Origin of the sequence: Rhizobium mayense, assembly GCF_030272705.1 — a bacterium.
Lineage (GTDB): Bacteria > Pseudomonadota > Alphaproteobacteria > Rhizobiales > Rhizobiaceae > Rhizobium > Rhizobium mayense.
Window position 1 is genome coordinate 56658 of sequence record NZ_JARFYM010000024.1, and the last position, 57671, is coordinate 114328.

General features: G+C 60.2%; 49 protein-coding genes, 1 pseudogene and 1 riboswitch (1 of these 51 only partly in view). Of the genes and pseudogenes, 31 read left to right on the top strand and 19 right to left on the bottom strand.

Annotation, left to right across the window (positions count from 1 at the left end; all coding sequences use genetic code 11):
• The first annotated feature begins 87 nt into the window (after positions 1–87).
• Together PY649_RS23845 and PY649_RS23850 are read left to right on the top strand one after the other, a co-directional pair.
• A complete protein-coding gene (locus PY649_RS23845; protein ID WP_285871242.1) occupies positions 88–378 on the top strand; it encodes a BON domain-containing protein in 291 nt (96 codons plus the stop codon).
• Between the two features lie 15 nt (positions 379–393).
• Entirely contained in the window at positions 394–540 is a 147-nt protein-coding gene (locus PY649_RS23850) for a hypothetical protein (protein ID WP_285871243.1), read from the top strand.
• A gap of 16 nt (positions 541–556) precedes the next feature.
• On the opposite strand, the gene PY649_RS23855 is transcribed toward PY649_RS23850, so the two are convergent.
• Together PY649_RS23855 and PY649_RS23860 are read right to left on the bottom strand one after the other, a co-directional pair.
• Positions 557–835 carry a hypothetical protein gene (locus PY649_RS23855; protein WP_285871244.1) on the bottom strand — a complete coding sequence of 93 codons (279 nt, stop codon included), beginning with the start codon at positions 833–835 and terminating at the stop codon, positions 557–559.
• A gap of 46 nt (positions 836–881) precedes the next feature.
• Positions 882–1205, bottom strand: coding sequence for a hypothetical protein (locus tag PY649_RS23860; RefSeq protein WP_349644443.1), 324 nt, complete (start codon positions 1203–1205; stop codon positions 882–884).
• A 98-nt stretch (positions 1206–1303) separates the two neighbouring features.
• Between PY649_RS23860 and PY649_RS23865 the strand changes: the two genes are divergently transcribed.
• Complete coding sequence (locus PY649_RS23865) at positions 1304–1465, top strand: hypothetical protein (protein WP_285871246.1); 162 nt, start codon at positions 1304–1306, stop codon at positions 1463–1465.
• 66 nt (positions 1466–1531) lie between these two features.
• On the opposite strand, the pseudogene PY649_RS23870 reads toward PY649_RS23865, so the two are convergent.
• Positions 1532–2823 (bottom strand): annotated as a pseudogene (locus tag PY649_RS23870) (dicarboxylate/amino acid:cation symporter).
• Positions 2824–3042: 219 nt separating this feature from the next.
• On the opposite strand from PY649_RS23870, the gene PY649_RS23875 reads away from it, so the two are divergent.
• The 4 genes from PY649_RS23875 to PY649_RS23890 all read left to right on the top strand — a co-directional run bounded on the left by PY649_RS23875 (position 3043) and on the right by PY649_RS23890 (position 9213).
• Positions 3043–4920 (top strand): sensor histidine kinase, encoded by a 1878-nt coding sequence (locus tag PY649_RS23875; RefSeq protein WP_285871247.1) that lies wholly within the window; start codon positions 3043–3045, stop codon positions 4918–4920.
• Positions 4917–6302: a sigma-54-dependent transcriptional regulator gene (locus PY649_RS23880; protein WP_285871248.1), complete on the top strand. Its 1386-nt coding sequence runs from the start codon at positions 4917–4919 to the stop codon at positions 6300–6302. Before PY649_RS23875 ends, PY649_RS23880 begins: the two co-directional genes overlap by 4 nt.
• A gap of 153 nt (positions 6303–6455) precedes the next feature.
• Positions 6456–7601 (top strand): HlyD family secretion protein, encoded by a 1146-nt coding sequence (locus PY649_RS23885; protein ID WP_432761396.1) that lies wholly within the window; start codon positions 6456–6458, stop codon positions 7599–7601.
• Position 7602: 1 nt separating this feature from the next.
• Positions 7603–9213, top strand: a complete 1611-nt coding sequence (locus PY649_RS23890) for a DHA2 family efflux MFS transporter permease subunit (protein WP_285871250.1) — start codon at positions 7603–7605, stop codon at positions 9211–9213.
• A 32-nt stretch (positions 9214–9245) separates the two neighbouring features.
• On the opposite strand, the gene PY649_RS23895 is transcribed toward PY649_RS23890, so the two are convergent.
• The 3 genes from PY649_RS23895 to PY649_RS23905 all read right to left on the bottom strand — a co-directional run bounded on the left by PY649_RS23895 (position 9246) and on the right by PY649_RS23905 (position 13896).
• Positions 9246–11315, bottom strand: coding sequence for an acyltransferase family protein (locus tag PY649_RS23895; RefSeq protein ID WP_285871252.1), 2070 nt, complete (start codon positions 11313–11315; stop codon positions 9246–9248).
• 295 nt (positions 11316–11610) lie between these two features.
• On the bottom strand, positions 11611–13236 hold the full coding sequence (locus PY649_RS23900; protein WP_285871253.1) for a hypothetical protein: 1626 nt from the start codon (positions 13234–13236) through the stop codon (positions 11611–11613).
• 513 nt (positions 13237–13749) lie between these two features.
• Entirely contained in the window at positions 13750–13896 is a 147-nt protein-coding gene (locus PY649_RS23905; RefSeq protein ID WP_285871254.1) for a DUF1127 domain-containing protein, read from the bottom strand.
• A gap of 259 nt (positions 13897–14155) precedes the next feature.
• On the opposite strand from PY649_RS23905, the gene PY649_RS23910 reads away from it, so the two are divergent.
• Positions 14156–15271, top strand: a complete 1116-nt coding sequence (locus PY649_RS23910) for an FUSC family protein (protein ID WP_285871255.1) — start codon at positions 14156–14158, stop codon at positions 15269–15271.
• Between the two features lie 75 nt (positions 15272–15346).
• Here the strand turns inward: PY649_RS23910 and PY649_RS23915 are convergent, their stop codons facing one another.
• Positions 15347–16726, bottom strand: a complete 1380-nt coding sequence (locus tag PY649_RS23915; RefSeq protein WP_285871256.1) for an FAD-binding oxidoreductase — start codon at positions 16724–16726, stop codon at positions 15347–15349.
• A 332-nt stretch (positions 16727–17058) separates the two neighbouring features.
• Between PY649_RS23915 and PY649_RS23920 the strand changes: the two genes are divergently transcribed.
• The 8 genes from PY649_RS23920 to PY649_RS23955 all read left to right on the top strand — a co-directional run bounded on the left by PY649_RS23920 (position 17059) and on the right by PY649_RS23955 (position 26184).
• A complete protein-coding gene (locus PY649_RS23920; RefSeq protein WP_285871257.1) occupies positions 17059–17349 on the top strand; it encodes a hypothetical protein in 291 nt (96 codons plus the stop codon).
• Between the two features lie 196 nt (positions 17350–17545).
• On the top strand, positions 17546–18619 hold the full coding sequence (locus PY649_RS23925; RefSeq protein ID WP_285871258.1) for a GlxA family transcriptional regulator: 1074 nt from the start codon (positions 17546–17548) through the stop codon (positions 18617–18619).
• Positions 18620–18736: 117 nt separating this feature from the next.
• Positions 18737–20215 (top strand): DHA2 family efflux MFS transporter permease subunit, encoded by a 1479-nt coding sequence (locus PY649_RS23930; protein WP_285871259.1) that lies wholly within the window; start codon positions 18737–18739, stop codon positions 20213–20215.
• A gap of 122 nt (positions 20216–20337) precedes the next feature.
• Positions 20338–20434, top strand: a riboswitch (TPP riboswitch).
• Between the two features lie 48 nt (positions 20435–20482).
• Positions 20483–21286, top strand: a complete 804-nt coding sequence (gene thiM, locus PY649_RS23935; RefSeq protein WP_285871261.1) for a hydroxyethylthiazole kinase — start codon at positions 20483–20485, stop codon at positions 21284–21286.
• Complete coding sequence (thiE, locus tag PY649_RS23940) at positions 21283–21918, top strand: thiamine phosphate synthase (RefSeq protein WP_285871262.1); 636 nt, start codon at positions 21283–21285, stop codon at positions 21916–21918. Before thiM ends, thiE begins: the two co-directional genes overlap by 4 nt.
• Entirely contained in the window at positions 21915–22736 is an 822-nt protein-coding gene (gene thiD, locus PY649_RS23945; RefSeq protein ID WP_285871264.1) for a bifunctional hydroxymethylpyrimidine kinase/phosphomethylpyrimidine kinase, read from the top strand. The genes thiE and thiD overlap by 4 nt, the downstream gene beginning before the upstream one ends.
• Before the next feature lie 371 nt (positions 22737–23107).
• Positions 23108–25039: a hypothetical protein gene (locus tag PY649_RS23950; protein ID WP_285871266.1), complete on the top strand. Its 1932-nt coding sequence runs from the start codon at positions 23108–23110 to the stop codon at positions 25037–25039.
• A gap of 23 nt (positions 25040–25062) precedes the next feature.
• Positions 25063–26184, top strand: coding sequence for a type 2 periplasmic-binding domain-containing protein (locus tag PY649_RS23955; RefSeq protein WP_285871267.1), 1122 nt, complete (start codon positions 25063–25065; stop codon positions 26182–26184).
• A gap of 34 nt (positions 26185–26218) precedes the next feature.
• Here PY649_RS23955 and PY649_RS23960 read toward each other — a convergent pair whose 3' ends face one another.
• Genes PY649_RS23960 through PY649_RS23970 form a run of 3 tightly spaced genes read right to left on the bottom strand, consistent with a single transcriptional unit; the run spans position 26219 to position 27765 of the window.
• Positions 26219–27076 carry a sigma-70 family RNA polymerase sigma factor gene (locus PY649_RS23960; RefSeq protein ID WP_285871269.1) on the bottom strand — a complete coding sequence of 286 codons (858 nt, stop codon included), beginning with the start codon at positions 27074–27076 and terminating at the stop codon, positions 26219–26221.
• A 32-nt stretch (positions 27077–27108) separates the two neighbouring features.
• The gene (locus PY649_RS23965; RefSeq protein ID WP_285871270.1) at positions 27109–27423 is read right to left on the bottom strand and encodes an EthD family reductase; all 315 of its coding nucleotides are present in this window, start codon (positions 27421–27423) and stop codon (positions 27109–27111) included.
• A 36-nt stretch (positions 27424–27459) separates the two neighbouring features.
• Complete coding sequence (locus tag PY649_RS23970) at positions 27460–27765, bottom strand: putative quinol monooxygenase (RefSeq protein ID WP_285871272.1); 306 nt, start codon at positions 27763–27765, stop codon at positions 27460–27462.
• 284 nt (positions 27766–28049) lie between these two features.
• On the opposite strand from PY649_RS23970, the gene paoA reads away from it, so the two are divergent.
• Genes paoA through PY649_RS23985 form a run of 3 tightly spaced genes read left to right on the top strand, consistent with a single transcriptional unit; the run spans position 28050 to position 31858 of the window.
• On the top strand, positions 28050–28712 hold the full coding sequence (paoA, locus tag PY649_RS23975) for an aldehyde dehydrogenase iron-sulfur subunit PaoA (protein WP_285871274.1): 663 nt from the start codon (positions 28050–28052) through the stop codon (positions 28710–28712).
• A complete protein-coding gene (locus tag PY649_RS23980; protein WP_285871276.1) occupies positions 28709–29659 on the top strand; it encodes an FAD binding domain-containing protein in 951 nt (316 codons plus the stop codon). The genes paoA and PY649_RS23980 overlap by 4 nt, the downstream gene beginning before the upstream one ends.
• 9 nt (positions 29660–29668) lie before the next feature.
• Positions 29669–31858: a xanthine dehydrogenase family protein molybdopterin-binding subunit gene (locus tag PY649_RS23985; RefSeq protein ID WP_285871279.1), complete on the top strand. Its 2190-nt coding sequence runs from the start codon at positions 29669–29671 to the stop codon at positions 31856–31858.
• A gap of 26 nt (positions 31859–31884) precedes the next feature.
• Here the strand turns inward: PY649_RS23985 and PY649_RS23990 are convergent, their stop codons facing one another.
• The 3 genes from PY649_RS23990 to PY649_RS24000 all read right to left on the bottom strand — a co-directional run bounded on the left by PY649_RS23990 (position 31885) and on the right by PY649_RS24000 (position 35259).
• Positions 31885–32025 (bottom strand): hypothetical protein, encoded by a 141-nt coding sequence (locus PY649_RS23990; RefSeq protein WP_285871281.1) that lies wholly within the window; start codon positions 32023–32025, stop codon positions 31885–31887.
• A gap of 206 nt (positions 32026–32231) precedes the next feature.
• On the bottom strand, positions 32232–34274 hold the full coding sequence (locus PY649_RS23995; protein ID WP_285871283.1) for an NADH:flavin oxidoreductase: 2043 nt from the start codon (positions 34272–34274) through the stop codon (positions 32232–32234).
• A 76-nt stretch (positions 34275–34350) separates the two neighbouring features.
• Positions 34351–35259: a DMT family transporter gene (locus PY649_RS24000; protein ID WP_285871285.1), complete on the bottom strand. Its 909-nt coding sequence runs from the start codon at positions 35257–35259 to the stop codon at positions 34351–34353.
• Between the two features lie 113 nt (positions 35260–35372).
• Between PY649_RS24000 and PY649_RS24005 the strand changes: the two genes are divergently transcribed.
• Positions 35373–36248, top strand: a complete 876-nt coding sequence (locus PY649_RS24005) for a LysR substrate-binding domain-containing protein (RefSeq protein WP_285871287.1) — start codon at positions 35373–35375, stop codon at positions 36246–36248.
• On the opposite strand, the gene PY649_RS24010 is transcribed toward PY649_RS24005, so the two are convergent.
• Positions 36223–37221 carry a GlxA family transcriptional regulator gene (locus PY649_RS24010; RefSeq protein ID WP_285871288.1) on the bottom strand — a complete coding sequence of 333 codons (999 nt, stop codon included), beginning with the start codon at positions 37219–37221 and terminating at the stop codon, positions 36223–36225. The genes PY649_RS24005 and PY649_RS24010 overlap by 26 nt on opposite strands.
• Before the next feature lie 98 nt (positions 37222–37319).
• Between PY649_RS24010 and bcoG the strand changes: the two genes are divergently transcribed.
• The 10 genes from bcoG (at position 37320) to PY649_RS24060 (ending at position 51081) form a co-directional block, all read left to right on the top strand.
• Positions 37320–38222 carry a 3-dehydrocarnitine:acetyl-CoA trimethylamine transferase BcoG gene (gene bcoG, locus PY649_RS24015; RefSeq protein ID WP_285871290.1) on the top strand — a complete coding sequence of 301 codons (903 nt, stop codon included), beginning with the start codon at positions 37320–37322 and terminating at the stop codon, positions 38220–38222.
• A 7-nt stretch (positions 38223–38229) separates the two neighbouring features.
• On the top strand, positions 38230–39720 hold the full coding sequence (locus tag PY649_RS24020) for a carnitine 3-dehydrogenase (protein ID WP_285871292.1): 1491 nt from the start codon (positions 38230–38232) through the stop codon (positions 39718–39720).
• Positions 39721–39732: 12 nt separating this feature from the next.
• Positions 39733–40893, top strand: coding sequence for an acyl-CoA dehydrogenase family protein (locus tag PY649_RS24025; RefSeq protein WP_285871293.1), 1161 nt, complete (start codon positions 39733–39735; stop codon positions 40891–40893).
• A gap of 4 nt (positions 40894–40897) precedes the next feature.
• Positions 40898–42955, top strand: a complete 2058-nt coding sequence (locus tag PY649_RS24030) for an acetate--CoA ligase family protein (protein ID WP_285871295.1) — start codon at positions 40898–40900, stop codon at positions 42953–42955.
• Positions 42956–42961: 6 nt separating this feature from the next.
• A complete protein-coding gene (locus PY649_RS24035; RefSeq protein ID WP_285871296.1) occupies positions 42962–43744 on the top strand; it encodes a carnitinyl-CoA dehydratase in 783 nt (260 codons plus the stop codon).
• Positions 43745–43870: 126 nt separating this feature from the next.
• Positions 43871–45460, top strand: coding sequence for an ABC transporter substrate-binding protein (locus PY649_RS24040; RefSeq protein WP_285871297.1), 1590 nt, complete (start codon positions 43871–43873; stop codon positions 45458–45460).
• 97 nt (positions 45461–45557) lie between these two features.
• Positions 45558–46565, top strand: coding sequence for an ABC transporter permease (locus PY649_RS24045; RefSeq protein ID WP_285871299.1), 1008 nt, complete (start codon positions 45558–45560; stop codon positions 46563–46565).
• A complete protein-coding gene (locus tag PY649_RS24050) occupies positions 46562–47389 on the top strand; it encodes an ABC transporter permease (RefSeq protein WP_285871300.1) in 828 nt (275 codons plus the stop codon). The genes PY649_RS24045 and PY649_RS24050 overlap by 4 nt, the downstream gene beginning before the upstream one ends.
• Positions 47382–49013, top strand: coding sequence for an ABC transporter ATP-binding protein (locus PY649_RS24055; protein ID WP_285871301.1), 1632 nt, complete (start codon positions 47382–47384; stop codon positions 49011–49013). Before PY649_RS24050 ends, PY649_RS24055 begins: the two co-directional genes overlap by 8 nt.
• Positions 49014–49077: 64 nt before the next feature.
• Positions 49078–51081 (top strand): CocE/NonD family hydrolase, encoded by a 2004-nt coding sequence (locus tag PY649_RS24060; RefSeq protein WP_285871302.1) that lies wholly within the window; start codon positions 49078–49080, stop codon positions 51079–51081.
• On the opposite strand, the gene PY649_RS24065 is transcribed toward PY649_RS24060, so the two are convergent.
• The 3 genes from PY649_RS24065 to PY649_RS24075 form a co-directional block, all read right to left on the bottom strand.
• Positions 51082–52002: an alpha/beta hydrolase gene (locus PY649_RS24065; RefSeq protein WP_285871303.1), complete on the bottom strand. Its 921-nt coding sequence runs from the start codon at positions 52000–52002 to the stop codon at positions 51082–51084.
• A 113-nt stretch (positions 52003–52115) separates the two neighbouring features.
• Positions 52116–53951 (bottom strand): ABC transporter ATP-binding protein, encoded by a 1836-nt coding sequence (locus PY649_RS24070; RefSeq protein WP_285871305.1) that lies wholly within the window; start codon positions 53949–53951, stop codon positions 52116–52118.
• A gap of 22 nt (positions 53952–53973) precedes the next feature.
• Positions 53974–55173 (bottom strand): aminotransferase class V-fold PLP-dependent enzyme, encoded by a 1200-nt coding sequence (locus tag PY649_RS24075; RefSeq protein ID WP_285871307.1) that lies wholly within the window; start codon positions 55171–55173, stop codon positions 53974–53976.
• 110 nt (positions 55174–55283) lie between these two features.
• Here PY649_RS24075 and PY649_RS24080 point away from each other — a divergent pair, with 110 nt between their 5' ends.
• A complete protein-coding gene (locus PY649_RS24080; protein WP_285871308.1) occupies positions 55284–56123 on the top strand; it encodes an IclR family transcriptional regulator in 840 nt (279 codons plus the stop codon).
• Positions 56124–56137: 14 nt separating this feature from the next.
• Here PY649_RS24080 and PY649_RS24085 read toward each other — a convergent pair whose 3' ends face one another.
• Together PY649_RS24085 and PY649_RS24090 are read right to left on the bottom strand one after the other, a co-directional pair.
• Positions 56138–56635 carry a RidA family protein gene (locus tag PY649_RS24085; RefSeq protein WP_285871309.1) on the bottom strand — a complete coding sequence of 166 codons (498 nt, stop codon included), beginning with the start codon at positions 56633–56635 and terminating at the stop codon, positions 56138–56140.
• Between the two features lie 42 nt (positions 56636–56677).
• Positions 56678–57671: the 3' portion of an amidohydrolase/deacetylase family metallohydrolase gene (locus tag PY649_RS24090; protein ID WP_285871310.1), read on the bottom strand. Its footprint extends 209 nt past the window's final position; 994 of the gene's 1203 nt are visible here — the last part of the coding sequence; its start codon lies off the right edge, out of view — the gene reads right to left on this strand; it ends in the stop codon at positions 56678–56680.

The following is a 57671-nucleotide window of genomic DNA, read 5'->3' on the forward strand; positions in this document are numbered from 1 at the left end:
GACGGGTCGATAAGCGGTCAAAGGCAGACATGGAACCTTATGGCGTTTTGCTTGTTGCACTTCATGAGCTAACGGAGGGAGGGCGTCATGCAACGCCATCGCAAAGAACATAACGCCGAGATCGGGAGAAACCCGTTCAAGCTCTCCCAAACGCAGTGGCGGCCGGATGCAGAGATCCTCGCGGAGATTCATGAGAGATTGAATGGAGACCCACTGCTGAATGCCGCCAGCATCTTCGTTTCCGTCAGCAGCGGCCGTGTCCTCATCGAAGGATCGGTCGAAAACGACGAATCCAAGCGACGGGCTGAAACGCACTCCCGTCAGGTGAGCGGCATCAGCGGTCACGACAGCAATCTCTGCATCCGCAGGCCGCGCTAGGAAGCGAAGGCAGACATGCGCGCATTGCTGATCATCATACTGGCATTGATGGTGGGCTCGATTCTCAGCCTCGTCGTCATCAAGCCGTATGTGACCGGCGGCAACAATCAAAACTCGACCATCGCCCAGAAGACGATCGAGCAGCCGGAGCCGAAGCCATAAGACTATCACCCCGCAATTACTTGGCTTGCGGCGTGTTGTTTTCTTGCGTGTCCGGCCCGTCGCCGGGCGGTATCACGGGTGTCTTGCCGTCACGCGGCGCTGGCTTTTCCAACCCATTGTCACCGGTCGCCGGTGGTTTTAGGACACCGCCGCAATCGGAAAGTTCTTGACTGGTGCTGCCCTGAGAACGCGGCGCCGTTTGCTTGCCCTCAGTCTGGCTGTTGCTACCCGGTCCCGTACAGCGGTCGCTGTTTGGCATCTGTTGTGCGGATACGATTTCTGGAATCGCGATCATCAGCGCTGCGATGAGCAAAAGCCGCGCATTTGGCCGGCACGATGTTTCAGATCTGCGTGGAGATGATGGTGTCGACACCGATCGTGCCGCTGACGACACCACGCTCGTGATGTGTCCTGCCATTGTCTACCTCGATAACGGTATAGAGTTTCTCGTTGCGGAAAACGCTCGCCATGACGGTCGTCTTGTCTTCCGCCGGCGCAGCGTCGATGTCCATGAAGTCCAGCTCGCGTTCGGCTGCGACAATGCGGGCATCGCCAGGGGTGCGGGCTGCGACCAGCACTTCCCCATGTGATTTCGCGCCCAGCCAATTGGGATCGGCGGCTGCAGCGATTGGAACCAGCCGATAAAGCTTCATGCTCTCGTCCATGCCGTTCTCCATCGTTGAGAGTGAGGAGCCGCAGACCGGATGGATGGGAAGCTCGCCTGCCATTTCATCGGCCATGGAGAGAAAACGGAAAAATCTCCATGTTCTTCAGCACCATCACGTCCGTTTGGCACGGCTTGCAGCTCTTTTGGCTAACGTCCGGTGGCCGCCGATGTTCCGGCTTAATTCAAGGCTCCGATCTCATGGCGATGAAGGTGTTCACGGATCAGATGTTCGACTTTTCAATCTGCAAGCCGACCTGAAATTGAAAAGGGCCTCCCGTGAGAGGGAGGCCCTTTTGGCATCTTCAGACAGTAGTCGTGGCGCCGTCATTCGGCAGGTTGCAACGCCGGCGTGTCAAAGTCGCTGGTCAATTGCCCGGCCATGGCAGCGGCGAATTTCGACCGATCGAGTTCATTTTCCCAGCGTGCGACAACGACGGTCGCCACGGCATTGCCGACGAGATTGGTCAGCGCGCGGCATTCCGACATGAAGCGGTCGATACCGAGGATCAGCGCCATGCCGGCGATCGGAACCGAGGGGATGACGGAGAGTGTGGCGGCAAGTGTGATGAAACCGGCGCCGGTGATGCCCGCAGCACCCTTCGAACTCAACATTGCCACCAGCAGCAACAGGATCTGGTCACCGAACGTCAGCGGCGTATCGGTCGCCTGGGCGATGAAGAGCGCTGCCAACGTCATGTAGATATTGGTGCCATCAAGGTTGAAGGAATAGCCCGTCGGAATGACGAGGCCGACGACGGAGCGCTTGCAGCCGGCGCGTTCCATCTTGTTCATCAGGCCGGGCAATGCGGCCTCCGAAGAAGACGTGCCGAGCACCAGCAGAAGCTCTTCCTTGATGTAGCGGATCAGCGCCAGGATCGAGAAGCCGTTATAGCGGGCAACAGCGCCAAGCACGACGAGCACGAACAGTATCGACGTCAGATAGAAGGTGCCAATCAGGAATGCCAGGTTGGCGATCGCGCCAATACCGTATTTGCCGATCGTGAAGGCCATGGCGCCGAAAGCGCCGATCGGCGCGAACTTCATCAGGATGGACACCATACGGAAAATTGGCGCCGTCAGCACCTGCAGGAAATCCAGTATTGGTCGGCCGCGTTCGCCGACAGCGCCGAGCGCGATGCCGAAGATCACCGAGAAGAACAGGACCTGGAGAATATCGCCCTTGGCGAAGGCGCCGACGATGGTGTCCGGGATGATATTCATCAGGAAGCCGACGACCGTGGCGTCATGTGCCTGTGCCGCGTAGTTGTTGACGGCCTTTGTGTCCAGCGACGCCGGATTGATATGCATGCCGGTGCCCGGTTGCAGGACGTTCGAGACGATGAGGCCGACGATCAGTGCAAGCGTCGAGAATACGAGGAAATAGAGGAGTGCCTTGCCGACCACGCGGCCGAATTTCTTCAGGTCCGACATGCCGGCGATGCCGGTTGCCACCGTCAGGAAGATGACCGGCGCAATGACCATGCGCACCAGTTTGATGAAGGCGGATAGAAATGTCCGAGCAGAATACCCGCGGCAATAGCTACAAGGACCTGCACATAGAGATGCCGGTAAAAGGCGACTTTGCCGTGTGTCTCGGCGGCTTCGGGTATAATCATGATATCCTCCGTTATGCCCAACCGATCCCTCGGCCCTCCGGGCAACGACCAATCTTCAACAGCCTTCGACTGTTTGGCGGATCGTTGCAACAGACGTGCCAGACGAAGGAATTCCTCATAGTATTTTGATTCAAAATCATATTTTATAACGGTGCGCTGTTTGGGTCTCCATATCTGTGCGGCAATCCGCACATATTGAATTGCAGCGCGCGCGAAATCATGCACAATGCACCCATGCTGCAGCGGCCGGCCACGGAACGATTTTCGACGCCTGAGCAACTGGGTCGGCGCTCTCGCCGTGTCTGGTTGGTCTTTGCCATTTTCTGCGCGATCGTCGTTGCGGCCGCGCTCTATGGCGCAGGCGTTTACGGCCGCGCGACCGCGATCGAGGCGTTGCAGGTCCAGGGTCGCACCGATGCGAACCTGAAGGTAGCGCTGCTGCGAGCCGTCCTCGAACGCCCTCGCGCCTTGCCGCTGCTATTGGCGGACGACCAACAGGTGCGCGATGCGCTCGCCGCGGCAAAGGGCGATGCCGTCGCCACGCTCGATCGCAAGCTCGAAAGCCTCGTGTCCGGCACCAAGGCCTCCGTACTCTATGTCACCGGCAAGGACGGCGTGGCGATAGCATCGAGCAACTGGCGCGAACCGCTGAGCTTCGTCGGCAACGACTATTCCTTCCGCGATTATTTCCGCCGGGCGATGGAGACGGGAACTGCCGAACATTTTGCCCTCGGCAACATCAGCAACCGCCCGGGCCTCTATATTTCCCGTCGTGTCGGCGATGCGGATGCGGCGCTGGGCGTCGTGGTCGTGAAGATGGAGTTCGACCAGCTCGAAGCCGATTGGCGTGAAGCCGGCCGTCCTGCCTACGTGACCGACGAGCACGGCATCGTCCTGATCACCAGCATTCCCTCCTGGCGCTTCATGACGACATCCCCGTTGTCGGGCGACAATCTCGCCGCTATCCGCAAGAGCCTGCAATTTGGCGATGCGCCTCTGACACCTCTGCCGATCGCCCGGCCGCAAGCCATCGGTCCGGATACCGCTATCGTGCGCGCGGTCCTGCCCGGCAGCAGCGCTGCGGAATATATGCGCCTGACGACACCGGTTCCTTCGACACCCTGGCAGTTGGACTATCTCATCCCGACGGACCAGGCGATTTCCGCGGCCGTCCGCGAAGCGCGCTTCCTCGCGCTAACCGTGCTGGTACCCGTCCTGGCGATTGCTGCCTTCCTGCTGAGGCGCCGCCACGTTTCCGCGATGCAGATCGCAATCAGCAGGATCGCACGGGAAGAGCTGGAACGGCGGGTATTGGAGCGAACCGAAGATCTGAGCCGCGCCCGCGATCGTCTGGAGGCCGAGATTGCCGACCACCGGACGACGGAGGCGAAGCTGCAGATCGTGCAGCAGGAACTGGTGCAGGCCAATCGTCTCGCAATTCTCGGCCAGGTCGCGGCCGGAGTCGCCCACGAGATCAACCAGCCTGTCGCAACCATCCGAGCCTATGCCGACAACGCTCACATCTTTCTGGAACGAGAACAAATTGCACCGGCAAAGGAAAACCTCACCTCCATAGCGGCCCTGACCGAGCGGATCGGCACCATCACCGAGGAGTTGAAGGCGTTCGCTCGCAAGGGGCGAAGCGCGCCGGAACCGGTGGAACTCAGAAGCGTCATCGAAGGCGCGGTTATCCTGCTCAAAAGCCGCTTCGCCGGTCGGCTCGATGCCTTGGCGATCGATCTTCCGCCCGCCGGGCTGAAGGTTATCGGCACGCGCGTTCGGCTCGAACAGGTGCTCATCAATCTCTTTCAGAACGCGCTCGAAGCATTGGAAGGCCGCGATCAGGCAAGAGTTGAGGTTTCGGCGCGGGACATTGACGAGAGCGTTGAGGTCATCGTCTCCGACAATGGTCCCGGCATTCCGCCGGCGGTCCTCCATTCACTGTTCACACCCTTCAACACGTCGAAGGAAAAGGGTCTCGGCCTTGGCCTCGTCATCTCCAAAGATATCGTCGCCGACTATGGCGGCCGCATCGATGTTGAAAGCTGCAACACCGGCACCCGTTTCACCATTCATCTGCGCAAGGCGATTTCATGAGCGATGTTTCCCCGGTCTTCCTCATCGACGACGACAAGGACTTGTTGAAGGCGACGAAACAAACGCTTGAACTTGCCGGCTTTTCTGTCTCTGCCTTCCCCTCGGCGGCAGATGCGCTCGGCGCGCTGGACGCCGGTTTTGCCGGCGTGGTCGTCTCCGATATCCGCATGCCGCAAATGGATGGGCAGCAGCTCTTCAGCCGCGTCAGAGAGCTGGATGCGGACCTGCCTGTCATCCTGGTCACCGGCCATGGCGATATCCCAATGGCGGTCAAGGCGATCCAGGACGGCGCTTATGATTTCATCACCAAACCCTTCGCCACCGATCGATTGGTGCAAAGCGTGCGGCGGGCAGCGGAAAAGCGGCGCCTTGTTCTGGAAAACCGCGCCCTTCGGATTGCGGCCGAACAGGCGCAGGGCGATCTGCCGCTGATCGGCCAGACGCCTGCCATAGAGCGGCTCCGCCACACGCTGCGACAGATTGCGGATACGGATGTCGATGTGCTGGTGACCGGCGAGACTGGCAGCGGCAAGGAAGTGGTCGCAAGCCTGCTGCATCGCTGGAGCCGGCGAGCGGCAGGCAATTTCGTCGCGCTCAATTGCGGAGCCCTGCCCGAGACCGTCATCGAGAGCGAGCTTTTCGGCCACGAGCCAGGTGCCTTCACCGGTGCACAGAAGAAACGTGTCGGCCGCATCGAACATGCAAGCGCCGGCACACTGTTCCTCGATGAGATCGAGAGCATGCCGCCGGCAATACAGGTGAAGATGCTGCGTGTTCTGGAGATGCGTGAGGTGACGCCGCTCGGTACCAACGAGGTGCGCCCAGTTGACCTCCGCGTCGTTGCGGCGGCGAAGGTCGATCTTGCCGATCCCCGCCAGCGTGGCGATTTCCGTGAGGATCTCTATTACCGTCTCAACGTCGTCACCATCTCCATTCCACCGCTGCGCGACAGGCGTGACGATATCCCCCTGCTCTTCGGATATTTCACCGATCGCGCCGCCAGCCGCTTCAAGCGAGACGTACCCGCCATTTCGGCCACTGTGCGCCGCCACTTGCAGAGCCACGACTGGCCGGGCAATGTTCGCGAGCTTTCGCACTTCGCCGAGCGTTTCGTCCTTGGCCTGGAATCGGCGGCAGGCCCAAACCCGAGCGAAGTCCCCTCTGCCTATGCAACACTGTCCCTTCCCGCCCGCGTCGAGCGCTACGAGGCCGACCTCATCCGTGAGACGCTCGCTCAAAACGCGGGTGATGTGCGCCGCACAATCGAGGCCCTCGGCATCCCCCGGAAGACCTTCTATGACAAACTCCAGCGCCACGGTATCGTCAGGGGAGATTTTGCGGGTTTGGACGGAGATGACCGGCGAACGCCCGTTGGGGGCTAACCGGGCCCCGCGACCTCGGTAAATCCTGTGTTGGAGGCTGGCATCCGGCACTGCGACAAAACCGCCATGCTCCGACCCTGATCAAAGCCGTCAGGAACTGATCCTCCATCGAAACGTTACCGATGCTGTGGCCAACAATGTGTGAGTTGTGCCGTGGTCGATGATCAGCGTGTCGCTCCGAAAAACAGCCAGACCGAACCTCGGATTGAACGTATCCGCCCGGGCGATGATCAGCAGACTGACCGGACGGAGGAAAAACGTCCGTCCTTTGTCCGCCGCCATCCTTTCTGGGTCTTGCTCGGCGTTGTGATTCTCGCCGCCCTTGTCGCCGCCGCGTGGCTCGGCTGGCTGATCTATTTCCATCCCTATGAAACGACCGACGATGCCTTCATCGATGCGCGCAGCTTCTCGCTCGCCATGAAAGTCTCCGGCTATGTCTCCGAGGTTCCGGTGACCGACAACCAGCATGTCCAGACCGGCGATGTCATCCTGAAGATCGATCCGCGCGATTACCAGATCGCCCTCGACCAGGCCAATGGACAGGTGAACGTGGCAAGCGCCGCGGTCGCAAGCACCGGCGCCCAGATCGACGCCGCAACCGCCGCGATCGATGTCGCAAAAGCCCAGCAGAACTCGGCATCGGCAGCACTGCAATATGCTCAGGAGCAGGCCACGCGCCAGCAGCAATTGGTCAAGAGCGGCTCCGGCAGCCTACAAGCGGTGCAGCAGGCCGAATCGACCCTGCTGCAAAGCCAGGCAAGCCTGGCGCAGGCGGCAGCAAACATCACCTCGGCGCTGAAGAACAAAGCGGTTGCCGAAGCCCAGAAGACAAGCGCCGTCGCCAGCCTGAGCCAGGCCCAGGCGCAGGCCGAAGAAGCGCGGCAGAACCTGAAATACACGACGATCGTCGCGGCCCAGCCCGGTCGTGTCGTCCGCCTCACTGGCGCCAAGGGCCAATATATCGAAGCCGGGCAGGCAATCTCGCTGTTTGTCCCCGACGAAGTCTGGATCACCGCCAACTTCAAGGAGACGCAGTTGACGGACATGCGGCCTGGGCAGCCGGTGGATGTGACGATCGACGCCTATCCGGATCATAAACTGCACGGCAAGGTCGCCTCGGTCCAGCCCGGCTCCGGCACCGCGTTCTCGTTGCTTCCGGCCGAGAACGCGACCGGTAATTACGTCAAGGTGACGCAGCGCGTGCCGGTGAAGATCGTCGTCGACAACTGGCCTCCCGATCTATCGATCGGCCCCGGCATGTCCGTGGTCCCAACCGTCACCGTCCGGCCGAGGCATTGACATGAGTAGCGCGAGCACAACCGCCGGCGGAGCGAACCCAGCCGCCGCCGCTGCCACCAATCCATGGCTGATCGCAATCGTCGTTTCTCTTGCGACTTTCATGGAAGTGCTGGACACGACAATCGCCAATGTCGCCTTGCGCTATATTTCGGGAGGTCTCGCGGTCAGCGCGGACGAAGCCTCCTGGGTTGTCACGACCTATCTCGTTTCCAATGCTACCGTTCTGGTCGCGAGCAGCTTCATCGCCGAACGATATGGCAGGCGGCGCTTCTATCTCTCTTGCCTCGCGATCTTCACGATCGCCTCCGTTCTTTGCGGACTGGCGTGGAACCTTCAATCGCTTCTCATCTTTCGCATCATCCAGGGCTTTGCCGGCGGCGGCATGGTGCCGACGTCGCAGGCGATCCTCGCCGATGCGTTTCCGCCATCCAAACGCGGCCAGGCCTTCGCGCTGTTCGGCGTGGCGGTCGTTGTGGCGCCCATAGTCGGTCCGACGCTCGGCGGCTATCTCTCGGATAATTTTTCCTGGCACTGGTGTTTCCTGATCAACGGCCCGGTCGGCGTCTTTGCCTTCATCCTCGTCTATTTTCTGGTGGAGAGATCAGAGGAAATGCGCCGAAAGCGGCAGGAGCTCCGCAGGCAAGGCATCCGCTTCGATCTTGTCGGTTTCCTGCTTGTGGCAACGTTTCTCGGTTCGCTCGAACTCGTTCTCGACCGCGGTCAGACGGAAGACTGGTTCGATTCGAATTTCATTATCGCCATGACGGCGCTTTGCGCGCTGGCCTTTGCTCTGGCGACCCCTTGGGTGCTAACGAAATCGAACCCGATCATCGACGGTCGGCTGCTTGGAACCCGCCAGTTCGGATCCTGCTTCATCGTCATGATGGCGACCGGCGCGATCCTGATTGCCACGACGCAATTCCTTCCGCAGGTCCTACAACAGAATTACGGGTATACCGCCACCTGGGCCGGCCTTGCGCTGTCGCCGGGCGGTTTCGTCACCATGGTCATGATGTTCGTTTCCGGTCGCCTGACGACGGTGGTCCAGCCGAAATACATGATCGCCACTGGTGCAGCGATCATTGCGGGCTCGATGTGGTGGCTGACACAACTTAGCCCCGGTCTCAATTTCGCGTTCTTCGTCTGGTCTCGCTTGTATATCGGATTGGGCCTGCCCTTGATCTTCATCGCAATCACATCGGCATCCTATTACGGTTTGCGGCCGAACCAGACCAATCAGGCCTCCGCCATGATCAACGCCGCCCGCAATATCGGCGGCTCAATCGGCGTATGCATCGGGTTGAACGTTCTAGCGCATCGCCAGCAGTGGCATCGCAGCCGCCTCGTCGAACATATCATCCCGTCCTCACCGGCCTACCACGACACGCTCCAGACCATGACGCGCTATTTTGCCGAGAAAGGTGCGACCATGGCAGAGGCGCAAGCGCAGGCAAGGGCCTGGATCGGACAACAGGTCCAGACACAATCGACCTTTCTCGCCTATATCGACGTTTTCTACGTGCTTATGCTGATCGCGCTCTCAGCGATCCCGCTTGCGCTGATCCTCAGCAATGTCGATCTCAAAGGAGGCGGAGGCGGCGGAATGCATTGAACGAAAGCCGAATGGGTTGCGCTGAACCAACCTCATGAATTGCTCGGCGGACTCGGCTTACGCTCCGGGGATGTGAATACAGGCGAGAACAGATAGCTCAATCTTTTCGATGTCGTGGCCGTTATGTGGTCAGCATCCTTGTAGAGCGGCATACCATCATAAGTCGCATCACAATGCCCGTCATGGCAGATCGCCGGCAGCGGGTCGACTATGCCAGCGCCATATTTGGCAGCCAGACGGGTCAGAATGGCGCGCGACAGTGCCTGTCGTTCCGCAACGTAATTCCACGGTGGCGCAATGTCGGTCGATGTCTTGGTCATCGTGGCCTTGGCGATGGCTTCCGGCATATAACGGCCCATCTCCGGCACGTCCATGACCAACACGACCTTGGTTCCCTGCTGCGCCAATTCCGCCATGAGACGATCCAGGGATGCCGTCACCGCGGCGGATTTGTCCTGCAACGGCGGCGGTATCGACGGATCGAAGTAGACACCTTCTTTCGGCAGTTCTGCGTCGTGCACGTATTTCGGCCAGTAGGCGATCAGGAACACCAGCGGTATGTGCTTCGATCTGACTAGGTCGCGAACCGCGCCGTTGAAATCGTCGCATCGCTTCACGCCGCCATGAGCTGGAAGGTGCGCATCCGGTAGCGGAGCACAGGACGCATGCCCCGCAAACAGACCGGAAACACTAGCCTGTTTTGCAGCCCCATCGATCGCCGGAGACATGGCTCCGGAATGCGAGTCTCCCCAGACGAGGAAGGTAGGAGGATTCGATCCGTCAACGCCGAGCGTACAAAGTTTGCCGGCACGTATGTCGGCTACAGACGGACCGGTCGTATCGGAGTCTGCAAAGCATGGCGGTTCGCCGAAGCGGCTGATGTCGTAAGTGGCGGCGTAGACCTTCTGCACGTCGGCAGGCAGGCGACCCGGCACGCCGACGTCGCGAATGACATAGTTGCCGAAGACGACCATCGCGACCATGACCGTTGCCCCAGCCGCAAACAAGGACCGTCGACCCAGGCTGCCGCCACGACCGCGAAAGGGACGCTCGATAAACCGCCACGAAAATGCGGCAAGAGCAAGCGAAGCGAGGACGATCAAGCCACCCTGGGCCTGGGAAAGCTCCCGCCCAGAGATTTCGCGGCTGAAGACGATGATCGGCCAATGCCATAGATAGAGGGAATAGGAAATCAACCCGACAAATACCAGAGGTTTTGCCCGCAGCGCCCGGCCAGCCAATCCGTATTCAGCTCCGGCATAGATCACCAGGGCCGCTCCAAGGCAGGGCAGCAAGGCTGCCGGGCCGGGAAACTGGGTATGGTCGGTGAAACCGAAGACAGCGATGGCGATCAAGCCGATGCCCAGGGCGGCCAGGGCCTCGCGCGTTGCAGGACGCGCCGGCCTCGGTATCACGTTGAAAGCCAGCATAGCTCCGAGAAGCAGTTCCCAGGCGCGGAACTGCAGCAGGTAGAATGCCGCCGTCGGGTTTCGGAAGACCGTCCAGGCACTCGCCGCGAATGAAACGATCAACAGGCCGAGCAGAACGTGCACCGTATGGCGCCGTGCAAATCGGCTGACAGCAATCAGCAGCAGCGGAAACAGGATGTAGAACTGCTCTTCGACCGCGAGCGACCAGGTATGCAGCAGCGGCTTCAACTGGGCGCCGATGTCGAAATAGCCGCTCTCTTTTTCAAACTGAATATTCGAGGTGAACAGCGCGGCCGCCTTGAGGCTGCGGGCGAAATATTCCAGTTCGACCGGCATCAGAAGCAGCCATGCCGCTACGGACGAGGCCGCAAGAACAGCAAAGAGGGCCGGAAAGATTCGCCGTATCCGCCTCTCGTAAAAGCGCAGGATGCTGAAATCTCCGCCTGCGATTTCGCCTGAGATCAGCGTGGCCATCAGGTATCCGGAGATGACGAAGAAAACGTCGACACCAACGAAACCACCGCTGAACCCGGGAATGCCCGCGTGGAACAGCACGACCGGCAGGATCGCGAGCGCACGAAGTCCGTCAATATCCGCTCGATATTTCAAATGGCCAGGCACAGGCTGACGCATTAGCCCCGGAGGAGAATCACGCAATACTATGAGATTCAAAATTATCCTCCAAAGACCGCGGTGGGTTCTGCGTCTGGCTTGGCTGAGTTGTTATAGGAGCGAACTGACGCCAGGCTGAAAAACGAGCCGGCAAAGGCCCATGTCATGCCTCTATTCGGCTTATTTAGTCGAATAGTTTAGCTTTGGTCGACCTTAGTGGGCCGGACAGCTTTTGAGGAGCGGGTCGGTGACGAGAATGGAGATCGAGCATGATCAACATAACACTGCGTAACCTGGTCAAACCTATGGCAGACGGCCTCACCGCGAGCGGACGAGACGCTCTGACTTCAAGAGATTAGAGCGATGCGCGAGCACTGCCCGGCTGAAACGTCAACTGCGCGGCAGCGTCAGCCGTTCGATCCAGGACCGTCATTGCCTGTGAGATCAACTCATCGAGCGCATCGGCGCTTTCGCAAGCCTGCACGATCAATGGGGCGCTCAGGCATATCCGTAAAGCGCTCGCCGGCATGTCGCCGAAATCGGCGCAGCGGACGGGCTGACCGAGACGCACCGGCACAAGGTCGCCATGCTCGACGGCGAGATTCCTGTAGACCGCGGCCGTCTCCGTGGCCGTCAACATGCCTCCCTGATGGGGGTTGCGGAGATAGAATGAAAAGATCGACGGTATCTCATCCCAGCATACGGCGTCCGATCCGTCCCACAGAGGCTTCCGATCTATCGGCCGACCGTCAAGCAGTCTAAATGCGCTGCCTTGCTCGAGCCGCTCTCCCACCGCTCTAGCGAAGGCGGACAGCACGGCGATCACCTTTTCCTCGGGCGCGCGGACAAAGCGTTCAAGTTCGAATAGGGCCGCCTTCCATCGCAACAGAAGGCCGAAATTGGCGCGATGCGGCAGCACATCCCGGGCTATCCAGCCTTCCGGCCAATCCGCTTGCGCGCAATAGTCGGCAAGCGCCGCCGGCAAAGTCCGCGGCTTCAGGCGATCCGACATCCGAGGCGAGCAGAATAGCGCCCCGCTGAAAATCGGACCGGCGAGGAATTTGGAACCGGTGACGGCCACCAGGAAATCATGCGAGAGATAGGCACCGATCGTTGCCGCGGAGACACGAAACTGGCAGGCGTCGATCATGATATCGAGCATGGCGCCGAAACGCGCCTTCAGACGGAAGACCGCTTCGAGTCCCGGCGCCAACAAGCTGGTTTTGGAAACATCCGTGACAACCAGCAGGCATCGGAGACCTGCCGCACGGGCAAGTTCGATCAGCCCCCGCAGCTCGAACTCGATCTCTTCATCGCTTCGCAGCGTACCGTCCGCATTGCGCACCGCGACCGAGGTATTTCGCGTGGCATGCCCGGGGCTCAGTTCTTCACCCTTGGCGACGGGGCAAGTGTTGCTGACGCGGCTCATGAAGTGGCGCCCGGACGCGGCGGCCATGACCCCGCTCCCGGTCTCGTTGCCCATCAGCGTTATGGTCATCAAGGTCTGATCATCTTGGCGCGCAAGCAGCGTCGCGGCGAAAAGATGGATATCGGTGCCGGACGTCGCCATGATGACATCCACAGGCGAAGACCCCAGCCCCCGATCGAGGCCCAGCAGACGCAGCAACTCTGTCCGCGCCTGCGCGATCTCCCGCGCATAGATATCGGCCGCCGGGCCAGTTTCCAGTTCCCGCAGAAGATCCGCATGATAGGCGCCGACCGCCGCGAAAGCCGATGCGGAAATGGTCGATGCCGTCGAGGAACCGAAGGCCAGGTCCTGCGGCCGGGGCGATGGGCCGTAACCGTACATGTTGAGGCCGGTCGCCGGCTCGCATTCCAATCTCTCGTCTCCGCCGGAGATCAAGCAATTGAGAAGCGCCTCCCTGCCTTTGCCGGACTGCTCCAACGGCGCTCCTGCAGACTCAGCCGCTTTGCTGCTCAAGGAGGAGCCGGGCATGCGGTCGTCAAAGGTCTTCAGCATGCGGGAGCGTTCCTCTTATGTCCGGTTGCTTTCGGGCACGGAATATTAGGACAAACAAGATGGAGCGAAGCTGACTTGCCGATTGGTCCTGGCGGCGGCATGGCGGCACAGGGAATCGATCAACCGAGTTCTCTGATTTTTCCGAAGCTCAATACGAAAAAGCCTGCCGCGGGAGGAGGTGCGGCAGGCTTTCGAAAAGAACCGAACGGCAGCTGGGAGGAGGAGTGCTGCCATTCCCGCAGACGACCTCGGGAGGAGGATAAGGGCGCCCGCATCACGAAGGGATGCGGGAGGAGTGCACCGCTTCGATGGCTGTCACCCTATCAGCAATTTGCTCAGTTCATAGGCATTTCTTTGCAGGGCAGGCATGCGTTATGCGAAATGCGGGAGGCTTTTCGGGTTTGACTTATGTTGGACTGCCGGGACAGCCAACTCGCAACGCAAAAACAAAAGCGCCCGCTCGGGAGGAAGCAGGCGCTGGCGAATAGTCGAATTTTGAGGCGTTATGTGCCGTTAGCGAGCAACCGCCCCGCGGGCAATATTGTGAATATCAGCGCGAGCGATACCAAGGTCATGCAGTTCGCGAGTGGACATACGACCCAGTTCGGCGACCGTTTGACGGTACTTGCGCCAGTTGTTGAAAGAGCGTGCGACGTTCATGATGATCCCCTTTCCTTGGGCATTCGAAGCCGAGCTGCCATCCGTGGCGCTCCATTCGCTTCGATAACACTGATATAATATGCGGCCCTCGATTGTTGCAGCGCCAAGGCTTCACTGCACCCATGCGTCTGGCGCATGGGTCGACGGTATCATCCTGACCCGACTTCGGGGCTGAATGGACATGGTATTTTTCACGGCGTAGATTTATTCCTGTCGTTGATAATCGAACAGGACGAGCGGGCGTGGAATGCTTCGGGATATGCTAGACCGCCAGTGGTACCAGCGCCTCGTGGCGGAGGCGAATGAGCTTTTTACCCCTGGCCCGCGCATGGTCGACGAACTCGAATGCGTCGCCTCGGTGCTCCTCGCAATCGTCCTCGGTCATCTCGCCGACGTGCAGAACATCTCCTGGGCTGCGTTCTCCGGCTATATGGTCATGCGCGGCCACATCTCGGAGAGCCTGCTGCGCGGCGTACTGCGCATCATCGGCACCATATCCGGCGCGCTGTTGGCGCTGATCGTGACCCCGCTGGTCTGGACCAGCCCAACAGCCTCGGCGGCGTCCTTGGCGTTGATCGGCGGCGCCACGCTCTATGGCGCGCTTACGAGCAAGCGCAGCTATGCCTGGTTGTTCGTCGGCTTGACCTTTGCCATGGTCCTATTGGACAAGCTCGAACACCCTGACCTCGTGGTAACTGCCTTCGTCTCGACACGCATACGGGAGACCGTCGCGGGCACCCTCGCCTGCGTGCTGGTCAGCATGGTTTCGACCTACACGCTTCGACGGCGTTGGCCAGGCCCGCCACGCCCGCCGACGCCTCGCTTCGGCTGGAACCCCGAAGTTGCCCGCCACGCCGGCCAGGCTGCCGTCGCCCTCGCCATGCTGCCCTTCCTCCGGGCGGTGTTTCAGATCCCGGAGCTTACGCAAGGCGCTGTCAGCATAATGGCGCTGATGCTCATCCCGCTAAGCGGCATCGGCAAGAGCGGCCTCGTTCCAGTGAGCCGCCGGATCCTGCTGCGGGTGGCGGGATGCGTCTGCGGCGCAGCCCTCGCGGCGCTGTTCCTCTTCCTGGCGCATATCTCGGCGCAAGCGGTCGCCCCGGTGTTGATCGTCGGGACGATGCTGGGTGTGATCCTGGGCCGGCATATCGAGAACGGCAAGAGCGTCATCGCCTATGGGGGAACCCAGTTTACCCTGGCAATCCTGGTGACGCTGGTGCCTGACGGCTATGTGCATGCCGAGATCGACCCCGGTGTGGCGCGGCTCACCGGGATATTGGTGGGCATCCTGCTTTTGGTGCCCGTGCTCGTCGGATGGCATCTGGTCGCGGGAGCGATGGGAGAACGCCCCTCCGATCGCTCCCCTCAAGGCTGACAGGATCTCGTAAGACGGCTTCCTTCGAGGGAGCGGCTATGTCGTGATTTGCCGAGGTCGCTCGCCACATACTCCTCATGGTGGCACGCAGATGTTCTGGTTCATTCGAAACAAATTGCCGGGATCATATTTCCTCTTGATCCGGAGAAGCCGCTCGAACACCTCGGGCCCAAAGGCGTCACTTACAAGATTTTCGCCCTCTCCGAGACCTGGGAAATTCAGGTAGCTCCTCCCGGTACTATGAACCTGCATGTCGTTCCAAACCGACTTCACCCATGCAGTGTTGGCTTCGTCATCCGCCGGCGACGACCAAATGGCGTCGAGGCTGAGCATGAAAGGCATGGACCTATCGCCGAAGGCCGTGGCGTCGGCGGCGATGCTGGCCACCTGCCCACCAAACTTCCAGACCGATGCGAACGTCATCTCCGACGGCCGCCTATCCAGTCCCGCCACGATGGCCTCGATCGTCTCGTGCTTCAGATGCGCGAGATAGGTGGACTTCCAGTAACACCGGTCGCGCCCCTTTGGGAAAAGACCGTCGTAGAGCGTCTGCAAGGTGCGGTAGGGCATCCGGTCACTGAAATCCATCAGGGGGGCGCCGAACTGACGGAGCGGCCTCGTAACGAGTTCCCCAGTCTCCGCCGGACCGTCGAAGACCGTCGCCAAGCTCAATACCCTGCGGCCCCAACAATCCTGCGGATATGCCGGATCGTGAGGAATCGTGGAGAACTCCGCCAATCCCGTAACCTCGTCGGGCGCGTCCGCCATGTAGTCGCGCCACCGAGTGAGTACCTCCACAGCCCTCTCCTCGGGATAGACTGGCGCGCAGAACATGAGCAGCGGCGGGATCTCATGCAGCATGAACTCGAAATTGACGACGATACCGAAATTGCCGCCTCCACCCCTAAGCGCCCAGAAGAGATCCGGATTTTCGGAAGCGCTGGCGCGAACCAAGTGCCCGTCGGCAGTCACCAGCTCTGCCGAGACTATGTTGTCGCAACTCAATCCATGCTTTCCCCGCAGCCATCCGATGCCGCCGACAAGGGCAAGACCAGCCACGCCGGTCGCCGAAATTAGGCCGCCCGGCGTGGCTCGGCCGAACGGCGTCGTCGCCCCGTCGACGTCGGCCCAGGTCGCGCCCCCTTCCACGAATACGCGATCAAGCTCGGGAGGCACGCGCACGGAGTTCATCCGCGACAGGTCGATCATCATCCCCCCATCGCAGACGGCGTAGCCGGCGACGTTGTGGCCGCCGCTTCGCACGGCGATCAGGAGATCGTGCTCCCGAGCATGGTTTACTGCCAGAACAACGTCGGCGGCGTTGCGACACCGCGCGATCACGGCAGGCCGCCTGTCGATCATGCCGTTCCAGACGATCCTGGCCTGCTCGTATCCGGCATCATCCGGTTCCAGCAGTTCTCCGTGAAAGTCGTCGCGTAGCTGGTCAATCGACATGTCGAACCCCCATCTTCTGCTTGAAATGCATCGAAGCTAGTTCGACAGCGGATGGCGTGCTAAAGCTATAAATGCCACAACCTGGCGATTTCCGCCATTTTGTCGGGTAATCTTGAAGACCTCAGGCAACCGTCCCCTGAACGTGGTGATCCTCGCCGTCCCGGCAGCGACGCCTCGACCCTTTACGGCATGCTCGATCTGCTCTCATCGCACGGTCGCGACTGGCCGTTCATAACCAAAGGCGAGATCTGCGAGGCACGGATGCGGGCGCTTCGAGAACCGCCACGGTAAGGAGGGGGCGGTCTATTCTTGCGGGAACCGTCTCCGCCGTCATGGGATTCCCGCGCGAAGGCGAGCACGCGCTGCACGTCTCCTTCGAGGAACGCGACAGTATGGCGCGTTGGATCCGCGACTTCGGGGGCACGGTGTTCGCGAGCGAGCCTAGCCTCTCCGACGACAGCCTCGTGGAGTGGTTCGGGCCGATGCGCTCCCCATGCACGATCCGGCGGCAGGCCGCGAGCGTTGACGTCATCGATCAGATACGCCGGAAAGCGCGTTGCTATTTCGTCAAGCGTGTGCTGCGCCGTGCGTTGAATTTGGCGAGCGCGCATGAGGTTCAATAAGCGAGATGCCTCGCGAAGTCCCATGCCAGCCATGGCCAGCAGTTCTCCGCGAAAGCCGTTGCGTAGCTGGTCAATCGACATGTCGAACCCCCATCCTCTGCTTGGAATGCCTCAAAGCTAGTTCGATGTCGGATGACGTGCTAAAGCTATAAGTGCCACAACCTGGCGATTTCCGCCATTTGATCGGGTGATCTCGATGACCTCAGGCAACCGTCCGCTGAACGTCGCGATACTCGCCGTCCCGGCCGCGACGGCCTCTACCCTCTACGGCATGCTCGATCTGCTTTCATCGCCCGGTCGCGACTGGCCGTTCATAACGAAGGGCGAGATCTGCGAGGCACGGATGCGGCCTTATGTCGTCGCCAGAAGCGTGGAGGATTTCCGGGCGATAAACGAGGTGCGCGTCCACCCCGACTTTGCCCTGCACGACTGCCCGCCCCCGGACATCATCTGCATTCCCGACTTCTTTGTGAACCCGGGCGAAAGCGTTTCCGGCCAATATGATCCCGAGGCGCAATGGCTGGCCGAGAACTACCGGCGAGGATCATTGCTGGCCAGCGCCTGCTCCGGGGCCGTGCTATTCGGCGAGGCGGGACTGCTTGCGGATTGCGAGGCGACCATACATTGGGGCTATGTATCGACGCTGTCGGACAATTATCCTCGCGTGCGAGTGCAGACGAACCGATCCCTTGTCCTGACGGGTGAAGGCCAGCGGATTGTCATGGCCGGAGGAGGTTCGAGCTGGCAGGATCTCGCCCTTTACGTCATCGCGAGATTCGTAGGGCTGAAGGAGGCGATCGAAGTTGCCAAGGTCTACATGCTGCAGTGGCACGACCTTGGCCAGCAGCCATTCGCATCTCTCACCTGCCATCGGCACTCGGACGATCCTATGATCGGCAGTTGTCAGGAATGGCTGGCGCTCCACTACCGGACACGCGCACCGATCGCATCGATCATCGAACGATCCGGGTTGCCGGAACGATCCTTCCTCCGCCGTTTCACCAAGGCGACCGGGATGAAACCGATCGACTATCTCCACGCGGTTCGCATTGAGGAGGCCAAACAACTGCTCGAGACAAGCGAGCTGAGCGTGGAAGTCATAGCCGATGAGGTCGGCTATGAGGATGTCAGCTTTCTGAACCGTCTGTTCCGACGTAAAACTGGTTTGACACCCGCCCAATACAGGCTTCGTTTCGGCCATTTATCAAAGCTGGTGGCTAGCGCACACAGCGACTTCGCCCGTCCGCACGTTCCGGCAGCGCAAAAATAATTCGCTGCACGTGTCGCAAATTCATGCACCCGTTCGTCATAAGAAGGAACGACCCCAAACAATTCAGCGCTCCAGGCAATTCAATTGCCTTTTCCGATTTCAAGTCAAGGGAACACCATGACGACCGACGCTCAAACTGTTGCCAATGCGGAGCAGGATATCCCCACCGTGGAAGACCGTAGCGCCCGCAACAAACTCGTTATCGGCCTGCTGTTGGTGTCGGCTTTTGTCGTCATCCTCAACGAAACCATCATGGGTGTCGCGCTGCCGCATCTGATGGCCGATCTCAATATCACGGCAAGTGCTGCTCAGTGGCTCACCACGGCATTCATGCTGACCATGGCCGTCGTCATCCCGATTACCGGATATTTGCTGCAGCGGCTCAATACGCGGCCCGTATTCATTCTCGCCATGTCGCTGTTCAGCGCCGGTACGCTCATTTCTGCACTGGCGCCGGGCTTCGCCGAACTTGTGCTCGGGCGGATCGTTCAGGCCTCGGGCACGGCGATCATGATGCCGCTGTTGATGACGACGGTAATGACCTTGGTGCCGCCGGAATCCCGAGGCCGAACCATGGGCAATATCTCAGTCGTTATTTCGGTGGCGCCGGCGATCGGACCAACCATTTCCGGCCTGATCCTTTCGACGCTTGAATGGCGCTGGCTCTTCCTGTTGGTGTTGCCGATTGCGCTTTGCGCATTGGCGCTCGGGGCTTCGCGGATGAGGAATGTGACCACTCCAACCACCGCGCCGATCGATATTCTTTCGATCATCCTCTCCGCTATCGGCTTCGGCGGTTTCGTCTATGGCCTCAGCGGCCTCGGCGAAGCGGCGCTTCATCAGCCAGTGCTATCGCCGTGGTTTCCGCTCCTGATCGGCGGTGTGGTCATCGCGGTTTTTGTATTGCGCCAGTTGCGGTTGCAGAGACAAGATCGGGCACTGCTTGACCTGCGCACCCTGACCACGAAGACATTCACGATCGCGATGGTGATGATGGCCATCCTGATGATGTCGATGTTCGGCGTCTTCATCCTGCTTCCCATCTATTTGCAAAACGTGCTGGGACTGTCGACGCTGCAGACCGGGCTGCTATTGCTGCCCGGCGGGCTGATCATGGGCCTTTGTGCGCCGAGGGTCGGGCACCTCTTCGATAAATACGGCCCAGCGCCGCTGATCATACCGGGCGCGATCATGCTCAGCGTGGTGATGGGCGGGTTGACCCTCATACAACAGGACACGCCTGTCTGGATGCTGCTGATCGCCCATATCGTGCTCAGCATCGGCCTCGCACTGATGTTCACGCCGCTGTTTACCGTCAGCCTGGGATCGTTGCCGCCAAACCTCTATTCGCACGGTAGCGCCATGCTCGGCGCAACCCAGCAGGTCGCCGGCGCGGCCGGTACGGCATTGTTCGTCGCAATCATGACCTTGCGGGCCACCAGCCTTTCCGCCGGTGGCGCCGGTGTCGCAGCGGCAACGACCGGGGGCATCAAGGCGGCGTTTCTCTGCGGGATGATCATCTCGTTGGGAGCGATCGCAGCAGCCTTGTTCATCAGGAAACCGGAACACGGGCCGGGTACAGGGCACCACCACTAGACGAAATGATGTGTCTGCCATGCCTTCTCGTTTCTGAATTCAGGCATCCGACCTCCGCAAGCTTGATCAGCTCGTAACGATTTTCTGGTGACAGAGCGGTCTTTCTCTGCGAAAAGGACGGTGATGAGAGACAGGGGCGCCCATAGCATGATGGGCTGAGAAGCACCCTTTGAACCTGAACCAGATAATGCTGGCGGAGGGAGTCGCTCGGGGTCCGGCACACTGTATCGTCACCCCATGCGTCTCGCCCCGCCCGAAAGGGGCGATATGCAAAACCAGACCACTCCCGGCACTCTGTTGACCGCCATGCGGGCGAACCCTCCGCTGGTGCAATGCATCACCAACTACGTTGCGATGAACATCGCCGCCAATGTAATGCTTGCCGCCGGCGCCTCTCCGGCGATGGTGCATGCCGAAGAGGAAGCCGGCGAATTCGCAGCCATCTCCGGCGCATTGACGATCAATATCGGCACCTTGTCCACCGGCTGGATGGCCGGCATGGTATCGGCCGCGCAGTCGGCGACGAAGGCGGGCAAACCTTGGGTTCTCGACCCCGTCGCCCACTATGCAACGTCCTTCCGGCGTAAAGCGGTGGCAGAATTGCTGGAGCTCAATCCGGCGATCATCCGCGGCAATGCGTCTGAAATCATTGCGCTTGCCGGCGGCACAAGCCGTGGCCGGGGCGTCGACAGCCGCGATCCCGTCGAACTGGCCGAGGAGTCTGCAACCCTGCTTGCCCGGAAATATCGGTCCGTTATCGCAGTCACCGGCGCCACGGATTTCGTCACCGATGGCAACAGAGCGGTGCGCATAGAGGGTGGCTCGCCATTGATGACGCAGGTTACCGCGCTCGGTTGCGCGCTGACCTGCCTCGTTGGGGCATTCGCGGCGACAAGGCCGGAAGACCCATTCGATGCGTCCGTCGCAGCACTCACCGCTTTCGCAGTCGCCGGCGAACGGGCAGCCCGCGAAGCAGCCGGCCCCGGCTCCTTCTCGTGGCGTTTCCTCGACGCACTTGCGGCACTGGATGAAACGGTGATCGACCGGGAAGCACGGATCATCCCGGCATGAAAAGCTTCGATCTTTCCCTCTACCTCGTTCTCGATCCGGTGCTCTGCGCCGGTATCGGCATGGTGGAAACCGCGCGTGCCGCCGTCGCCGGTGGTGCCACCTTCGTGCAATTGCGCGATAAGCATGCCTCGACCGCGCACATGATCGAAACCGGTCGAGCACTGAAGCAGGCGCTGGCCGGCACGAAGGCGCGCCTCGTCATCAATGACGACGTCGATGCAGCAATCGCAATCGAGGCCGACGGCCTGCATATCGGCCAGGACGACATGGACGCCCGCGCCGCACGTCGTTTGATCGGCCCCGAGATGATCCTCGGCCTCTCCGTGGAAACGGAAGCGCTTGCGGCGGCCATCGATCCCGGCATCGTCGATTACGCTGGCATCGGCCCCGTTTTTGCGACGCCGACCAAACCCGACCATAAACACCCGATAGGCTTTGCGGGACTGGCGCGCATAGTCGATCTCTGCCCCGTTCCTTCCGTCGCGATCGGCGGCCTGAAGGCGGAGCACGCGGCCAGTACCCTTCTGGCTGGAGCCGACGGCCTTGCCGTCGTTTCCGCCATATGCGGCACGCCGGATCCGCAGGCCGCGGCAGCCGACATCGCGAGGGCCATCAGAAAGGCGCACCTATGATCCGAAACGTTCTTTCCATCGCCGGCTCGGACCCCTCCGGCGGCGCCGGCATTCAGGCGGACTTGAAAGCATTTTCGGCCCGTGGCGTCTATGGCATGGCGGCGCTGACCGCGCTGACGGCCCAGAACACGCAAGGCGTTTCCGGCGTCCACCCCGTTCCTCCGCAATTCGTCGCACAGCAGATCAAGGCTATCTTTGCCGATGTGCGCGTCGACGCCGTCAAGATCGGCATGATTGCGAATGCTGCAATCGCCGAAGCCGTCGCCGAAGCGCTCACTCCGCACCGAGACCTTCCCATCGTGCTTGACCCGGTTATGATCGCCAAGGGCGGAGCAGCGCTTCTCGCTGCGGATGCCGTCGACGTCCTGACCAGCAGGCTTCTCCCGCTTGCCACCTTGTTGACGCCCAACCTGCCGGAGGCGGCCGCACTTCTGCACGAACCCGTTGCCGAAAATCGCGAGACGATGACCCGACAGGCAGAAGCCCTGGCAAGGCTCGGTCCGCTGGCCGTTCTGGTCAAGGGCGGACATCTTGCGGGCGATGAAAGCCCGGATGTGCTCGCAAGTCCGGAGGGTCTGACCTGGTTCGAAGCCGGCCGCGTTCCGACCAGGAACACCCATGGGACCGGCTGCACCCTTTCCAGCGCTTTGGCAGCGGAGATCGCGAAAGGCTCGTCACTGACCGACGCCGTCACCACAGCCAAGCAATACCTCGCGGGTGCGGTTGCGGCCGCCGATACTCTATCGGTCGGCACCGGTCACGGGCCGGTTCAACATTTCTACGAGCTTTGGCCACATGAAAAAGAACCCTTGGCATAAACCTGCCCTAGGTCAAATAGCGCACGTGAGTCCTGGTCGCGCGACGAGAGCCCAGACCACCATAGCTGATTGTTGTTGTCAGATATTTCAATGACATGGGAAGCCAACTTACGGCAGGATCTGAACCTAAGTCGACTCATGGTGGAACATGAACTCCTTACAGCGCAGTTGACGCAAGTTTTAGGTGTGATATATTTCACTTTCACCACCATGAAAAGAGTGAACACATGATCAAGTTCTTATTGATGATGAGTGTCCTCGCTTTTGGAATTGCTGGCTTTGTCGCCGTTGACAACAAAGCGATGGCTGCCGGCCCCTGCAATTCATCAGCTCAAAACTGCCCCTGAGCGTTACAGTTCGGACGCCCGGCGATGAACGATTTGATCTACGCGGGCGCAATTGTAGCCGGGGCGGTGACGCTGCTGATCGAGGCATTCCGGAATTTCAATTCGCAAACGGGCGATCATCCGTTCTCGCTGCACCCGATTCTCAAAGAAGTCGAGGTCAGGAGCCTCTGTACGACCGGTGAGATTATTGCCGGTTTCACATTTTATGCCGCCCTGTATCTCATCGTCTACGCCGTCGTTCTGGGGTCGGCGGAGGTCTATGGGCTGTTGCTGAGCGCGAGCAAGGCAAGAAGCGAAATCGGCGCCACCGACAACGTCCTTATGCCGGCCAGTGACCCATCGCTATTGTCTGCGTCGGGTTACGGCAAACCCATCTTCGTTTCCGCTCTCTTGATTTCATTCCTGTCGATTGGCGCCGTCAAACCTATCGAAGCGACGATGAGAAGCCTCGCCCATCGCATGGCCGGCATCCCCCGCGGCGTCTATAGGGTCATAGAGAGCCTACGTGGCTTGGACTACGACGAGTTTACGAAAGATCAACCGGGATTGTTGGTCACAAGTTTTCGCGCCGCGACTGAATCAATCAGGAATAAAGCGGATCATGGGAGAAAAATTGCGGAGATTGAGTCGTCATTGGCCACGATTGACTATCTGTCAGTCGCCACGAGCGCGAATAATCGAATGCTATATTTCCCGCTCTATCAAATGTCTGAGTTGGAATCACTGTCGAACAAACTCGATGGGCAACTCGCGGGCCTGCACGTCATCATAGCTGATTTGCAGAAAAAGCTTCAATCCAAAGGCGAGGACGGGGAAACACAGCCCGACTTGCATGAAACCTGGGACGCGCTTTCGAAGCTCCAGCGCGAAGCGGCGATCGTGCGATCGAATACCATGGCGGTATTCGCCGTCCTGTTCGTGCGCAATAACAGGTCAGTCTTCAGCCAAAGCGGCTTGCTCCGTCGGGGAGCCCCAAAATCCGGCCGGAAAACCTCAAGAAAAGAAGACACAAAACCGCCGAGCCCGATGGAAAAAACCGTAAAGCGCATCCAGGAAAAATATAACGCCGAGCAAAACTCATTCGCAATCAGTATGGTCGTTGGCTTGGTCGTAGGCGCGATCGTGACTTTTCTTGTTTACGACCAATGGCGCGACTGGAAAGTGGAAAGCGATAAGAGCGTGTATAGCGAACAAGCACGCCTCTTAGAGAACGAAATCAATGAGCAAATAAAAGCAAATAATGATGCAGCAAATACTAAGGATAAGGCCGAACCTGTTTGTTCGCCAACTGTCAACAATTACGATGAGTGCAAGACGAACGAAGCCAAACGCCGATATAATCTTTCACAACGACCAATTTTCGTCGAAGCGACGGCCTGGGACACGCTTCATTCGGGACTGCTGGTTTTTTTGAGCGTTTTCTTTGTGCTCGTCGCGCGCGAGGTGCGCATCGAACAACAATCATGGCGAACGGACTGGAAATTCTACCAGTTTCCGTTCCTGACGCTGCTCGGGATGTCCTTCCTGTCAGGGCTTATCGCAATTTTTGCGTCGGCTGCAGTCAACTTTGCTAAGCTGGCATGGGCGGTGAATTTTCATCTGACACAAACGCAGATCATCTTTTTATTCGAACAATCGGGGGAATTCTTTGCCCTCCATTTCGGGGCCGGGCTGATCCTGTCATTTGCAGCCCTCGTCATCATGGACAAGCACAGACATCTCAGTGTGTTCTGGACAGTATTAATCAGTATTATTTTCTCTGCATTATACGCTGCGTACATGTGGCTTGCGATTTTCCTGACCTATGGATCAGCGCTTCCCGCGGCACCAAAAGCGGCTTTAATCTCACAACAACTAAGAGACACATTTATATTTTGCTTGGTGCCGTTTCTATTTCTCCTGACATTTGCCGTCATGCTTGAGATTACGGAGGCTGGAGACGACGACGTGAAATAGAAAGTGGACTATGGGGGAGATCGATGAACACCGCACTGCTTAGTTCGCTTTTCGCGTGTTTTACCCTTATCGCGGGAGGGTTCGCGCAAGCCGAGCCTCCGCAGCAACCGCCAATCACAACATGCAATGAGAAAACGCTGCTTTGCATCGGGGTTAGAAGCGATGCCCGGCCCTTTTCCTACAGGTCGAGTCTGCCCGGTGAGAAGGCATCCGATGCCGCGCGCGGTCCGTTGGAAAGAGCCGGGTACACGGGTTATATGGTCCGAATATGCGATGCCGCCCTTGCCGAAATGATTTTGGATGCAAAGCCAGGCGAATTTACCTTCAATGATATCGGCACCTACGATATTGACCAGGCGCGCGATAATGAGGCTTCGGCAGATACGTCCACCTCCGCGGGCAAAGACGCCGCAACAACGAACGACGCCACATCCCCTATAAACGATTCCCGCTTTCTCAACCTTGGCGTCAAATTCGACATACTCTGCGATCCGGCAACGATTACCAATGAACGGCGGAACGGCTTCATAGTTTCTGCGCCGCTCTTTTTGACCGGAATAAGCTATATCACGCGCAAGGGAGAGGACCCGCCGGACAAGATCTGTTCTGACCCCGATAGGCCGCTAATCGGTCTTGTAGGGGGAACCACAGCTCAGAAGGAGGGAATCAACGCTCTACTGATTGCGCATGAGCTCCCCAAATTCGACGAGGCGCTCATCGATTACTTACGTGGCGATCCGACGAAACCTGATCCAACCCCTTTGTGTGGGAAGAATACTGAAAGCAGGATCAAGTCCTATCCAGGGTATACGGCTGCCGCACAGGCTTTCTGCCATGATGACTTTCACTACTTTGTGGGTGACCTGGAAATCATTACCGAAAACGTCAAAACGATCCCGGGATGCGCATATGACAACGGCACGAGGACCTACACGAATGATCGCTACGCGATCTTCGGGAAAGCTAGGCCGATGAGTGATACCTCGCGCCAAATGCAGGTCGCCCGGTTTTTTGAGTTTCTTTCGCAAAAGGTCGTGTTCAACCCCTCCATCCTCGACAAGGCATTCAGCGACACGTTCCAGGGTGCTACTCCCAGCCACAAACTTGAGGTGTTCTACTGGAGCGTCCGAGGGGAGCGCGAATAAGACGTCATAGCCGCTTCAAGAGCCGCTCATGAGCTTAGCCCAAACGCACCCAATCTATGGTTTCGAGCACATAGGGAGCGAACAGGAAATCGCGGATCTCGATGATCCGGCTTTCCGACCAGCCGACCAGGACAAAATGCGCAGGTCTTTCCATCGGGCCGTTGCTGTCGAAAACCAGCATGGCCGGCTGTCCTTCAACCGCGCCGAGGGCGAACCGCCATTTCGCCTCTTGCGCATAGCGCGTGAAATAAACACCAATCTTCTCGCGGCCTTCCAGCCGGAGCCGGTTCACCAGCTCGAGCTTGACGTCATCAGCGAGCATGGCGCGGATTGCGTCGAAATCGCCACCGCGAAACAGATCGACATAAGCGGTAATCTTTCGCCGGTCGGAATCGGACATCAGCGGCAGCCGAATGTCTTCGGGCTCTTGCGCAAGTTGCCGTAGCGCGGCCCGCCCTCGCTGGAGCGCCGATTTGGCGGCTGCCGGTGAGCACTCGGCAACGCCTGCGATCTCCTCGACCGAATGACCCATTACATCCTTGAGGATCACCGCGCAGCGCTGAAGTTCGGGCAGCCGCAGAAAGGTCTGAAAGCTGACCGCGACGATGTCCGTCTCGGCTATGGGCGCGGCTTCAACGTCTTCGGTGAGCGGAACGACGGTGTTCCGGGACCTCTGGCGCAGGAAATCGAGGCTCGCATTGTGGGCGATGCGAAACAACCAGCCCTCGATATTATCGACCTCCGCACCCTGGGCTCGCGCGTGAAGGGCCTTGACGAGGGTATCCTGCAAGACATCCTCGCCATTGACCGCCGATCCCGTCATGCGCGCGCAGTAGCGATGAAGCCGTGGCCGCAGCGCTTTCAGGAAATCTTCGAATTCGTCGGTGTTCATGTATTGAGACCTACGACGCCTTTGCCTTCTGTTCAAACGTCCCTGTTGTCGAAAAGGAACATTTGTACGCCCGAGTCATCGGGCGCAAAAAATCGGCGGTCCGCTCCGGCTGCCTGTCCCTCCGGGCTTGCAAACGCCCTTTCGATCGCCGCAAGGTCGTCGAAATACAGCGTTCCGATCCGATGAATAGCGGAGCTTCCTATCGGCGTTGCGATGGGGCCGTCGTTAACCTCGTATTTCCTGAGCCCCGGAATCTTCTTGGCGAGAGGCACGTGGATTTCGAAGTAATGTCGGTCAAATTCCTCGACGTCCTTCGGTGTCGGGTAAATAACGACCATCCGAGCCATTGCAATTCTCCTTTGTTACTTGCGTGACCTAAACACTCACCGGGTTTCGCCGAACACCGCTGACCCCATCATCGAGTCCAAGCTCGCCAGCTCCATGATCTTCGGCAAATAGGCTTGCATGCGCGGATCGCTGCGCATCGCCTCGACGGCCGCGGGCGTCGCCCACTCGGAGTAGATGACGACGCCGGCGCCGTCCTTTGCAGCGATCAACCGGGTCGTCTTCCAACCGTGGAGCGTGCGGACCACCGTTTCGGTGTTTTGCTTCAAGAGTGCGATCAGGGCATCCTGTTGGCCGGGTTTGACCTTCAGCACATTGACCAAAATAACGGGTTCGTCGGACATAGCGTATCTCCTTCTGTTTCAGACACACAAATGACGACGCGAAAGGCGGAAACGGATCGCGACGGAGAAGATTTTTTGTAAATCGCCTCGCGCGCACCTCTAAGCTAAGACCAATCGTGTGTGCCTGTTCGACAAGAATGGGCTGCGGATACACGCTTGATCCAGCATGCCCGCGCAAACCTTCGGGAGCTAAAGTTTTCGTGATGATGTTTTGATCCGTTTTGCATGGAATTTGCCGCGTCACCGCCTAGCCTCTCTTGCGGACGTCATCGCAGGAGTTCGCCATGGAAGACAAGGATCTCTGTCGGATCGGCATTACGCGCCGAGAAGTTCTCCAATCAAGTGTCGCAGCCGCCGCGGTTTTGGCGATCGGTCCGCTGGCTGACAAATCCGATGCCGAAGCCGCGGTTGTCAATACCGTCGATCCAACGGTGCCGACTGCGCATTTCGATCTGAATATCAACGGCACCCGTCATGATTTGACGCTGGATACCCGAACCACACTTCTCGATGCCCTGCGCGATCACCTTCATCTGACCGGCAGCAAGAAGGGCTGCGACCATGGTCAATGCGGCGCCTGCACCGTCATGGTCAATGGCCGGCGCATCAACAGTTGCCTCACCCTTGCCGTCATGCATGAGGGGGATGAAATCACCACCATCGAAGGCCTGGGCACGCCCGACCGTCTGCATCCCATGCAGGCCGCCTTTGTGGCTCATGACGGCTTTCAATGCGGATATTGCACGCCCGGACAAATCTGTTCCGCCGTCGCCATGCTGAAGGAAATCGAGGCGGGCATCCCAAGCCATGTCAGCGAAGATATCCAGAACGTGGCTTTCTCCGACAACGAGGTCCGCGAGCGCATGAGCGGCAATATCTGCCGCTGTGCCGCCTATCCGAATATCGTCGCCGCAATCCGTGATGTTCAAAGCGGAGAACGCATATGAGACAGTTCACCTATGAACGCGCCGCAACGCCCGCCGCCGCCGCCGATGCGGTCGCCAATCACGAGAACGCCAAGTTCATCGCCGGCGGGACGAATCTTCTCGATCTCATGAAGCTGGAGATCGAAACACCGGCCCATCTGGTCGACATCAACCATCTCGGCCTCGACACGATCGAGGCGACACCGGAGGGCGGATTGCGGATCGGCGCGTTGGTACGCAACACGGATCTTGCAGCCAACCGCACCGTGATGGAACATTATCCCGTTCTTTCTCGCGCTCTTGTCGCCGGTGCCTCCGGGCAGTTGCGCAACAAGGCGACCACGGCGGGAAATCTCCTGCAGAGAACACGCTGTCCTTATTTCTACGACACCGCTCAACCCTGCAACAAGCGCGTCCCCGGTTCCGGCTGCTCCGCTCTCGGGGGTTTCAGCCGCAATCTCGCAATTGTCGGCGTGAGCAATGCCTGCATCGCGCAGCATCCCTCGGACATGGCCGTTGCGATGCGGCTCCTCGACGCAGTCGTCGAGGTGGCCAGCGCCGATGGAAAAACGAAGCACATTCCGATCGCGGACCTGCATCGGCCGCCGGGCGATACGCCGCATGTCGAAACCGTCCTGCAAAAGGGCGACATGATCACATCGGTCATCCTGCCGAAGCCACTTGGCGGGCGGCATATCTATCGCAAGGTCCGCGACCGCGCGTCCTACGCGTTTGCGACGGTATCGGTTGCGGCGGTCATTCAACAGGACGGGTCCGGCAGATTTGCCTTCGGCGGAATAGCGCCGAAACCCTGGCGCGTGGAAAGTGCCGAAAAGGCGCATGCAAGCGATGCCAAACGCCTGACGGATGCCGTTCTCGCCGATGCACGGCCGACCGAGGAGAACCGGTTCAAGGTGGCGCTGTTGGAGCGCACCGTTGCGTCCGTTCTGACTTCGAGAACGCTTTAGGAGTTAGCCATGCTCTTCAATAGCCCCGCCCCTCGCAACCCGATCGACAATGAGACCGTTGTCAGTCATCCGCATGTGCGCATCGACGGCCCGCTCAAAGTCTCGGGGCAGGCACGCTACGCCTATGAATATAATGACGAAATCCCGAACGCGGCGTACGGTTTCATCCTCGGCGCCGGCATCGCGACCGGCTCGATCCGGTCGATCGACACGAATGCAGCGGAGAGCGCTCCAGGCGTTCTGCTGGTTCTCACATACAAGAATGCCCCGAAGCAGGGCGACGATGGCTCGCCCCAGCTTCAGGGCGCGGATATCAAGCATTATGACCAGGCCATCGCATTCGTCGTCGCAGAAACCTTCGAGCAGGCCCGGGCCGCCGCGCGCCTGATCAAGATCGAATATACGAAGAGCAAAGGGGCTTTCGACCTAAACGCGGTCAAAGACACCGGAAGCATGACGAGAGCCGCGGCAGATACCCACATGGGCGATTTCCAGAAGGCATTTTCGACGGCCGCAGCTAGCGTCGATGTCACCTATACGACGCCAAACCAAAGCCACTCGATGATGGAGCCGCATGCGAGCATCGCCAAATGGGACGGCGACAAGCTGACCGTCTATATGGCGCATCAAATCATCCATTCGGCGCAAGCCAATATTGCTGATACATTCGGCATACCGCAGGACAATGTACGGGTGGTGTCTGCCTATATCGGCGGCGGCTTCGGCTCCAAACTGGTCGTCTATGCCGATCCTATCCTTGCAGCAATGGCCGCAAGGCAGTTGGGTCGTCCGGTCAAAGTGGCTCTCACCCGGCCACAGATATACAACCACACAACGCACCGGGCAGCGACAATTCAGCGTTTGCGCCTCGGCGCCGGGCCTGACGGACGATTGACGGCGGTCGGCCATCAGGTCTGGTGCGGCAACCAGCCCGGTCACGGTCCCGAAAACGCAGCGGCGCAGACCAAGTTGCTTTATCCCGGCGACAACAGGTGGATCGAGACGCGGCTGAGCGAGCTCGATCTGCCCATCGGCGCCGCAATGCGGGCGCCCGGCGAGGCAGCCGGGCTCCTGGCCCTGGAATGCGCGATGGACGAGCTGGCCGAAAAGCTCAATATCGACCCGGTGGAACTGCGCATTCGAAACGACATCCAGTACGATCCCGAGGTCGGGCCGAGCAGACCTTTTTCGACGCGAAAGCTGGTCCAATGCATGCAGACGGGTGCCGAGCGCTTCGGGTGGTCGAAGCGCAACCCGAAACCTGGGCAGGTCCGAAACGGCGAGTGGCTTGTCGGGATAGGCGTTGCCGCCGCCATCCGCAATAATCCGGTGCGGCCCTCAGGCGCCCGCGCCACGATTGATCGCAACGGCATTCTGACCATCGAGACCCAGCAGACCGACATCGGCACCGGCAGCTACACCATCCTTGCCATGATCGGCGCCGAGATGCTCGGGCTGCCGGTGGACTCCGTTCGGGTCAAGCTCGGCGATAGCGATTTCCCCGAAGCCGCCGGCTCCGGCGGCTCCTTCGGCGCCAATTCGTCCAGCACCGGCGTCTACTATACCTGCAGCGCTCTGCGGGACGAAATCGTTCGTCGATCCGGACTTAACACAACTGACGTATCTTTCTCGGATGGCTCGGTGATATCGCAAGGCCGCTCGATCCGGTTGGCTGATATCGCAGGCGATGCCGGGATATCAGCCGAAGAGAAGGCGGAATTCGGCGATCTGCAGAAGAAATTCGCGCAGGCCGCCTTCGGTGCTCATTTCGCCGAAGTCGGCGTGGATATCGCAACCGGGGAAATCAGGGTCCGGCGCATGTTGAGCGTCTGTGCCGCCGGTCGCATCATCAACCCGATGACGGCCCGCAGCCAGTGCCTTGGTGGCATGACGATGGGAATAGGCGCGGCTCTGATGGAAGAATGCATCGTCGACAAAAGATACGGCTATTTCGTCAATCACGATCTGGCGGAATATCAGGTGCCGGTGCATGCAGACATACCGGATCTCGATGTGGTGTTCCTTGATGAAGTTGACGATCAGTCATCGCCGATCCGCGCCAAAGGCATCGGCGAACTGGGTATCTGTGGCGTGGGAGCTGCAGTGGCAAATGCCGTCTACAACGCCTGCGGCGTGCGGGTGAGAGATTATCCGCTGACGATGGACAAGATCATAGCTGGATTGCCGCCCATCGGGTGACACTGGTTGGGCTCGCTGGCAGCGCTTTATTCTTTCAATTCCCGCTCGAATTCTTCGATCTGCTGGAGAACCCATGGATCATCGGCGGAATATTGGATGGTTTCCCGCTCAATTCGCTTCCGGCGCCGCTCCAAGATCCAGTCAATTAAAGCGAGAAGCAGCCGCATTGCGCCTATCCGTATCGTTTGGAGATCTGAGAGGCCCGGCCACCTGCCTCGTGAGCTATATCGGTAGCCGAGCCTCAATCAGCCGCAAGGCGTTGCGGCGGTTGCCTATTTGCCTTTCGCTAAATGAATGGTAGCTGAACATATATACACTTTATAAGTGAATAGTTATATTCTCCGCAACGCTCAGGACCTCTACTGCCGAGTGATCAGAGCATCGAGCAGTAGCGCAGAGCGTCGTAGATCGCCGCATGGATGTTGCGGCTCGCCACGGCATCGCCGATCCTGATCAGATCGAAGGCGCCCTCGCCGTTTCGTTGCGGCAGTGGCGGGCGGCGGGCAATCAATGCCTGATAATCGACGGCGCCAAGATTTCGCGAGGCTGGCTTCAGCTCGAGGTACAGCTCATCATTGGCCATTGTGCCATGCTCGACGACGACCTGCGATACGCGCCGCTCCCATTCCGACTTTTCCGAAAAATCCGAGCTCAGGACCGCAATCAGCGCATTCCCGTCGCGGCGGACCGACTTCAGCCGGGTGTTTATCGTCACCCTGACGTTTCTCTCTGCGAAGGTTTTCGCATAAGGCACATGGTTCATGCCGCCCATTTCCGGCGCGAAGAAGCGTTCGGGTGAGACGAGCTCCAGCTCTGCGCCGCTATTGGCGATGACTTCGGCTGCCGACATGCCCTGATGGCCACCATTGTCATCAAATAGCAAGACTTGGCCCTCGGGCCTCACAGCGCCGGCCAGAATATCCCAGGACGAGGTCACGAGTTGATCGCCCGCGTCGAGCTCGGGCGATTGCGCGATGCCGCCCGTCGCGACAACAACGATATCAGGCTCGAATGCCAGAAGGTCGTCCGCGCCGGCGTAAACGTCATAGTGGATCGCAACGCCAAGGCGTTCCAGCTCCGAAAGCCGCCAGTCGACGATACCGATCATCTCCTTGCGGCGCGGATTGCGGGTGAGAAGGTTGATCTGCCCGCCTGCCTTCCCGGTTGCTTCGAGCACATCGACCCTGTGGCCACGCTCGGCAAGGACGCGCGCCGCCTCCAGGCCTGCGGGACCGGCGCCGATCACGACGGCCTTCCGAGCCACGGATGCCCTTTCGATCTGATGCGGCATCTCGGCCTCGCGACCGGTCGCCGCGTTATGAATACAGAGCGCCTCGCCGCCTTCATAGATGCGGTCGAGACAATAAGTTGCCCCGACGCAGGGACGGATGCGCGCCTCCTCACCGGCCATGACCTTGTTGACGATGTGCGGATCGGCAATATGGGCGCGCGTCATGCCGACCATGTCTAGCTTGCCCTCCGCGATCGCATGGCGTGCTGTCGCGATATCGGCGATACGGGCTGCGTGGAAAACCGGGAATTTGGTTGCCGCCCTGACCTCGCCCGCGAAATCGAGATGCGGCGCCGACGCCATGCCCTGGATAGGGATGACGTTGTTGAGCGCCGCGTCATGATCGATATGTCCACGAATAACGTTGAGAAAGTCGATACTTCCGGATGCGGCAAGGCGCCGCGCGATCTCGATGCCCTCTTCCCGCGACAGGCCCTTCTCCCAATCCTCGTCGGCGACAAGCCGCATGCCGACGATGAAATCCGGACCGACCGCCTTGCGGATGGCCTCGGTTACCATCATCGAGAAGCGCATGCGATTTTCGAGCGAGCCACCGAAGTCGTCGTCGCGCTTATTCGTCGCCGGCGACCAGAAGCCATCGATCAGATGGCCGTAGGCTTCGAGCTCGATGCCATCGAGGCCGGCTGCCTGCATGCGCTGCGCGGCGGCGGCGAAATCGGCAATGATGCGCTCGACATCCCATTCTTCGGCCGCCTTCGGAAAGGCGCGGTGCGCCGGCTCGCGGATCGGCGACGGTGCAAGCACGGGCAGCCAGTCACCCCTGTTCCAGCCTGTCCGGCGACCGAGATGGGTAAGCTGGATCATCACGGCCGCACCATATTCATGACAATCGTCGGCGAGCTTTTTCAGCCACGGAACTATCTCGTCGCGATAGGCGTGAAGATTGCCGAAGGCTGGCGGCGAATCCGGCGACACGACAGCAGATCCTGCCGTCATAGTCAGCGCAATGCCGCCTTTCGCCTTTTCGCGATGATAGAGCCTGTAGCGATCCGTCGGCATGCCGCCCTCGGAATAGGCCGGCTCATGTGCCGTCGACATGATGCGGTTCTTCAGGGTCAAATGCTTGAGTTGATAGGGCTGAAGCAAGGGGTCGTTGGAGGTCATGTCGCTGTCATCGCTTTGTGAAATCGAGGCTCGGGCCGCCATCTTTGCCGAGACAAGGGCCGATAGCTATAGCTTGCTAGGCGGGCGCACGCGCCCGACGACCATGTCGCAGGTCGACGGCTGTGTGCCAGACGATCGTCACGAAGATAATCGCCCCGCCAACGAAAGTAGCCACAGGCGGTATTTCCGAAAAGAAGAGCCAGACCCAGAACGGAGTCAATACGATTTCCATGGAGCTGATGAGGGCTGCATCGGCTGCCGGCATCTTTCTCGAACCGAACAGGAAGAGGACGAAGGCGAGCGCGAAATTCGTCGCCCCGAAAGCCGCCAGCAAGAGCCAATTGTGAGCGTCAATAGAACTCGTCGAGGCGAATGGTACGAAGACCACGAATGCGAGGAACCCGCTGGCGACACTCGACGGCAGGATAGGGATGCTAGGGTCCATGCGCGGGATAACGATGATGAGGGCGAAGGTGACCGTCATCCCGAGCGCCAGCAGGTCTCCAACACCCGTACCACCGCCGATCGAAGATGCGACGATGATGGCTACGCCGATAAGGCAGATGCCGCCGGCGATCAACGTCCGCTTCGCCACGCGTTCCTTCAGCATGATCCAGCTAAGAAACGCCGCGATGAACGGTGCCGTCGCATAGATCATCGTCACGTTCGCGACCGTGGTCATGTAGAGCGCGCCGATGAAGCAGGCCTGGCTGATGGTCTGACAGGCAAGCATTGCCAGACCGCCGGGATGAAAAATCGAGCTCCATTGGCGCCGCGAAAACCCGCCTTCGAGGAAAAAGCTTGGAACCAACATGAATACGCCGCCAAACAGCGACCGCCAGGCGATCGCCGTCCATATGTCCGTGGTCAGAAGGCGCGCGTAGATGCCGCTGCAGCTCCACGCAAGCATTGCCGTAGCCACGAGAATGACGCCCTTCTCGTAGTCGCTGGCAAGAGCGGAGCGGGCCGGAAACTGAAAAGTCATGGAATGGACTCAGGAAGAAACACCGAACGATCAACAACTGTGTGCGCCGATATTTGACATCAGACAAACGAATAGTAGAGATATGTGCCATCGGAAATTTTTGTGGCTTGCCCATGCGCGAACCCATCGAAAGCGATCTGCTCCGGACGTTTCTCATCATCACTGAGACGTCGAATTTTTCCGTTGCCGCGCAACGCATAGGCCGTACGCAATCGGCGGTCAGTGCCCAGATCAAACGTCTTGAGGAAATCGTCGGTGAGGCGCTGTTCGAAAGAAGCGCGCGCGGGGTCGTGCTGACCCGGTCGGGGAATCAGTTGCTTCCCTATGCACAACGGATCGTCGACCTGTTGAACGAGGCGGCCGCAACGATCCGCACCAAGCCGTTGAATGGACCGGTTCGCATCGGAATTCCGGAAGAATACAGCCAGACTGTCCTGCCGGCGGCCCTTGCCGCCTTCGCCGTCCGGCACCCCGCCGTCGAAGTGACTGTCTCCTGCGACTACACGGCACGAAATCTTGCCGCCCTGGAGAAGGACGAACTTGACCTAGCCGTGGTCTTCGACTGGAGCAATCATTCCAATGGCGAGGTCCTCTGCATCGACCCAACAGTCTGGGTGACCTCGCTGGTGCATCGCCTGCATGACGCGACGCCGCTGCCGGTTGCCACATACCGGAACTCGACCTGGGCGCGGGATTTTGCCCTGCGTTCGCTGGAGCAGCAGGCGCGGTCCTATCGCATCGCCTTCATCGCAGACACCAGTTCCGGCCTGAAAAACGCCGTCTCCGCGGGCCTCGCCGTCACGACTCTATCCCGAAGCAATATTCCACACGGCTGCCGGGAGCTGACGAGCGACGACGGCTTTCCGCCGGTCGATTCCTCTCGCGTCGTCCTGCGCCGCAATCCCTATCATTCAAGCGAGGCGATCCAGGAGCTTGCGGAAATGGTGCGCGAAGCTTTCCAGCCTATGTCGGCTCTGCTGCAGCCGTAGAGCGCCGGCGCAGGCGCTGCCGCGTGCCGGAAGGACTTTCTGAAAAGCTGGCGCGATAGCTGCGCGAAAAGGCGGACGCCGAGTTGAAGCCGGTCGCCGCAGCGATCTCCGCGAAAGATTCCTTGGTCTCGATCACCTTGCGGCGCGCGGCGTTGAGCCGAAGGGCCAGGTAATGCACATGCGGCGGAGCGCCAAAGCTTTCCTGAAAAAGCGCCTGGAGATGACGGGCGCTGACGCCGACGCGCCGCGCCAGGCGCGTCAGGACCAGCGGTTGCTCGATATTCTCCTCCATCAGCCGCACGGCCTGTGCGACGCGCGGGTCGCGCATGCGCAGGCCGGCGGTCGACGGCGAAAGCTCGACTGCACCGTAGACGGCTGCCGGCTCATAGATGAAAAGCCGGCTCACTTCGAGGGCAAGCGAATAGCCCTGTCGCCGCCGGATGATCTCCAGCATGAGGTCGACGGTCGGCAGTGAGCCCGCGGTGGTGATGCGCTTGCCATCGATCACGAAACGGTCCTTGACGGCACGCACCTGCGGATACGCCAGTGCGAAATCCTCAAAGTCCTCCCAATGGACTGCCGCCGACACATTGTTGAGAAGACTCGCCTCGGCCAGCAGCCAACTGCCGGACTCGATGCCGGCCATCATCGAACGATGGCGCGCCGTCTGCGACAACTGCATCTTCAGCGCCTGTGTCGCGCTGCGGCGCCAATTGTAGCTCGCCAGCACGAAAAGCGGAGCGGAGTCGTGTGTCGGCCGGAAGCTGCCGGAAGCCGGAACCGGAATCTGGCTTGTCGTTTCGATGGGCGAGCCATCAGGTGTAAACAAATGCCAGCGATAGATTTCGGCCCCGGAAATGCGATTGGCGCCGCGCAACGGTTCGATCACCGATGCGATCAGGATGAGGTTCGTTTCCGGCAGCACGAGCAGGTCGATGTCGAGCGGCCTATTGATTGAGGTGAACACGGACATCCTCGCATGTTTCCGATAATGTATCGTTTGCTTCCGGAAATGCAAAGCAAGAAGACGTCACATGCCTCGTAATGCGCCCAATACGAGGGAGAACAATAATGCCTCTTGCGATGAACCGCGATGTCTTCATCACTTGTGCCGTCACCGGCGCCGGTGACACGGTTTCGAAATCCAGCCATGTTCCGATCACTCCCAAGCAGATCGCGGAATCCGCGATCGATGCCGCCAACGCTGGTGCCGCCGTCGTCCATTGTCATGTCCGCGATCCCGAGACTGGCGCTGCCAGCCGCCGCAACGATCTCTACAAGGAAGTAACGGACCGCATCCGCTCCGCGGATGTCGATGTGGTGCTCAACCTGACCGCTGGCATGGGCGGCGACCTCATTTTCGGCGATGTTGAACGCCCCCTGCCCCTGAACGATCGAGGTACTGACATGGCGGGAGCCTCCGAACGCGTCAGCCATGTTGCCGAGTGCCTGCCGGAAATCTGCACGCTCGATTGCGGCACGATGAACTTCAGTCTCGGCGACTATGTGATGACCAATACGCCATCCATGCTGCGCGCAATGGCGAAGAAGATGACGGATCTCGGCGTGCGGCCCGAGATCGAAGCCTTCGATACCGGTCATCTCTGGTTTGCCAAGCAGCTTGCCGAGGAGGGTTTGATTGAGCATCCCATCCTCATCCAGCTCTGCATGGGCATCCCCTGGGGGGCGCCCGATGACCTGAACACCTTCATGGCGATGGTCAACAACGTTCCCTCGAGCTGGACCTTCTCGGCCTTTTCTATCGGTCGCAACGCCTTGGCCTATCCGGCTGCCGCTGTGCTTGCCGGCGGTAATGTCCGCGTTGGGCTCGAGGACAATCTCTATGCCGGAAAGGGCGTGCTCGCCACCAACGCCCAGCTGGTCGAAAAAGCGGTGCAGGTCGTCGAAGGCATGGGCGCGCGCATTATCGGCCCCGAGGATGTCCGCAAGAAACTGAAACTGACGAAGCGCTGAGGCCCCGATGACCATGATCAGCAAGGCAGCCTGCATCGGCGGCGGCGTCATCGGCGGCGGATGGATCGCCCGTTTTCTGCTGGCAGGCATCGATGTCGATGTCTACGATCCCCATCCGGAAGCAACCCGCATCGTCGGCGAAGTGCTGGCGAACGCGGAAAAAGCCTATGCGATGCTGACCGGCGCACCCCTTCCGCCACGCGGCAAGCTCGCCTTCCGTGAGACCCTGGAGCAAGCCGTTGCCGGTGCCGATTGGATCCAGGAGAGCGTCCCCGAGCGGCTGGACCTCAAGCGCAAGGTACTGACGCAGATCGATGCGGCGGCGGGGCCAGATGCGCTGATCGGCTCCTCGACCTCGGGTCTGTTGCCGACCGACCTGCAGCGCGACATGCGCTATCCGGAACGCCTCTTCGTCGCCCACCCCTATAATCCCGTCTATCTGCTGCCGCTTGTGGAAATCGTCGGTGGCGAGAAGACGTCGACAGAAACGATCCAGGCCGCCATGGAACGTCTGCCGCCGATCGGCATGAAGGGCGTCCATATTGCCAAGGAGATCGAGGCTTTCGTTGGGGACCGTCTGCTGGAGGCCCTATGGCGGGAGGCGCTCTGGCTGATCAAGGACGACATCTGCACCGTCGAGACACTGGATGATGTCATTCGCTATTCCTTCGGTTTGCGCTGGGCGCAGATGGGTCTCTTCCAGACCTACCGCATTGCCGGCGGTGAAGCGGGCATGCGGCACTTCCTCGCGCAATTCGGCCCGGCCCTGCAATGGAACTGGACGAAGCTGATGGATGTCGTCGATCTCGACGATGCACTGGTCGAAAAAATCGGCCAGCAGTCGGACGAACAGGCTGATGGACTGTCGATCCGTGAGCTGGAGCGCATTCGTGACGAAAATCTTGTCGGCATCCTGCAGACCCTGAAGGGCAGCCACGACGGCAAAGGCTGGGGCGCCGGCAAGCTGCTCAAGGAATTCGAGCAGGGCCTTTGGGCGGCGGCGGGCGGCGGCAAAAAGCTGTGGGACGCCGGGCAGCCATTGCGCCTTATCGAAACCAAAGTCAGTCCGGCCTGGGTGGACTATAACGGCCATATGACCGAGCACCGTTATCTGCAGGTGTTCGGCGATACCTCGGACGCGCTGCTGCGGCTGATCGGCGTCGACTTTGCTTATGTCGAACGCGGTCACAGCTATTACACCGTCGAGACGCATATTCGCCATCTCGCCGAGGCCAAGCTCGGCCGGGCTATCCATTCGACCTGCCAGGTTCTGTCAGCCGACGAGAAGCGGCTGCGTGTGTTCCACACGATCTACGACACGGCGACGGGCGAAGCGATCGCCACCGGCGAACACATGCTGCTGCATGTCGATGCCAAGGCCGGAAAAGCCGCTCCTGCACCGGAGGAGGTGCTGAGCAAAATTAGGCCGATCGCCGAGGCCCATGAAAAACTGCCTGTGCCGGAGGGAGCCGGCCGTCACGTGGGACAAAAACGCTAGGAGGAGGCGATCGTGAACTTCGGACTCAGCGAAGAACAGGAGATGATCGTCAAGACGGTCCGCGATTTCGTCGAGACGGAGATTTATCCGTACGAGAACGAGGTCGACCGCACCGGCATCGTCTCGCCGGGGCTTGCCCAGGAGATCCGGCGCAAATGCATCGAACTCGGTTTCTATGCCTGTAACTTTCCCGAGGAGATCGGCGGCGCCGGCCTCGACCATGTGACCTTCACCCTCGTCGAACGTGAGCTCGGCCGCGGCTCGATGGGGCTGACGGTCTTCTTCGGCCGCCCTTCCGGAATCCTGATGGCCTGCGAAGGCGAGCAGCGCGAGAGATATCTCCTGCCGGCCGTGCGCGGCGAGAAGATTGACGCGCTCGCCATTACCGAACCCGACGCCGGCTCCGACATGCGCGGCATGAAATGCGCAGCGCGGCAGGATGGCGACGATTTCGTTCTGAACGGCACCAAGCATTTCATCTCCCATGCCGATGTCGCCGATTTCGTCATCGTCTTTGCCGCCACCGGCGAGGAAGAAACGCCTAAGGGTGCGAAGAAGAAGATCACCGCTTTTCTGGTCGATCGCGGCACGCCAGGGTTCGATATCCTCAAGGGCTACGACTCGGTCTCCCATCGCGGCTACCACAACGTCATCCTGAACTTCACCGATTGCCGCCTGCCGAAGTCCCAGGTGCTGGGCGAGGTGCATCGCGGCTTCGACATTGCCAATGAATGGCTTTATGGCACGCGTCTGACGGTCGCAGCGACCTGCGTCGGGCGGGCTCGACGCGTCTTCGACCTGGCCCTGCCCTATGCGGCGGAGCGCAAGCAGTTCGGCCGGCCGATCGGCGCCAATCAGGGCGTGTCGTTCAAGCTTGCCGACATGATCACGGAGATCGATGCCGCAGACTTGCTGACACTATCCGCCGCCTGGAAACTGGATGCCGGCGTCCCGGCCAATCGCGAGATCGCATCGGCCAAGCTCTACGCCTCCGAAATGCTTGCCCGCGTCACCGACGAGGCGATCCAGATCTTCGGCGGCATGGGACTGATGGACGACCTGCCGCTCGCCCGTTTCTGGCGCGATGCGCGCGTCGAACGCATATGGGACGGAACCTCGGAAATCCAGCGGCACATCATCAGCCGCGATCTGCTGCGGCCATTCGGAGCCTAGTCGGATGACGCAACGCCCGCTCGATCGCCTGATCAGACCGCAAACGATCGCTGTCTTCGGCGGCCGCGAGGCGCGCCGGGTCATCGAGCAATGCGATCGCATGGGTTTTGCTGGAGACATCTGGCCGGTGCATCCGACGCTCGATGCCGTGCTCGGGCGCCGTTGCTATCGTTCGGTGAAGGACTTGCCTGCCGCACCGGATGCCGCTTTCGTCGGCGTCAACCGGATGCTGACCATCGATATCGTGCGCGCGCTCTCAGCCCGAGGCGCCGGTGGCGCCGTATGTTACGCATCCGGCTTCAGCGAAGCGGTTGCGGAACTAACAGATGGCGTCGCGCTGCAGGAAGCCTTGGTCAATGCGGCCGGCGATATGCCGATCATCGGGCCGAATTGTTATGGCGTGATCAACGGACTGGATGGCGCCCTGCTCTGGCCTGACCAGCACGGAATGGTGCGCGTCGAAAGCGGCGTTGCCATTCTCACCCAATCCTCCAACATCGCCATCAATCTTTCCATGCAAAAGCGCGGCCTGCCTATCAGCTATCTGATGACGGCAGGCAACCAGGCCCAGATCGGATTGTCGGATCTCGCCCTCGCAGTCCTGGAAGATCCTCGCGTTACGGCGGTCGGTCTGCATATCGAAGGGTTCGGCAACGTCCGGACACTTGAAAAGCTTGCCATGCGTGCGCGGGAACTGCGCAAACCCGTCGTCGCTCTGAAAGTCGGCAAATCCGAACAGGCGCAGCGCGCGGCCGTTTCGCATACGGCATCCCTGGCCGGCAGCGATGCCATCGCCGATGCGGTTCTCGCTCGTCTCGGTGTCGGCCGGGTCGCGACGTTGCCGGAACTCATCGAGACGCTGAAGCTGCTGCACGTGACCGGCCCGCTGACAAGCAAGGCAATTTCTTCTATGAGCTGCTCCGGCGGCGAAGCCTCGCTGATGGCCGATGCCGCGATCGGCCGGGCCGTGGATTTTCGCGCTCTGAAACCGGAGCAATTGCCGGCCTTGCGGCGCAATCTCGGCGAGATGGTCACCCTTTCGAATCCTCTCGACTATCACACCTTCGTTTGGGGCGATCTTTCCCGCCAGTCGGAAGCCTTCACCGCCATGTTCGAGGGCGACTACGCGCTCAATCTGATCGTCCTCGATTTTCCGCGGGACGATCGTTGCGATGCAGCGGAGTGGATGACCACGATCGCCGCTGTCGTCGCATCGACAAGGCGCACCGGCGCCCGTGCCGGGATACTGGCGACGCTGCCGGAGAACATGCCGGAAGCGATCGCCCTGCAACTAATGCAGAATGGCATAGTGCCTCTCTGCGGTATCAGCGAAGCCATAGCCGCGGCAGAAGTCGCAAGCCGGATTGGCTCGGCATGGCATGCTCCAGCGCCGCTGCCGCTCCTCGATATTCCCCTGGCCACAGGCGAGATCGAGACCTTGACTGAGGTAGCGGCCAAGGTTGAGCTATCTGCCGCCGGACTCCCCATTCCGCTTGGGGCAACGGCATCCAGTCCAAGCGACGCCGCGGATCAGGCGCGACGCATCGGCTTTCCTGTCGCACTGAAGGCATTGGGCATCGAGCACAAGTCCGAGATCGGGGCCGTCGTACTCAACCTCCGGGATATGGAGGCGGTGCAAAGCGCGGCGGAGCGGATGGCTCCCGTCGCCTCCAGATACCTGGTCGAACGGATGATCGAGCGCCCCGTCGCCGAGTTGATCGTCGGCGCCGTGCGCGACCCTGTCTTTGGATTGGCATTGACGATCGGAGCGGGCGGAATCCTGGTGGAATTGCTTGAAGATTCCGTCATTTTAGCTCTTCCGGTGATAAAGTCGGACGTCCTGGACGCCATTTCGCGGCTGAAGGTCAGAAAATTGATCGAAGGCTATCGTGGCGGGGCCAAGAGCAACCTCGATACAGTTGCCGACGCCGTCGTATCAGCGGCAGAATATGTCGTAAAAAACGCCGCGCGGCTTGAGGAACTGGACATTAATCCATTGATGGTTCTGCCTGATAATCGTGGCGTCGTCGCCGCAGACGCCCTCATCAGGCGAAGGAGGTAGCGGAAGTTGCAAAGTCCCATCCGCATCAGGCGTGACAACGGTATCGTGGAGGTCATCATCGACCGTCCGAAGGCGAATGCCATCGACCTTGCGACAAGCCGCGAGATGGGCCTGATCTTCCGCGATTTCCGTGACGATCCCGATCTGCGCGTTGCGATCATTTCAGGTGCTGGCGAGAAGTTCTTTTCAGCCGGCTGGGATTTGAAAGCCGCCGCGGCCGGCGACGCGGTCGATGGCGATTATGGCGTCGGCGGTTTCGGCGGTCTGCAGGAACTTCGGGATCTCAACAAGCCCGTGATCTGCGCCGTCAACGGCATCTGCTGCGGGGGCGGCCTAGAGATTGCCCTCTCCACCGATCTGATCATTGCAGCCGAGCATGCGACCTTCGCCTTGCCCGAAATCCGCTCTGGGACCGTTGCCGACGCGGCATCGATAAAGTTGCCGAAGCGCATCCCCTACCACATCGCCATGGACATGCTCCTGACCGGCCGCTGGCTCGATGTTGCGGAGGCCCATCGCTGGGGTTTCGTCAACGAGATTGTCGCTGCGGACCGATTGATGGATCGGGCGTGGGAATTCGCCCGCCTTCTCGAAAGCGGCCCGCCCCTTGTCTACGCAGCCATCAAAGAAATTGTCCGCGAAGCGGAGGGAACGACGTTTCAGACTGCCATGAACAAGATCACCAAACGGCAGTTTGCGACCGTTGATGCCCTGTATTCGAGCGAGGATCAGTTGGAAGGCGCAAGGGCTTTCGCGGAGAAGCGAACCCCAATCTGGAAAGGAAAGTGACAAGGCGGCGGCAACCGCATCATTTTCCCGCATGATCGCGGGCAATCAAGCTTCCGGCGGAGAGGAACCGCATCCGAAGCTTTGCCCAAGAGTTCTGTCAACGCATCAAGAAGAAGGAACAGGGGAATGAAAGACTACACGAAACATTTGGCAAGCCGTGTGACCTCGGGCGGGCTGAGCCGCCGCGAATTCATGGGACGGGCCATGGCGGCCGGCATGACATTGGCACTTGCTGACCAGCTTTTCACCGAGAGCGCAATGGCAGCCGAACCGAAACGCGGCGGCCATTTGAAACTCGGACTTGAAGGCGGCGCCGCCACCGACTCCAAGGACCCGGCAAAATTCCTGTCGCAGTTCATGTTCTGCGTCGGCCGTTGCTGGGGCGACATGCTGGTCGAATCCCATCCGCTGACCGGCGCTGCCGTTCCGGCACTCGCCGAATCCTGGGAGCCGTCGAAGGACGCCGCGACGTGGACCTTCAAGATCCGCAAGGGCGTCAAGTTCCACAACGGCAAGGATCTGACCATCGACGACGTCGTTGCCACATTGAACCGCCACACCGACAGCAAGTCGGAATCCGGCGCACTCGGCGTCATGAAATCGATCAAGGAGATCAAGGCCGACGGCGATAACCTCGTCCTGACCCTGACCGAAGGCAACGCCGACATGCCGTTGCTGCTCTCCGACTACCATCTCGTCATCCAGCCGAACGGCGGCAAAGACGACCCCCTCGCTTCGATCGGCACCGGTCCCTACAAGTTCGTCAGTTTCGAGCCCGGCGTACGCGCCACCTTTGAGCGCAACAAAGACGACTGGCGTACCGACCGCGGCTTCGTCGACTCGGTCGAAATCATCGGTATGAACGACGCGACTGCCCGTATCGCCGCTTTATCGTCGGGTCAGGTGCATTACATCAACCGTGTCGACCCGAAGACCGTGGACCTGTTGAAGCGCGCACCCAATGTCGAAATCCTCTCGACCGCCGGCCGTGGGCACTATGTGTTCATCATGCACTGCAACACCGCGCCATTCGACAATAACGACCTGCGCCTGGCGCTGAAATATGCGATGGACCGCGAAACCATGGTCAAGAAGATCCTCGGCGGCTATGGCAAGGTCGGCAACGACTTCCCGATCAACAGCACCTATGCCCTCTTCCCCGAAGGCATCGAACAGCGTGTTTACGATCCCGATAAGGCCGCCTTCCACTACAAGAAGTCCGGCCACGACGGTTCCGTACTGTTGCGCACCTCGGAAGTCGCGTTCCCGGGCGCCGTCGACGCCGCCGTCCTCTATCAGGAAAGCTGCAAGAAGGCTGGGATCAACATCGAGGTCAAGCGCGAGCCGGGCGACGGCTACTGGACCAATGTGTGGAATGTCCAGCCCTTCTCCACCTCCTACTGGGGCGGACGACCGACGCAGGATCAGATGTATTCCACCGCGTATCTCTCGACGGCGGACTGGAACGACACCCGCTTCAAGCGTCCTGACTTCGACAAGCTTCTGCTTCAGGCCCGCTCCGAGTTGGACGAGGCCAAGCGCAAGGAGCTTTACCGCGCCATGGCGATGATGGTCCGCGACGAAGGCGGCGTCATCCTGCCGATGTTCAACGACTTCGTGAACGCCTCCACCAAGCAGGTGAAGGGCTACGTTCATGACATCGGCAACGACATGTCGAATGGCTACGTCGCCACCCGCGTCTGGCTGGAGTCCTGATGCCCGAAGCAGGGCGGAAACGCCCTCATCTTTAACGCAACCGGGACTGCGGAAAGCCTCCGCGGTCCTCCTGACGTTTCAGCGCGAGGCATCAGCCATGTCCAACATACCACCCAGCACAGTCATGCCGGGATTGCGGTTTAGACAGCGTTTTCCGCTGCTGTCCTTGATTATCGAACGCTGTCTGCTCAGCCTCGTGCTGCTTTTTGCCGTCTCGGTCCTGATCTTCGGCGGCCTGGAAGCCTTGCCGGGCGATTTCGCGACGACCTATCTCGGCCAGTCGGCGACGCCGCAGGCTGTGGCCAATATCCGCACCGAACTGGGTCTCAACCGGCCGGTGACCACCCGCTACGTCGAATGGCTCGGCAACGCCGTCCGGGGCGATTTTGGCACATCCTGGGCCAGCAAGAACTCCGTCAGCGAGCAGATCGGCAAGCGTCTCGGCAATTCGCTTTTCCTTGCAGCCTGTGCCGCGGTAATCTCGGTGCCGCTCGCAGTTGGGCTCGGCATGTTGGCCGTGCATTTCCGAAACCGATTGCCTGACAAGATCATAAACGTGATCTCGCTGGCGGCGATCTCGCTGCCGGAATTCTTCATCGGCTATCTGCTCATCCTGTTTTTCGGCGTGAAATTCGGGATCGCGACCTTTCCGGCGACCGTATACGACGGTATGGATTTCATTGACAGGCTGAAAGCCATTGCCCTGCCGACGGCGACGCTGGTGCTCGTCGTTCTCGCTCACATGATGCGCATGACACGGGCCGCGATCCTCTCCGTGATGTCGTCCGCCTATATGGAAACGGCGGAGTTGAAGGGCCTTAGCGCCTTTCGCGCGATCGTCAAACATGCCGCACCCAATGCTCTGGCGCCGATCATCAACGTTGTGGCGTTGAACCTCGCCTATCTCATCGTTGGCGTCGTGGTCGTCGAAGTGGTCTTCGTCTATCCCGGCATGGGACAGTACATGGTCGATGCCGTCACCGTGCGCGACATGCCGGTGGTCCAGGCCTGCGGACTGATCTTCGCCGCCGTCTACATCCTGCTCAACATGGTTGCCGATATCCTGGCGATCGTCGCCAACCCGCGCCTGAGGCATCCGCGATGAGAATGAGAGACATCCCCATCACCGCCTGGGTCGGCATCATAGGCATTCTGCTCGCCTTCATCTGCGCGATCTTTGCCCCCCTGATCGCGCCATTTGGCGAAACCGAAGTGGTCGGCAACGTCTGGCAGCCAGCCGACACGCAGTATTTCTTCGGTCTCGACAATCTCGGCCGCGATATCCTTTCACGGCTGATCTATGGCGCCCGCACGACGCTGTTCGTGGCGCTGGCGGCGACGATCATCTCGTTTTCGCTCGGCATCATCCTCAGCTTCACCGCCGCCGTCTCGCGTGGACTGATCGATACGGTCTTCTCGCGTTTCAACGACCTGATGATGTCGATCCCGACCCTGATCTTCGCGTTGGTGGTGCTGGCCGTGCTGCCGCAGAATCTCGTCGTTCTGATCCTTGTCATGGCGATCCTCGACTCCACGCGCGTCTATCGCCTCGGCCGCGCCGTCGCGCTGGACGTGGCGGTCATGGAATTCGTGGAAGCTGCCAAGCTCCGCGGCGAAGGCAAGGTCTGGATCATCTTCCGCGAAATCCTGCCGAACACGCTCTCGCCCTTGCTGGCGGAATTCGGCCTGCGTTTTGCCTTTTCGATCCTGTTCCTGTCGACGCTCTCCTTCCTCGGGCTCGGCATCCAGCCGCCGTCGGCCGATTGGGGCGGCATGGTCAAGGATAACAAGGATGGTATCATCTTCGGCATTTCCGCCGCTCTTGTGCCGGGCGCCGCGATCGCGGCGCTCGCAGTCTGTGTCAATCTGGTGGTCGACTGGCTCCTGAAGCGCACCTCCAGCCTTAAAGGAGGACGTGGCGATGCCTGAGCTTCTTTCCGTTCGCGATCTCAAGATCGAAGCGACCAGTTATCCGCCCGGCGAACCGCCGAAGCGGGTCACGATCGTCAACGGCGTCTCCTTCGATTTGCAGAAGGGCAAGGTGCTCGGCCTGATCGGCGAGTCCGGTGCCGGCAAATCCACCATCGGACTTTGTGCGCTTGCCTATGGCCGCGGCGGTGCCGAAATCACCGGCGGCACGGTGCTGCTCAACGGCGTCGATATTCTTCCGATGGGAAAATCGGGCATACGGAGGATTCGCGGGGCACGCGTCTGTTATGTCGCGCAATCGGCTGCAGCGGCCTTCAATCCGGCCCACAGGCTGGGCGAACAGGTGATAGAAGCCTCCGTCAAACATGGGTTGATGACGAAGGACGAAGCGAGGAAGCGCGCGCTTTACCTCTTCCGGGTCCTTGGCCTGCCCAATCCCGAGACCTTCGGCGAGCGCTTTCCGCACCAGGTCTCGGGCGGCCAGCTTCAACGCGCCATGACAGCAATGGCGCTCTGCTCCAATCCCCAACTGATCGTCTTCGACGAACCGACCACGGCACTCGACGTTACGACGCAGATCGACGTCCTGGCGGCGATCAAACACGCCATTGAAGCGACCCATACGGCAGCCCTCTACATCACCCACGACCTTGCCGTCGTTGCGCAGATCTCCGACGACATCATGGTGTTGCGACACGGCAGACAGGTGGAATGCGGCCCGGTACAGCAGATCATCGAGGCGCCTCGGGAGGAGTATACCCGCGCCCTTGTCAATGTCCGCCAGACGGCGCGGGAAGAGGCGGCGGATCAATCTGACACCCTTCTGAGGGTCGAGAATATCAGTGCTGAATATTCGAACGGATTCAAGGTGTTGCATGACGTTTCTCTACATGTACCAAAAGGTCAGACACTTGCCATTGTGGGTGAATCCGGCTCCGGAAAATCAACGCTTGCCCGCGTTATCACCGGATTACTACCGCCCAGCGATGGAAGGATTTCCTTTGACAACAAGCTGCTCACCCCGGCTCTGAGGAACCGCTCGCGCAACGAACTACGGCGCATTCAACTGATCTACCAGATGGCCGATACTGCCATGAACCCCCGCCAGACTGTGCGCGATATCATCGGCCGTCCCCTCACTTTCTATTATGGCCTGCGAGGCGCTGCAAAGACGGCGCGGGTGAAGGAGCTGCTCGACGAGATCGAGATGGGCAATGGTTTCATCGACCGTTATCCAGCCGAGCTTTCCGGAGGCCAGAAACAGCGTGTCGCGATTGCGCGCGCCCTTGCGGCGAAGCCTGAACTCATCCTCTGCGATGAGCCCACCTCGGCGCTCGATCCGCTGGTTGCCGAAGGCATTCTGAAACTGCTCATGCGGCTCCAGGAAGAATCCCAGCTCTCTTATATCTTCATCACCCACGATATCGCCATCGTCCGCGCGATCGCCGACAGTGTCGCGGTCATGCATCGCGGCAGGCTCGTGCGCTTCGGGCCGAAATCGAAGGTGCTTTCGCCACCTTTCGACGACTACACGGATCTGTTGCTGAAATCGGTGCCGGAAATGGAGATCGGCTGGCTGGAGCGCGTCCTGACGACGCGAAAGATGGAAAGCGCTGGGAATTGATACATGACGTTCATCCACTGCAGCCTTAATATCATCGCGCCAGCAATATCGGAATGAACCCGTCATGACCGACCGCAGCTTCACTGTTATCGAAAACCATTGGATCACGCTCAAGGACGGTACGCGTCTTGCGGCACGTATCTGGATGCCCGACCGCGCTGAAAGCGATCCCGTGCCGGCGGTGTTCGAATTCCTGCCTTACCGCAAGCGCGATGGAACCAGCCCCCGCGATGAATCGACTTACCCGGTGTTTGCTGCCGCCGGCATCGCCGGTGTTCGCGTCGATATTCGCGGCTCCGGCGAATCCGACGGTGTTATCGACGGCGAATATACGGAGCTCGAACTCGCCAATGCCTGCGAACTAATTGCGTGGATCGCAGCGCAGCCCTGGTCGAATGGCGCCGTCGGCATGATGGGCATTTCCTGGGGCGGATTCAACAGCTTACAGGTCGCCGCCCTGCGCCCGCCCGCGCTCAAGGCGGTGATATCGATCGCCTCCACGGTCGACCGTTACAATGACGATATCCACTATAAGAATGGCTGCCATCTCTCGGCGCAGCTCTCCTGGGCCGCGACCATGCTCGGCTATCAATCCCGCTCTCCCGACCCGGAGATCGTTGGCGATCGCTGGCGCGATATGTGGCTGCAACGCCTGGAGAACGAGCCTTTCTTCATGGAGGAATGGATCCAGCATCAACGCCGTGACGATTTCTGGCGGCATGGCTCGATCTGCGAGAATTTCGCCGATGTCGGAATCCCTGCCCTCGTCATCGCCGGCTGGGCGGATGGCTATCGCAACACGCCGATGGCGGTCGTCGAAGGTCTCGGCGACACGGCAAAAGCGCTGATCGGTCCGTGGGTCCACAAATATCCGCATTTCGCTTGGCCGAAGCCCCGCGCCGATTTCCACGGAGAGGCGATCGCCTGGTGGAACCGCTGGCTGCGTGGCGACCAGAACGGCGCTGAGAACGCGCCGCAGATGCGCGCCTATATCCTCGACGCGGTGAAGCCTGCACCACGCCGGGATTTCGATCCCGGCTTCTGGATTGCCATGCGGGATTGGCGGAAGCCGGAGATGCAATGTTTCTATGTCGAGCAGTTCGGCACGCTGATGGAAGGCCTGCCGATCCCGCATGCGCCGGAACATGCCATCTATCTGCGCTCGCCCCTCGACACGGGCACGACTTCCGGTGAATATTTCACCCTGAAACCCGATGCGGAGATGGCGATCGATCAGCGCCTCGACGATGCCGGCTCGCTGACGTTCCAGACCACACCGCTAGCCGCCGATCACGACTATCTCGGTCGTCCTGTCGTCACCCTCTCCCTACGCTGCGATGCCGAAACGGCCAATATTTGCGCCAGGCTTATCGACCTGCACCCGGACGGCACAGCGACGCGCGTCTCCTTCGGTGTGCTCAACCTTGCCCATCGCGAAGGCAATGCCGAGCCGAAACCGTTACAGAAGGGCGAACGCACCTCAATCAGACTGACGCTGGACGCCTGCGGTTATCGGTTCCGAAAGGGTCATCGCATTGGCCTTTCGCTTTCGACGGCATACTGGCCAATGATCCTGCCGCCGCCGGAAAACCCAGGGCTGACGATCGATATCGCCTCCATTGGTTTCGGTCTGCCAAAGCTCGGCGATCATGAAGCCATCGATGTCAAGCAGCCTGATAATCCCGACCCGCTGCCGAAATATATCGAACACGCTCCGGCCACGACGAAGCGTCAGGTCGTGCGCGATCTCGCCGCCAACAAGACCCACTATGAGATTCGGGAGGACACCGGCCTTTTCGAACATCCGGGCACTGGTCTTTCTACGCGCCAGCTTCGCGAAGAGGTCTGGTCCATCGCACCGGACGATCCCCTTTCGATGAGTGGGACCTCGATCTGGACATGCGACATGCGGCGGCCGGGATGGTTCGTCCGCACGGTGGCGACGGCGGCGATTTCTTGCACGGCAACCGAATGGATCATCCGCGCGTCCGTCATCGCCTTCGAGGGCAATACGCAAATTTTCGAAAAAATCTTCGAGGAAAAGCGTATCCCGCGCGATCTGATGTGATCAGCTCGATCCGGCAAATTGGCTGGCCGCCTCGCATATGGCGCGGAAACCGGCACGCGCGCCGTCGCTCATATGCCGGGCACGCAGCCAGGCATGCACCATCTGTGGCTCTTCGCGAAACCAGACCTCGACGCCCGCCTCCGCAAGCCTTGCCGCATAGTTGCGACCGTCGTCTCGCAGCGGATCGAAGTGCGCAACCGTTATGAAGGCCGGCGGAAGGCCGGCGAACGACGATGAGGCAAGAGGTTCGGCAACCGGATCACCAGCTGGCGCCTGCAACACGCGGCGGTAATAACCGACGTCGGCGGTCGTCAGCCCCGGCGCATTCGCCATCTCCTTATAGGAACCGGAAACGAGGTCGCCGCCGAGCGCCGGATAGATCAGCACCTGCCCGGCAATACCGGAGAGCCGTTCGTTCTTTGCCCGAATGGCGAGCCCCGCCGCCAGATTGCCGCCGGCGCTGTCGCCGATCAGCACGACGGTCTTTTCCTCGGCAAGCAACTGCTTGAGAACGACAAAGCAATCATCCGTCTGAGCCGGCCAGAGATGCTCTGGCGCCAGACGATAATCGACCGACACCAGCCCGGCCCTGACGTGGTCGGCGATCTCAGCACAAATCGCGTGATGGCTTTGCAGTGAACCGACCACAAAGCCGCCGCCGTGAAGGTAGAGCAGGCATGCCGGGCTCCTGATCGTCCGTGGCTGATAACGCCTGACCGGGATTCTCCCCATCACGACGTCATCCAGCGTGCGCATGCCGTCAGGCAATGGGCGGTCGAAACGGCCGCAAAGCGCGTCATACCACCGCCGCTGCTGCGCTATGGATGCCGTCACCGCATCAGGCGGATAAAAGGAATCGCAGATCTCCATAAATTGCAGAATGCCCGCCTCGGTCGGTCGGGGTTGCTGGGAAAAATTCATGAGATATCCTCAAGATAAGGCTCGTTGTGCAACCATAACATCATCGACGGAAACCGTTTATCCAGCGACGGCCTACGACGCTGCAATGACGACATGGATGCGCCGAATCTCCCTCAGAGCGCAACTTGATGGCCGGGCGAGATCTCCACGTATCTTAGCGGCTGCATCTTGTGGTCGGGAGGCCGGATCGGGCTTTTCAGTTCGTCGGCGGCAATGCTGTGCTTCAATTTCCGCCGTGCCGGATCGGGAACGGGCACCGCCGACATCAGCTTCTTGGTATAGGGGTGCTGCGGGTTCTCGAACACTGCCTGGCGCGGCCCGATCTCGACGATTTCGCCGAGATACATGACCGCGACCCGGTGGCTGACGCGCTCGACGACGGCCATGTCATGCGAAATGAACAGGAAGGCGAGGTTCAGGCTTTGCTGCAGGTCGAGCAGCAGGTTGATGACCTGCGCCTTGATCGAAACGTCAAGGGCAGAAACGCTCTCGTCGGCGATGATCACTTTGGGATCGAGGGTGAGCGCGCGGGCGATACAAATGCGCTGACGCTGCCCGCCGGAAAACTCGTGAGGATAGCGCGTCCCCATGTCCGGCGAGAGTCCGACCTTCACCAGTAGGTCGGCGACCTTGTCGCGTGCCTCCTTCGTCGTTCCCATCTTGTGTTCGAGATAGGGTTCGGCAACGGCGGCGCCGATCGTCATGCGCGGATTGAGGCTGGCGAAGGGGTCCTGGAAGATCATCTGCACCTTGCGGCGCATTTCGCGCAGACCCTTGCGATCGAGGGCCAGCATCTCCTCGCCGTCGACGAGGACGGAGCCGCTTTGCGGTTCGATCAGGCGCATGATGGCGCGGCCCGTCGTTGACTTGCCGCAACCGGATTCGCCGACTAGCGATAGCGTCTCGCCAGCTTGCAGATCAAACGAGACATTCTCGACCGCATGCACCCTGCCCTGCAGCCGGCCGAAAAGACCGGAATGAATGTCGAACCGTTTGCAGAGGTTCTTCACCTCCAGCACCGGCCGCTGCGCAGCCGCGACGGTATCAGCAGCCTCCACCAGCGGCTCCGCTTGACCGGTCTCGCTGTTGACAACCGGAAACCGCAGGGGTCGCTCGTGCCCTCTCATGTTGCCGAGCACGGGAACAGCGGAAAGCAGCGCGCGTGTATAGGGGTGCTTGGCGTGGAAGAAGATCTCGCTGGTCTCGCCCGTCTCCACCTGCTCGCCCCGATACATGACGATTGTGCGGTCGGCGATCTCGGCCACCACGCCCATGTCGTGGGTGATGAACAGCACAGATGTTCCCTGCTCTTCCTGCAACGTCTTGATGAGATCGAGTATTTGTCCCTGGATGGTGACATCAAGCGCCGTCGTCGGTTCGTCGGCAATCAGCAGCTTCGGTCGCGAGGCCAGCGCCATGGCAATCATCACACGCTGGCGCATGCCGCCGGAAAAGCGATGCGGATATTCGTCGAAACGCGATGCGGCCGATGGGATGCGCACCCGCTCCAGAAGCCGGATCGTTTCTGCCTTCGCTTCCGCGCTGGACATCTCGCCATGGCAGAGCAGCGCCTCGGAAATCTGGTCGCCGATGGTGAAGAGCGGATTGAGGCTGGTCATCGGCTCCTGGAAGATCATCGCGACATCCTTGCCGCGCACACGGCGCATCTCCGCTTCTGACAGCGCCAGAATATCCCGCCCGCCGAGCGTGATGCGGCCAGTGATCCGGCTCATGTCCTGCTGCAGCAGCCGCATGATCGACAGCGACGTGACGCTCTTGCCCGAGCCGGATTCACCGACGATCGCAACAGTTTCCCCTGGGGCCACGGTGAAAGACACGTCACGCACCACCGGCTTCCAGGCTCCTTCCGCCAGGAAGGAGGTCGTCATTTTCTCGACCGAAAGTACGGGCTCGACGAGCTGTGAAGTCCGTGCGTCGCTGCTGGCCATCATGATCCCCCTGTTCACAGCCTCAATCCGGCCAGCGCGACAAGCCGTCGAAACGGCGACGGCTGCGCTCTTCCAACGACGTAGCGATGATCTCATTGGAGGCTTGCGCCTTGTCGAGCTCTTCGCCGATGCGAGCCGCTACGATCACCTCCTGGCCCGGATGTAGATTGCATGGGTCGAGATAGAAGTAGTTGTGCTCGACCTCATGATCGCGAACGATGACCGGTGGATTTCCCCTCGCCAAGGCGTCTGCCAGATCCCAGGCGGTGATGTGAGCCTCGCGCGGATCGATGGTGAGGCGCAGCCGGTCGAGCGGATTGTTGGTCGGGTCAGGCTCGATTACCGCCTTGACGCCGGGGCGGCCATCGAACCGATCATGCCAGAGACGAAGATAGCCGGTCTCGCGCTCGCGGATGCCGGCATGGTCACGCGTCTCCCAGGCTTCGAGTGCAGCCATGACCCCGAAAATGCTCTCCTTGCCGACCTTCATGCCACGGCCGATGCCCAGGTTTTGCAGGAAAGTGTTGCGGACCATGTCCTTGCGCCCAGCAACAATACCCGACGTCGGACCGCCGAGGAATTTGTGGCCGGAATAAAGGACGAGATCCGCTCCCTGCTCCAGGAAAATGCGCAGGTCATATTCGGAAGCCGCATCGACAATGACAGGCACGCCCTTGGCATTGGCGATCTCGCAGAATTCCTTGAGGCTCAACATCCCGTAGCCAACGACATGATGCGAAACGACGTAAAGGGCGGCGGCCGTCTTTTCGGTGATCGCACCTTCGAGGTGATGCCGGTAGGTCGAGGTCGCCTGGCCGATCAGCACGACCTTACCGCCCGCCAGCCGCACCGCCTGGTCAACCGGCGCGCCATAGCTCACCACATGTCCCATCTGAACGATGACTTCGTTCTTGTCGCCGCGCACATCGGGGAGACGCTCGATCGCTGCGAGGTCGTTGCCGGTGATGGCGCCGGCGACCGCCAGGCTAATGCCTGCCGAGCAGGAGGCCGTGATGAAACCCGCTTCACCACCCGTCAGCCGCGCGATAACCGCACTCGCCTTGCGCTGCAGATCGTTGATCTCGACGAATTGCGGCAGGATGGAACCCATCGCGGCAATCGCCTGCGGAACGACGATCGATGCACCGAGGCTCGTCATCGTGCCCGAGACATTGATAACGGGGCGAAGTCCGACAGGCGGACGAATATCTTCATTCGGCATTGGGAACCTCCAGATTTTTTTGCTGGCGAGGCGGCGCTTGTAGTTCCGAACCATCGACAGCTATGCCATAATTATGTAACAAATCACCGATTTGAACGGGAGTTCGGTTTTTGGACGCGAAGACATCACCCATCGGCTACTCCGAGAGCGAGACAGTCAATGAAAACGACGGCGACGCCGTCAAGGGGCCGCGGCGCTCGCGCGTGAGCGGCATCGACCGAGCGCTGCAGATCATCGATCACCTCTACGAAACTGGAGCGCCCTGCGGTGTCTATGCCGTCGCCAAGGCGATCGGCGCGCCGCTCTCGACCGTCTACGTCATCGTCGATGACCTCGTTGAGAAGAACCTCCTTAGCCGCAATGCCGACGGCACTATCTGGCTCGGGGCTCGTCTCTATCACTACGGCCTGGCTTACGCCCGGTCGCTCGATTTCATGAGCGTCGCTACCCATGAAATGCACGATCTCTGCCGGCAGGCCGGCGAAACCGTTCAGGTCTGCGGCCGCGACGGCGACCATATGCTCGTTCTCGCCATGGCCGATGGCCCGAGCCACTTTCAGGTGGCGTCGCGCGTCGGCACGCGGGTGCCGCTCAATTGGACGGCTTCCGGCCGCCTGCTCGTCGGGCATCTGCCGGAGGAAGAACGCATCGCACTTTTCCGCCACTGCGCTCGCACCTCTCCAACCGGCCGCGCCGATGTCGACCCGGTGACGCTGTCGACGGCCGCGGCAAAAGCGCTGGAATCGCGCCTGTCGATCCAGGCAGGAGAATCCGACTATGCCGTCGCGTGCATTGCTTCGCCCATCTGCGACCGCGACGGCCAGTGTGTCGCAACCATCTCCATCGTCCTTCCGGAGCAGAAAGCCTTCTCCGAAGAAGGCCACTACGTCGCGCAGGTGCGAAGCTCGGCGGAGAAGATCGAAAGACTGATGGGCTGGCGCGGTCACTGACGTCCTGTCCTTCCTCAGCTGTGCAAAGCCACGATCGCCTCGATCTCGACAGTGATATTGCCCGGCAACGAGCCGAAGCCGACAGCAGAGCGGGCGTGCTGGCCGGCGGCTCCGAAAACCTCGATGAGCAAGTCAGAACAGCCGTTGATAACGCTCGGATGATCAGCGAAATCGGGCGTGGCATTGACCATGCCCAAAAGCTTCACGACGCGCTTGACGCGCGCGAGATCGCCGAGCGCATCCTGCATGACGGCCAGCAGATTGATGCCGGTCAGCCGCGCATGGAGATAGGCCTCATCGATGCCGACATCGGCGCCGACCTTGCCGAAATGCATGGTGCCGTCGGCCTCGCGCGGCCCTTGGCCGGATAAGTAAAGCATGTTGCCCTCGCGAACATGTGTCACGAAATTGGCGATCGGCGGCGGTGGCGGCGGCAGCACGATGCCGAGAGCAGAGAGACGCTCACTGGGCGAACCCTGGGCGTTCTCGGCGGTGGCTGAAGACTGGTTCACGCAAACTCCTGTCGTAAAATCATAATATTCGAAGCCCAGCTATCAATGGCTATGGCCGTGGGGCGTCAGTTTTCGCGCCCGCGGGACGTAACGGCTCGCGGCAAAGGCGTCAGCGCCGATAACCGCGAAACGCGGTTCGAAAAGTTCTTTCAGCACGGCGGCGTCCCCCATCGAATCCACCGCTTCGATATCGGACTCCACAAGATCGAAGATCGTGAATTCGGCCCGCTCTCCGACCGCAAGCCGATTGACGAGCGGCAGCTTGATGGCCGATGCCGGCGCGTGCGTGACCGCTTCGATCACCTTCTCGAAGGGCATACCGACAGACAGGAGTTTCGACATGGTGGTCGCGAGATCCCAGACCGGGAAATTCATCGACCGGTTGTGCAGATCGGTGGAGATCGAGAACGGCAGAAGCCCGCGCTTGACGGCCGCCTCGGCGACGCGGAAGGAGAAGGACGCGCCGCCATGGCCGATATCGAGACGGATACCCTCGCCAGCGCAGCGCTCGGCGAGATCGAAAAGATCCTCATCCTCCAAGATGCTGCTGCCGGCCTTGCCGTTGAAGCAGTGCGTGATGATGTCGCCGGGCCCGAGAACCTCCAGCACCTCATCATAGAGTGCCGGCGGCTCGCCGACATGCACCATCATCGGGATTTTCAGAATCTTGGCGATCTTCTTGCCAAGCTTGACGGGCGTAATGCCCCATGAGCCGGTGATGACATGGCTCGCACGCACTTTGATGCCGACAATATGCTCGCTGTTGTCGGCATAGACCTGAAGCATGCGGTCGAAATCAATTGAGCGGATGTCTATCAATTCGCTGACGCGATTGCAGGCGACGAGACCGATCGAGCCGAGATTGAGAAACGCTTTGATGCGCTCGCGTGCCGGCTCGATGATATATTCGCGGAACCCATGGAAATTCGCCTCACCTGCCGAGCCGGCATCGACCAGCGTGGTTACGCCACGTTCGACGCCGCATTCGGATGGGCGGAGGGAGATGTCGGTGCCGCCATGCCAGATATGGACATGC

Excerpts from the sequence above, each read along its gene's own strand:
- PY649_RS23845 (WP_285871242.1), top strand. The coding sequence starts at position 88 with ATGCAACGCCATCGCAAAGAACATAACGCCGAGATCGGGAGAAACCCG.
- PY649_RS23850 (WP_285871243.1), top strand. The coding sequence starts at position 394 with ATGCGCGCATTGCTGATCATCATACTGGCATTGATGGTGGGCTCGATT.
- PY649_RS23855 (WP_285871244.1), bottom strand. The coding sequence starts at position 835 with ATGATCGCGATTCCAGAAATCGTATCCGCACAACAGATGCCAAACAGC.
- PY649_RS23860 (WP_349644443.1), bottom strand. The coding sequence starts at position 1,205 with ATGGACGAGAGCATGAAGCTTTATCGGCTGGTTCCAATCGCTGCAGCC.
- PY649_RS23865 (WP_285871246.1), top strand. The coding sequence starts at position 1,304 with ATGTTCTTCAGCACCATCACGTCCGTTTGGCACGGCTTGCAGCTCTTT.
- PY649_RS23875 (WP_285871247.1), top strand. The coding sequence starts at position 3,043 with ATGCACAATGCACCCATGCTGCAGCGGCCGGCCACGGAACGATTTTCG.
- PY649_RS23880 (WP_285871248.1), top strand. The coding sequence starts at position 4,917 with ATGAGCGATGTTTCCCCGGTCTTCCTCATCGACGACGACAAGGACTTG.
- PY649_RS23890 (WP_285871250.1), top strand. The coding sequence starts at position 7,603 with ATGAGTAGCGCGAGCACAACCGCCGGCGGAGCGAACCCAGCCGCCGCC.
- PY649_RS23900 (WP_285871253.1), bottom strand. The coding sequence starts at position 13,236 with ATGCTGAAGACCTTTGACGACCGCATGCCCGGCTCCTCCTTGAGCAGC.
- PY649_RS23905 (WP_285871254.1), bottom strand. The coding sequence starts at position 13,896 with ATGAACGTCGCACGCTCTTTCAACAACTGGCGCAAGTACCGTCAAACG.
- PY649_RS23910 (WP_285871255.1), top strand. The coding sequence starts at position 14,156 with ATGCTAGACCGCCAGTGGTACCAGCGCCTCGTGGCGGAGGCGAATGAG.
- PY649_RS23915 (WP_285871256.1), bottom strand. The coding sequence starts at position 16,726 with ATGTCGATTGACCAGCTACGCGACGACTTTCACGGAGAACTGCTGGAA.
- PY649_RS23920 (WP_285871257.1), top strand. The coding sequence starts at position 17,059 with ATGGGATTCCCGCGCGAAGGCGAGCACGCGCTGCACGTCTCCTTCGAG.
- PY649_RS23925 (WP_285871258.1), top strand. The coding sequence starts at position 17,546 with ATGACCTCAGGCAACCGTCCGCTGAACGTCGCGATACTCGCCGTCCCG.
- PY649_RS23930 (WP_285871259.1), top strand. The coding sequence starts at position 18,737 with ATGACGACCGACGCTCAAACTGTTGCCAATGCGGAGCAGGATATCCCC.
- thiM (WP_285871261.1), top strand. The coding sequence starts at position 20,483 with ATGCAAAACCAGACCACTCCCGGCACTCTGTTGACCGCCATGCGGGCG.
- thiE (WP_285871262.1), top strand. The coding sequence starts at position 21,283 with ATGAAAAGCTTCGATCTTTCCCTCTACCTCGTTCTCGATCCGGTGCTC.
- thiD (WP_285871264.1), top strand. The coding sequence starts at position 21,915 with ATGATCCGAAACGTTCTTTCCATCGCCGGCTCGGACCCCTCCGGCGGC.
- PY649_RS23950 (WP_285871266.1), top strand. The coding sequence starts at position 23,108 with ATGAACGATTTGATCTACGCGGGCGCAATTGTAGCCGGGGCGGTGACG.
- PY649_RS23955 (WP_285871267.1), top strand. The coding sequence starts at position 25,063 with ATGAACACCGCACTGCTTAGTTCGCTTTTCGCGTGTTTTACCCTTATC.
- PY649_RS23960 (WP_285871269.1), bottom strand. The coding sequence starts at position 27,076 with ATGAACACCGACGAATTCGAAGATTTCCTGAAAGCGCTGCGGCCACGG.
- PY649_RS23965 (WP_285871270.1), bottom strand. The coding sequence starts at position 27,423 with ATGGCTCGGATGGTCGTTATTTACCCGACACCGAAGGACGTCGAGGAA.
- PY649_RS23970 (WP_285871272.1), bottom strand. The coding sequence starts at position 27,765 with ATGTCCGACGAACCCGTTATTTTGGTCAATGTGCTGAAGGTCAAACCC.
- paoA (WP_285871274.1), top strand. The coding sequence starts at position 28,050 with ATGGAAGACAAGGATCTCTGTCGGATCGGCATTACGCGCCGAGAAGTT.
- PY649_RS23980 (WP_285871276.1), top strand. The coding sequence starts at position 28,709 with ATGAGACAGTTCACCTATGAACGCGCCGCAACGCCCGCCGCCGCCGCC.
- PY649_RS23985 (WP_285871279.1), top strand. The coding sequence starts at position 29,669 with ATGCTCTTCAATAGCCCCGCCCCTCGCAACCCGATCGACAATGAGACC.
- PY649_RS23990 (WP_285871281.1), bottom strand. The coding sequence starts at position 32,025 with ATGCGGCTGCTTCTCGCTTTAATTGACTGGATCTTGGAGCGGCGCCGG.
- PY649_RS23995 (WP_285871283.1), bottom strand. The coding sequence starts at position 34,274 with ATGACCTCCAACGACCCCTTGCTTCAGCCCTATCAACTCAAGCATTTG.
- PY649_RS24000 (WP_285871285.1), bottom strand. The coding sequence starts at position 35,259 with ATGACTTTTCAGTTTCCGGCCCGCTCCGCTCTTGCCAGCGACTACGAG.
- PY649_RS24005 (WP_285871287.1), top strand. The coding sequence starts at position 35,373 with ATGCGCGAACCCATCGAAAGCGATCTGCTCCGGACGTTTCTCATCATC.
- PY649_RS24010 (WP_285871288.1), bottom strand. The coding sequence starts at position 37,221 with ATGTCCGTGTTCACCTCAATCAATAGGCCGCTCGACATCGACCTGCTC.
- bcoG (WP_285871290.1), top strand. The coding sequence starts at position 37,320 with ATGCCTCTTGCGATGAACCGCGATGTCTTCATCACTTGTGCCGTCACC.
- PY649_RS24020 (WP_285871292.1), top strand. The coding sequence starts at position 38,230 with ATGACCATGATCAGCAAGGCAGCCTGCATCGGCGGCGGCGTCATCGGC.
- PY649_RS24030 (WP_285871295.1), top strand. The coding sequence starts at position 40,898 with ATGACGCAACGCCCGCTCGATCGCCTGATCAGACCGCAAACGATCGCT.
- PY649_RS24040 (WP_285871297.1), top strand. The coding sequence starts at position 43,871 with ATGAAAGACTACACGAAACATTTGGCAAGCCGTGTGACCTCGGGCGGG.
- PY649_RS24045 (WP_285871299.1), top strand. The coding sequence starts at position 45,558 with ATGTCCAACATACCACCCAGCACAGTCATGCCGGGATTGCGGTTTAGA.
- PY649_RS24050 (WP_285871300.1), top strand. The coding sequence starts at position 46,562 with ATGAGAATGAGAGACATCCCCATCACCGCCTGGGTCGGCATCATAGGC.
- PY649_RS24055 (WP_285871301.1), top strand. The coding sequence starts at position 47,382 with ATGCCTGAGCTTCTTTCCGTTCGCGATCTCAAGATCGAAGCGACCAGT.
- PY649_RS24060 (WP_285871302.1), top strand. The coding sequence starts at position 49,078 with ATGACCGACCGCAGCTTCACTGTTATCGAAAACCATTGGATCACGCTC.
- PY649_RS24065 (WP_285871303.1), bottom strand. The coding sequence starts at position 52,002 with ATGAATTTTTCCCAGCAACCCCGACCGACCGAGGCGGGCATTCTGCAA.
- PY649_RS24070 (WP_285871305.1), bottom strand. The coding sequence starts at position 53,951 with ATGGCCAGCAGCGACGCACGGACTTCACAGCTCGTCGAGCCCGTACTT.
- PY649_RS24075 (WP_285871307.1), bottom strand. The coding sequence starts at position 55,173 with ATGCCGAATGAAGATATTCGTCCGCCTGTCGGACTTCGCCCCGTTATC.